The organism is Streptomyces sp. NPDC090108, assembly GCF_044747185.1.
Classification (GTDB): Bacteria; Actinomycetota; Actinomycetes; order Streptomycetales; family Streptomycetaceae; genus Streptomyces.
On sequence record NZ_JBIVDQ010000010.1, the window covers coordinates 1 to 55455 of the forward strand.

Sequence of the window (55455 nt, forward strand, 5' to 3'; positions counted from 1 at the left end):
GGGGGACCCTGTGGGAGAGTAGGACGCCGCCGAACAAATTTTAGGGAAAACCCCCGCATCGTTGATGCGGGGGTTTTCTGCGTTACGGACCATTCAGAGCCCGGGCATTCGGGGGACTCTGTGGGCACAGTGTGCACATCTGCCACCGTCGCGACAGAGTTCCCAAGTGGGGCGACTAAAGTTTTCCGCAGGGGAAGACCTCCCCGTTGCGGGCCGTCTCGCGGGCGGGCCGCGGGAAGGAGCACATGCCCGAGGAAGACCGGCCGGACGCAGCCGACCGGCTCGACGACGACCACTTCCCGGCGTACACCATGGGCCGCGCCGCGGAGCTGATCGGTGCCACGCCCGGTTTCCTCCGGTCGCTCGGCGAAGCCAGGCTCATCACCCCGGTACGGTCCGGGGGCGGTCACCGTCGCTACTCGCGCCATCAGCTGCGGCTCGCGGCCCGCGCGCGCGAACTGGTCGACCAGGGCACGCCCGTCGAGGCGGCCTGCCGCATCATCAGCCTCGAGGACCGACTCGAGGAAGCCCTGCGTGCCAACGAGGAGCTGCGCCGGGCCGGCCGTGCGGGCGGAGGAACCGGTACCGGCGTGTAGCGGAGCCGGCGGCCCGTAGAACGCCCTCCCCGTGTTTCCCGTCCCTCCGCGGATGCGCGTACGCGGCCGCTCCACGGGTACTCAGGCAGGCGGAACGTCCGGTTGGGACCGCAGCTCGGCGGACCCGCACTCGTGGAGATGCTCCGCGCGTCCCCGCGGGTGCGTCATCGGGGAAAACCCCTGACATACGGACGAGGGGTGCCCGGACGTGGATCACGTCCGGACACCCCTCGGGTCCGCTGGCCGCCTGTCGGCTACTGGTCGGCCTTGCCGCCCGGCCGCCTGCCGGGCCTCTGGCCCTGCTTCTGACCCGACCGCTGACCCGGCCGCTGGCTCGGCTTCTGGCCCTGCCTCTGGTCCGTGCCCTGAGCCTGCTGACCCGTGCGCCGGTCCGTGCTCGTGCCCGTGCCCGAGCCCGCGGAGGGACGACGGCCACGGGCCGGACGGCCCCTGCCGCCGCGGCCGGAGCCGGCGGCGCGCTTGGGGCGCTCGGGGGCCGGAGCGGGGAGGGCCACGGTGACGGGAACGCCGGAGGGGGCCTGGGCGCCCGTGATGCGGTTCAGCTCGGCCTCACCGGGGCGGACCTTGGTGCTGACCGGGGTGATGCCCGCGTCGTCCATGAGGCGGTTCATGTCGCGGCGCTGGTGCGGCAGCACCAGCGTGACCACGGTGCCGGACTCGCCGGCGCGGGCGGTGCGGCCGCCGCGGTGCAGGTAGTCCTTGTGGTCGCTGGGCGGGTCGACGTTGACGACCAGGTCGAGGTCGTCGACGTGGATGCCGCGGGCCGCGACGTTGGTGGCGACCAGGGCGGTGACGTCGCCGTCCTTGAACTGCGCGAGCGTACGGTTGCGCTGCGACTGGGACTTGCCGCCGTGCAGGCCCGAGGCGCGGACGCCGACGGACAGCAGCTTCTTCACGAGCCGGTCCACCGCGTGCTTGGTGTCCAGGAACATGATCACGCGGCCGTCGCGGGCGGCGATCTCCGTCGTGGTGGCGTGCTTGTCGTCGTCGTCCACGTGGAACAGGTGGTGTTCCATCGTGGTGACGGCGCCGGCCGACGGGTCGACCGAGTGGACCACCGGGTCGTGCAGGTAGCGGCGGACCAGGAGGTCGATGTTGCGGTCCAGGGTCGCCGAGAACAGCAGGCGCTGGCCGTCGGGACGCACCTGGTCGATCAGGGCGGTCACCTGCGGCATGAAGCCCATGTCGGCCATCTGGTCGGCCTCGTCGAGGACCGTGATGGCGACGCGGCTCAGGTCGCAGTCGCCGCGGTCGACGAGGTCGCGGAGCCGGCCGGGCGTCGCGACGACGACCTCGGCACCGCCGCGCAGCGCGCTCGCCTGACGGCCGATCGACATGCCGCCCACCACCGTGGCGAGGCGCAGTCGCAGCGCGCGGGCGTAGGGGGTGAGGGCCTCGGTGACCTGCTGGGCCAGTTCCCGGGTGGGCACGAGGACCAGGGCCAGCGGCTGCCGGGGCTCGGCCCGCTGTCCGTCGGTGCGGGCGAGCACGGCCAGGCCGAAGGCGAGGGTCTTGCCCGAACCGGTGCGGCCGCGGCCCAGGACGTCACGTCCCGCCAGGGAGTTCGGCAGCGTCGCGCCCTGGATGGGGAACGGCACGGTCACGCCCTCGGCGGCCAGCGCCGTCAGCAGCCGCTCCGGCAGCGGCAGTTCCGCGAACGTCTCGACGGCCGGCAGCGCGGGGGAGATGGTGACGGGCAGGGCGAAGTCCTGACGCGGGGCGGCGCCACGGCTCTTGGGGGCGCCTCGGCCGCCCTTGGCCGCGCGGGAGGGGGCGCCGCGGCGCCCCGCCTCCGGGGAGCGGAGGCGCGCACGCGCGCCGGAGCCGCCGGAGCGTCCGCCTGTCCGGGACCGGGACGAGCCGTCGGTCGTACGAGAAGTGCGGTCCATGCGGTCCATGGGGGAACCTTCCTCGATGCGGCACATATCGAGGAATTCCCCGGGCCATGAAAAAGCCCTGTCGGGATTCGCAAGAATGGAGCCGTGGCAAAAACAAAAAGGGCCGGGTCCGGAAGGCCGCGGAGTTGACGCGCGGACTGATTCGGTGCGGCGGCGTCGCCGCAATCCGTTCCGGAGGAGCGGGCCGGGGTCCTGCGCGGTGGCGACCGGCGGACCGGGGGAAAACACAACGGACCGGGGCCCGCACCCTAGAGTGCGGGCCCCGGCCGGGTGCGAAGCAATGTCAGGCGGGAACGATGTTCTCGGCCTGGGGGCCCTTCTGGCCCTGCGTGACGTCGAAGGTGACCTTCTGGCCTTCCTGAAGCTCACGGAAGCCGGTCGTGGCGATGTTCGAGTAGTGGGCGAACACGTCAGCGCCGCCGCCGTCCTGCTCGATGAAGCCGAAGCCCTTTTCCGAGTTGAACCACTTCACGGTGCCAGACGCCATATTGAATCTCCTTAGGGGCAGTGCCCGGGCTCCACACCTTGTGGGCCCGGAGTCGCCGCGATGATCACCCCTCCGGAGATGCCCGAACGAGTACGCGAAGTCTCTGGTTTGACCAAAACTGCAACTCTTATCAAGGTAGCACAGGCTGCCGCGCGTGGCCTCGGGTTTTCCCGAATTCCCGGTGGTGCGGACAGTTAACCTGGTAAGACCCCGTCCATATTTCTGCGTTGGCTGTGGTAGGTATCCGCACACCCGGGCGTGCGGCGCGCCGGGGACGCCGTCGTGGACCGGTTCACCGCCAGTACTGGGCGAGGGCGCCTTCGCGGTACGGGGCCGGGCTGATGCTGAGGTCGCCGGCGAAGGGACGGTCCAGGACGAAGACCAGGAGCAGGCTGAAGCCGACCAGGCCGGCGACCGAGGCGACGAACAGGAGCTGCACCCGGAGCCTGCGCATGCCGTAGAGGAACGTGAGCGGGACGAGGACGGCGGCGCCGCCGAAGGCCAGTGCCTTGAGGAGTACGGGGAGCTCTTGGCGCGCCATGGTGATGCGGGCCCGGCGCTGGGAGGCGACGTCGTCGAGGTGGGCGACCGCCTGCTCGTAGAAGACCTGCTCCCGCTCGTCCTTCGGGCCGTACGTCTGGAGCGCCTGGAAGGCGGCCTGGAGGTGGGTCTCGGTGGTCCCGTAGCTGGGGTGTCCCGCGCGCATCCGGGGCCACTGGTCCTCGATGACGGCGTGGACGTAGCCGCCGACGGCCGAGTCGAGACGGGCCCGCACCGGCGCCGGGAACGCGACGGCGTCACGGGTGATGAGCGCCGCGTCGGTGGCCTCGGTGGCGACGATGGTCTGGGTGTCCTCCATCTGCGTCCACAGGGTGACGATCACGAAGGCGAGGATGATGCCGTAGATCGCGCCGAACATCCCCAGCGTCACCCCGACCATGTCGTTGTGCTCCCCGCGGGCCAGCGACGGGTACCTGCGGCGCATCAGCACACTGCCGGTGACGGCCAGGAGGACGGTCCCGCCGACGGTGACGACCGCCAGCGTGAAGGTGCTGAACGTGTTGAGCAGCCAGAGCGACATGGGCGCGGAGTCTAGGCCGGGGCGCGCGCCCCGGAATCACCGTTGCGGGCACCGGCCCCGCTGCGCCGCAGCGAGGTTCACACCACCGAGTGACAGGCCGTTCCCGCCGCGCGTACGGAGGTGACGGACCGAGCGGCCGGCTCGCCTCCCCCGGCCCGCGGCCGCCCCGGTCCGACGGCGGCCGCGGGCCGGTCACCCGTTCGCCGGTGGGCGATGGCCGGTGCCTGCGCGGGCCGCCACGATGGGGCGAGGGCCGCGCCCGTGCCGGGGCCGGGCAGGGCCGGGTCCGCCGGTTCCGGCCCGCGTCGTGGGCGGCACCGGCCGCAGGACGCCCGGGATCATCCGTCCGACCGCCGGAGGCCGCAGTGGGACACGCTGTCGGTGAAGTGCTGGGCCTGGCCGCGGGCGTCGCGGTCAGCCCCCTGCCGATCGTGGCGATCATCCTCGTCCTGGCCACCCCGCGGGGGCGTCTGGGCGGAGTGCTGTTCGCCGCCGGCTGGGTGCTGGGCCTCGCGGCGCTCGGCGCGATCATGCTGGCCGTGGGCGGAACGGGCGGGGCCTCGGCGCACAAGCACCCGGCGACCTGGGTCGGCGCCCTCAAGATCGCGCTGGGCGTGCTCCTCGCTCTCTTCGGCGCCGTCCAGTGGCGGCGCCGCCCCAAGGACCCGTCCCAGGCGCAGCTCCCGAAGTGGATGGCGGCGATCGACCGCTTCACCCCCGTGAAGATCCTCGGCCTGGGGCTGCTGCTGTCGGCGGCCAACCTCAAGAACGCGCCGCTGACCATCGCCGCGGGCGCCTCGATCAGCTCCTCCGGGATTCCCGTACCGCAGCAGATCGGCACCCTCGCGGTCTTCGTCGTCATCGCGTCCGCGGGCGTGCTCGCCCCGCTCGCCGTCTACCTGGTGATGGGCGAGCGCGCGAAGGGCGTCCTCGCGAACTGGCGGGAGTGGGCCGCGCGGCACAACGTCGCCGTCATGGCCGTCCTGTTCTTCGTGCTCGGCCTCAAGCTCCTCGGCGACGGCATCGGAGTCGTCGCCTCCTGAACGGCCCCCCCCGCCGCGGACCGGATCAGGCGGCTACCCGCCCTGTTCGACGAGCAGGTGGACCGGGCCGCGCAGTACGGGGCTGCGCCGGTACGGCGGCGGGTCGTCGACCAGCCGGGGCCGCTCCAGGCGCCGTACCAGCTCGACCAGTGCGATCTGGGCCTCGCGCCGGGCCAGCGGGCCGCCGAAGCACAGGTGGATGCCGCTGCCGAAGCCGAGGTGCTGGTTGTCCCGCCGGTCGGGGTCGAACCGGTCCGGCTCGGCGAAGCGGTCCGGATCGCGGCTGCCCGAGGCCAGCATCAGCATGATCTGCGAGCCCTTGGGGATGACGGCGTCGCCGACGGCGATGTCGCTGTACGCGGCCCGCCACGGAATGATGTGCACGGGCGGCTCGTAGCGCAGCAGCTCCTCGACCAGCGGTACGACCAGATCCGGTTCGTCGCGCAGCCGCTGGAGCACCTCCGGGTGGCGCAGCAGCGTCAGCATGCCGTTGGTGATGAGGTTGACGGTCGTCTCGTGGCCGGCGATCAGCAGCAGGTTCGCGGTGCTGATGATCTCCTCGTCGGTCATCCGCCCGTCCGGCCCGTCGTCGTTGGCCAGCCGGGACAGCAGGTCGTCGCCCGGCCGGTCGTGCCGCTGCTCCAGCAGGCCGCCGAGGTACTGGCGCAGTTCCTGGCGGGCCCGGATGCCGTCCTCGACCTTCTCCTTCGGGTCGGTCCTCGGGTCGTAGTCGATCGCGTTGATGATGTCGTTCACCCAGAGGCTGAAGCGCGGTTCGTCCTCGCGCGGCACACCGAGCAGGCGGCAGATCACCGTGACGGGGAACGGGTAGGCGAGGTCGTCGACGATGTCGATCCGCTCGCTGCCCTCGAAGCCGTCGATCAGCGTGCCGACGGTCTCGGCCAGGGCCGGTTCCAGGCCGGTGACCAGGTCCGGGGTGTGCGGGGGGCCGAAGTGGCGCATCGCCATCCGCCGCAGGCGGTCGTGCTCGGGCGGGTCCATGTTGATGAACGCCGGGGTCGTCGTCCCCTCGGCCGAGGGCATCGGGTGCGCCAGATTGCGGACGTCGGAGCTCAGGTGCGGGTTGTGCAGGATGTCGGCGAGCTCGCGGTAGGTGCTGACGACCCAGCTGCCGTCCTCCTGCCGGGCGACCGGTGTCCGGCGCAGCTCGGCGTAGAGCGGGTAGGGGTCGGCGCGGGAGGAGTAGTCGAGGATCCGGCGCAGGGTGTCGGTCGTCGTCGTCTCGGACGTGGTCATCTCGTTCCCCCCTGACGGTGGTACCGGGCGGCCGTGACCCGCCGTTCTCCGGGGTCGTGGCCGGTGACGACCACCGTGGCGCCCTGGGCGAGCAGGGTGGGGCCGGGGAAGTCGACGGGCACGGGCTTCATGTCGACGGGCTCGTCGGGCGTGGGGCAGGGCGGCGGGAAGGGCGCGGCGGTCTCGATGAGACGCCGGTAGTGGTCCAGCCACTTGGCGTTGTTGAAGCTCACCGCCGCGGTGACCCGGCCCTGGTAGCCGTACGCGGCGACGAAGCGGTGGTCGGCCACCGAGCCCTGGGTGACGACCACCTCGTCGGCGAAGGTCGGCACGCCGACGGACTTGATGTTGACGCCGAACTGGATCGACCAGAACAGCGGGATGGACAGATGGGGCCAGCGGTCCGCCTGGCCGTTGACCATGTTGTGGGCGGCGACCTCGGCCTGTTCCACCGCGTTGGCCCAGTGCTCCAGCGAGATGAGCCGGTACTCGTAGATGGGATTGGGGCAGCGGGCCACGTCCCCGGCGACGAAGACGTCGTCGGTGATCAGGCCGTTGAGGTCCATGGCGCGGCAGCCCGTGTCGCAGGCGATGCCCCAGACGCCGGCCGCCAGGCCCGAGCCGTGCAGCCACTCGGTGTTGCGGATGCCGCCGAGCGCGACCACGGCCACGTCGACGTCGAGGGTGGTGCCGTCGTCGAAGTGCGCCCGGCGCAGCCGCCCCTGCTCGTCGCCCTCCAGCCGGGTGACCTTCACACCGCAGCGCAGGTCGACGCCGTGGGCGCGCTGCATCTCCGAGGCCACCTCGCCGATCATCGCGCCGAGTGCCCCGACCAGCGGGGCCGGCGCGAGTTCGGCGACGGTCACCGGGATGCCGCGCTCGCGGCAGACGGAGGCGATCTCGGAGCCGGTGAATCCGGCGCCGATGACCAGCACGCGGGACGGCCCGTCGGCGAGGGCCCGCTGGAGGCCCTCGGCGTGCTCGCGGGTGCGTACGACGAACACCCCGTCCAGCGCCGCCTCGCTCTCCACGAACCAGGGCCGGGCCCGTACGCCGGTGGAGATCAGCACCCGGTCGAAGGGGATCTCGCGTCCGTCGGCGAGATGGACGTGGTCGGTGGCCAGGTCCAGCCCGCTGGCGGGCACTCCGAGCAGCCACTCCGCGTCGATCTCCCGGCGCCGCGGCAGCGTGGTGCCGTCGGCGGGCACCCAGCCCGTCAGGACCTGCTTGGACAAGGGGGGACGGTCGTAGGGTTCGGCCGCCTCGTCGCCGATCATCGTCAGCGATCCGGTGAATCCCTCGGCGCGCAGGGCCTCCGCGGCCCGCAGTCCGGCCAGCGACGCCCCGACGATCACGATGCGGCCGTCGCGCCGGAACGCGCGCATGCTGTCGGCGCTGTTCATGACCTCGACGCCTCCACCCGCAGGTCCGGCACGTCGAGCCGGTCCACCAGGATCGCCTGCACCGGGCAGGCCGCCGCGGCGCGCAGCACCCGGTCGCGCTGGTCGTCGTCGGGGCTCGGGTCGTACATCAGCGCTTCCTCGCCGTGCATCCGGAACACGTCCGGTGCCAGGAAGGCGCACTGCGCGTAGCCTTCACACCGGGAAAGATCAACGACGACTCGCATCCCGACCTCCACAGGGGGCTGCAGGCTGCGGACCGGAAAGCCGGCGCCCGACTCGGGTGTGCGAGGGGCGGAACCCGCCGGGGAAGAGGGGGCGGACGCCGCACGCGCTTCGCCGGGCGCCGCGCGCTTCGTCGACCACCGGGCGGCGCGCCGGGCTTGTCGGGTCTCCGCAGGGAGAAGAGGGTTTCGCGCTGACGCGCGACCGGCGGCCCGGAGGCCGCCTAGAGATCCTGACATCCCACCCGATCAGCGTAGGGCGCGCGCCGAGCCGCCGCACCCCGGGAAGCCGCCGCTGGTCTTGAGGCTCTCGTCTCAGGCCCCTTGCCCCCGGCCCCTCGCTTCCAAAGGCGCCGCGGGCCACGACCGGGCGAAGATCCTGCGCCGGGCAGCGCAACGCGGTCCGCCGCGGGATGCCGCCCTCCGGGCCCGGTGCTTGCCTGATGCCCGGACCTCCGGGCGACGGGCCCTCGGGAGGCGGGCGCGCAGTGGAGGAGCGGGACATCGTGGGTTCCACCGAGGGAGCAGCCCGGGGCGTGATCCCGGCCCATCTGCTGCGGGGACAGAAGGCGCTGGTGACCGGCGCGAACTCCGGCATCGGCCGGGCGACGGCCATCGCCCTGGGCCGGGCGGGCGCCGACGTCGTCGTCAACTACGTGGCGGACGCGGACGCGGCCGGCGAGGTGGTCGAGGAGATCACCGCCCTCGGGGTCCGGGCGGCGGCCTACGAGGCGGACGTCTCCGACGAGCGGCAGGTCGTCGCCATGATGGACCGGATGGTCGGGGAGTTCGGCACGATCGACATCCTGGTCGCCAACGCGGGCCTCCAGCGCGACGCGGCGTTCACCGAGATGTCGCTGGCCCAGTGGCAGAAGGTCCTGGACGTCAACCTCACCGGACAGTTCCTGTGCGCCCGCGAGGCGACGAAGGAGTTCCTGCGCCGCGGTGTGGTCCCGGAGGTCTCCCGCGCGGCCGGGAAGATCATCTGCATGAGCTCGGTGCACCAGGTCATCCCCTGGGCCGGGCACGTCAACTACGCCTCCTCCAAGGGCGGGGTGCAGATGATGATGGAGACGCTCGCGCAGGAGCTCGCCCCGAAGAAGATCCGGGTGAACGCGATCGCCCCCGGCGCCATCAGGACCCCCATCAACCGCGGCGCCTGGGAGACACCCGAGGCCCGGGAGGACCTGCTCAGGCTGATCCCCTACGGCCGTATCGGCGACCCCGAGGACATCGGCCACGCGGCCGTCGGCCTCGCCTCCGACCTCATGGACTACGTCGTGGGCTCCACCCTGTACGTCGACGGCGGGATGACGCTGTTCCCGGGGTTCGCGACCGGCGGCTGAACGGCCCTGCCCCGGGCCGCCCCGATCCGCCCCGACCCGGGCCGGCACCGGTGGCAGTGGCCGGACAACTAGCGCTTGTCGAGAGCGTCGTTCAGCGTGATCGCCGAGTCGATGAGCGCGAGATGGGTGAACGCCTGTGGGAAGTTGCCCAGTTGGCGGCCCGTCGGGTCGATCTCCTCGGAGTACAGGCCCAGATGGTTGGCGTACCCCATCATCTTCTCGAAGACCAGCCGCGCCCGGTTCGTGCGGCCGGCGCGCGCCAGGGCGTCGACGTACATGAACGTGCACAGGGAGAACGTGCCCTCCGAGCCGCGCAGTCCGTCGGGCGAGGCGCCGGGGTCGTACCGGTAGACCAGGCTGTCGCTGACCAGTTCGTCCTCCATGGCGTCCAGCGTCGACGCCCACATGGGATCGCCGGGGGTGATGAAGCCGACCGTGGCCATGCGCAGCAGCGAGGAGTCCAGGACCTCGCTGCCGTAGTGCTGCACGAAGGCCTGCCGCTGCTCGCTCCAGCCCCTGGCCATGACCTGCTCGTACACGGCGTCCCGCTCGGCGTGCCAGCGCGCGGCGGCGGACGGCCAGCCGTTGGCCTCGGCGAGGCGCAGCGCGCGGTCGAACGCCACCCAGGACATCACCCGCCCGTACGTGAAGTCCTGGCGGCCGCCGCGGGTCTCCCAGATGCCCTCCTCCGCCCGGTCCCAGTTGTCGGCCAGCCACTCCAGGTCGGTCCGCAGCGAGGTCCAGCCGCCGTGCCCGACCTCGAAGCCGTGCCGGTGCGCGAAGTAGATGCTGTCCAGTGCCTCGCCGTAGATGTCCAGCTGGAGCTGGGTGGCGGCGCCGTTGCCGATGCGGACCGGGGCGGAGCCCGCGTAGCCCTCCCAGTGGCCGAGGATCTGCTCGCTCAGGTCGGAGGAGCCGTCGACCGTGTACATGATGTCGAGCGGACCCGTGGACCTGTCCGCGCGCACCCCCTCCTTGACCCGGTCGCCCAGCCAGATGATGAAGGCCCTGGCCTCCTCCGTGAACCCCAGCCCGAGCAGGGCGTACACGGAGAAGGAGGCGTCCCGGATCCAGGTGAACCGGTAGTCCCAGTTGCGCTCGCCGCCCAGCTGCTCGGGAAGCGCCGCCGTCGGGGCGGCCACCACGGCGCCGCTGGGGGCGAAGGTCATGAGCTTCAGCGTGATCGCGGACCGTTCCACGACCTCCCGCCAGCGGCCGGTGTAGCGGGACTGGGCCAGCCAGGAGCGCCAGAACCCCGCGGTCTCGTCGAAGAGCCGCTCGTGTTCGGCGCGCCGGATCTCCCGGGGCGGTTCGGTGGCGCCCGTCTCCAGGACCAGCCCGCGCTGCTGGCCCGCCGTGAGGGTCAGCGTGACCTGCAGGTCCGCGTCGCGGTCCATGAGCACGTCCGCGAGCCGGTCGTCGTCCGGCTCCCGCACGGGATGGACGGTGAGTTCCGTGCCGTCGTCCGCGGCGAACACCGCTCCGTGCGGGGTGATGTGCAACTGGTGCTTCACGCGGCCGTAGTCGAACCGCGGGGCGATCTCCACGTCGAAGGTCATGGTGCCGCGCACACAGCGGACCAGACGCACCAGCCGGTGCCGGTCGGTGGCGGTCGTCCCGGTCACGGGCATGAAGTCGATGACCTCGCCGGCGCCCGCCTCGGTCATGAACCGGGTGATGAGGATCGCGGTGTCGGGCAGGTACAGCTGCTTGGTCGAATGGGTGGGGTGCGCCGGCCGGACCGTGCAGTGGCCGCCCTTGTCCTTGTCGAGCAGCGCGCCGAACACGCTCGGCGAGTCGAACCGCGGTGAGCAGAACCAGTCGATCACTCCCTCGGTGGTCACCAGCGCGGCGGTCTGGAGATCACCGATCAGCCCGTGGTCCTCGATCAGCGGGTAATCGTCCATCGGGGTGCCCCTTCCGGTGTGCGGTCACCCGAGCGCACCCCCTCGATCAGCGTAGGCCGGAGTCCGCCCGCGCGCCCGGCTACCGCACGGCGACGCGGTCCCCGGCCGACGACTTCGCCCCGGAGGTGGAGTTCCCGTAGTACGTCCACCGCCACGTCCCCGGCCCGGTGGCCTTCACCGTTGCCCTGAGCGCCCCCGTGCTGCTCGACGTGACCTCCTTGACCGTCGTGTACGAGGAGGCGCCCGTCGACTCGAACTGCAGGCTCACCGTCCGGCCCGCGTAGCCCTGGTAGGTGTGGGTGTCCCAGTTCGCCCGCGTGACCCGACCGGTCACGGTGATCGTCCTTCCCGCCGCACCGGCCGGAGACGCATCTCCAGTGATCAACGGTGAGGCAGACGCGGGCTGTTCGCGGTTGTACGCGCCGCGGCAACGGTTCGATCACCCCGGCCCCGCTCCCCGCACCGGCCCAGGGCGAGATGCAGACGGCGAAGCTCGGCAAGCCCGGCCTGCTGCACCGCACGATCCGGCACGGCTTCGGCGCGACCGGCGGGGTCTCGTCCCTGGCAGGGCGCCACATCCAATGGTTGCGTACATGGCTCAAGTTCAGCTCAGAAAGGGGATCATCTGCTTGATGCGCGCATGACCGATCCATAGTGTCCTGGTTGCCGCCCGTGACCAGGGCGGACAACTGAACAGGGGGAACACATGGACTTCGGCATGCGTCGAACCGCTCTCGCGTCCGGCACCGCGCTCCTGCTCTGCCTGGGAACCACAGGCACTGCCGTCGCGGACGAAGAGCTGCCTTCGCCCGCGGCGGGCGACCTGGAGCAGGCCGTGACCACAGATGACGTTGCGGCACAGGACGGGGGCGACATCAACGACCGTCCTGGCTGGTGGGAGACCTCCTCATGAGGCCGGCCTCCACGTGGCTCCTCGGCACCGCACTGGTTCCCGTTCTCTGCCTGGCGGCGTGTACCTCCGACAAGGACCCTGCGCCGGATCGCTCCGCGGCACCGTCTCATCGGTCCAGCGCGCGACCATCAGCGGAGAAGCAGCTCACTGAACAGGTGAAGTCGGCCCTCGACTCCGTCACCAAGCAGGACGGGTCGATGGTCGAGTCGGGGGTGGAACGCGTTTCCGACGGCATTCACACGCAGCCCGACCTCATAGCCGGACACGCCTACAAGTTGACGGTGGTCTGCGCCGGGAAGGGCGCAGCGGAGATCACTATCACTCCTCGGAAGACCGCGGCGAGGAAGGTCGTGTCGTGTGACCGATCGGTCGTGTCCGAGCGCTTCACGGCGGGCAGGCACGTGCACATCGACACGCAAGGCAGGCCCGAGGCGAGCGGGATGGTCGCCTGGCGACTGAACTCCGTATGACGCACCGTCCTGGGGCCCGGTCTCCTGTCAGAGGCCGAGCCCCTCTCGCGTGAGCTGCGACGCCACCTCCAGTGGTTCGCCGAGAAGGAACGGGACGGCTTCCTCTTCGTCGGCGAGAAGGGTGCTCCCTTCCGCCGCTCGACCTTCGGCCGCACGTGGCGCAAGGCGAGGACGAAGGTCGGCATGCCAGAGAACTTCCGCTTCTACGACCTCCGCCACACCGGCAACACCCTGGCCGCCGACACCGGCGCCAAGCTGAAGGACCTCATGGTCCGCGCCGGCCAGTCGTCGGAACGGGCCCAGCTGATCTACCAGGACTCGACGGCGAAGCATCAGCGGAGGCCGGCGCAGGGGATCGATGCCGGGGTGCGGCAGCAACTGCGGGGGTCCGGTACGGGGCGGCAACAGGCACGCGAGGCGTAGTCGTCCACCGCAATCACATACTCGGAGTCATGGTTGACGACGTGGGCTTTGTGCCCGGTGACGGTCCCACCAGCGGCATCTCCGTCACGCTGACTGCCGGCACCCTGCAAGCGATCCGTGAGCGGGTCGGCAGGCGGGGTGTCTCGGCGTACCTGGAGAAGGCGGCTCAGCGGCAGATCGAGCGGGTCAACCTGGACGAGCTGATCGCCGACTTCGACAAGGCGCTCGGCCCGGCCGACCCGGAGGCGGTGGCGGCCAAGCGCGCGTGCCTGACCGGCGGCGACTCGGGTGCCGGGGCGGCCGCGTGAGCGGTGTCCTGGTCCTGGACAGCGAGAGCCTGGCGAAGGCGGTGCGGCGGGACCGTGAGGTCCACGAGTGGCTGACGGCCGCCCGCGGCGCCGACCTGCCAGTCATCACCTCCGCGGCCGTCCTTGTCGAGGTGATCCACCCGAAGATCGACGAAGCCGCGCTGAAGTGGACGCTGTCCCGGCTCCGCGTCGAGCCGGTCACACAAGGCGTGGCCCAGGCTGCCGTCACCCTGCTGCGGGCAGCGGGGCTGCACGGCCACAAGTACGCCATCGACGCCATGATGTGCGCGACCGCGCTCCAGCATCCTGGCCAGGTGACGATCCTGACGTCCGATGCCGAGGACATCGGTCTGCTCACCGCCGGGCATCCACGCGTGCTGGCCGAGAAGGTCTGAGCAACAGAGCCCGTCACCGACCGGTGTGGTCGGCCATGCGCGTCGCGCGCTGTGCGCGTCTCGTCCAGCACTACGGCTGCCGGCGCGGTGTCGTGATCGAACGCCCCGACTCCGTCGTCCGGTGAGCGGGGCGGGCACGCGGCAGGCTTCCGGCCGTGACCGGCCCTCGGCGCGATCAAGAGCGTCTCGGACGCCCTGGCCCAGCTGTCCACTCAGGAATGCGAACTGGTGTTTCGCGTATGCGACTTCATCACCCCGACTCTCAGGAGTGGTGCCGGTCACAGAGAATGTGTCTCGTTGTCCGAGATGATCGGCTGACGTGCCGCCAGAAAAGACCTGGGTGGCGTCTCTGGTGGGCGCGCCCGCGCAACTTAGGGCACGCGGAGGGCATGAAGCCCCCAAAATGGTCTAGACAACAAACAAACCCCAGGCCGCTGACCTGGGGTTTCAATCTGGAGCGGGTGACGAGAATCGAACTCGCGCTCTCAGCTTGGGAAGCTGATGTTCTACCATTAAACTACACCCGCGTGATCTGGGGCCCCGTGAAGCGGAGGGCTCCGAACGCTCGCTCACTGTACCTCATCGCAGACCCCCGGTGCTCGGACCGCGGGGTCCGGTCGTGTCGTGGGGGAGGGATCCCCGTGCGGGGGTGGTGAGTTGGGGGCGTACGGTGAGTCCGGCGCGGGGTTCTCGGACCCCGGAGCGCCGTCTGGAGAGTCCTCTCTTTGATCCCGTAATGTGGCTTTTGTCGTCAGGGCAATGAGCCCGACGCGGCTCTTGGGGAAGGGACTTGAAGGACTTGATGGAACGCACCGTCGTCCGCTGCGCGGACGGGCACGTCTTCAGCACCGCTTCGTTCCCGATGCAGCAGGCCGAGCGGCTCGGCCCCGGCCGGCTTCTGAGGTGTCCCCGGTGTGCGCGGCTCCGCAGTGTGGTGCCGGTCACCCTGGAGAAGCAGCGGTAGTACCCGTACCGCACCGAAGCAGGCGCATCGCACCGATCATCCGGGCGCGCGGAGTCGTCACGATTGTCATGACTCCGCGCGCCTTGCGTATCCTCGGGGAGTGCTTCTCTCAGACAAGGACATCCGGGCCGAGATCGATGCCGGGCGGGTACGGATCGATCCCTACGACGCGTCCATGGTGCAGCCGTCGAGCATCGACGTACGGCTCGACCGCTACTTCCGGGTGTTCGAGAACCACCGGTACCCGCACATCGACCCCGCGGTCGAGCAGGTGGACCTCACCCGGCTCGTGGAGCCCGAGGGCGACGAGCCGTTCATCCTGCACCCCGGGGAGTTCGTGCTCGCCTCGACGTACGAGGTCATCACGCTTCCCGACGATCTCGCCTCCCGCCTGGAGGGCAAGAGCTCGCTCGGCAGGCTCGGGCTCGTCACCCACTCCACCGCCGGGTTCATCGACCCGGGGTTCAGCGGTCACGTGACCCTGGAGCTGTCCAACCTCGCCACCCTGCCGATCAAGCTGTGGCCCGGCATGAAGATCGGCCAGCTGTGCATGTTCCGGCTGAGCTCGCCCGCCGAGCACCCGTACGGCAGCGAGCGCTACGGCTCCCGCTACCAGGGCCAGCGCGGTCCGACCGCCTCGCGGTCCTTCCAGAACTTCCATCGGACCCAGGTGTGAGGGCGGCGGCATGAGTGACGTGCGGGAGAACCTGACCTACGAGCGCTTCGGCACCGCCGTCCGCGAGCTGGCGCAGACCATCGCCGACGACGGCTACGAGCCCGACATCGTGCTGAGCATCGCCCGCGGCGGTGTCTTCGTCGCCGGCGGCCTCGCCTACGCGCTCGACTGCAAGAACATCCACCTGGTGAACGTCGAGTTCTACACCGGTGTGGGGACGACCCTCGAGATGCCCGTCATGCTCGCGCCGGTCCCCAACGCCATCGACTTCTCCGACAAGAAGGTGCTGATCACCGACGACGTCGCCGACACCGGGAAGACGCTGAAGCTCGTCCACGACTTCTGCCTCGACCACGTCGCCGAGGTGCGGTCCGCCGTGATCTACGAGAAGTCCCACTCGCTCGTGAAGTGCGAGTACGTGTGGAAGCGCACCGACGACTGGATCAACTTCCCGTGGAGTGTCTTGCCTCCGGTACATAAGTCTGGCGATGCGGCCAAGGCGAACAAAGAGGCACTCTAAGGGACTTGATGGTCGGCGCCGTACCCGGCGTGAGACCGGGTTGTCGGTGCCGACCGATACGCTTCTGCCGTCCACTTCCGGTCCATCCCGAGCTTCGGACTATCGAGCCGAAGATCCCGCCAGTCCGGGGGGTTGGTTTCACCGGATCGGAAGAGGGCATGGCGGATCTGCGAAAGCCCGATGATCAAGAAGGGCGGGAGCTCAGCCCGCGTGACCTGCGGCTTCGTTCGGTGACCGAAGGTCATGAGCGGTGACGAGTGGCTGCGGATGCATCTTCGCCGTGCTCCTGAGCGTGATGAAGAGTGGGTATGCCGTGCCCTCGTGTTGCAGGGGCGGGCCTGATCGTCACCGCCAGACGGGTTCGATCAGACTCGGGTCGAACTTCCGGCGTCCTCGTCCGGCCGGGTGAATGATCACGGCTGAGAGGCTGTGCAGCACGATCTCTTGCTGGCGTTCGACCGGCAGCGCAAAGAACTCTTCGACGGTCAGGCTCGCCGCATCGCCTTTGGCCTCGGCCTGCTTCTGCTCTTTGTAGAAGCGGGCCCGCTCCAGTTTGAGTTCGTCGCGCAGCCGTTCTTTGGCCGGCAAAAGCTGCAAGAGGGTGGCCACCGTGATCTGTTTCGAGCGTTCGGCATCCACGAGCTGGGCGATGTCTTGGGAGACCTGCCGCAACTCGTTCTCGCGCAGCCATTGCTGGTCGGCCGGTACGGCGGTCACTGCTGCTCGCGCTCGCTGCTCTTCGAGTACTAGTTGGACCATGAGCCTGTCGACGGGCTCTCCAACCCGTCCCACCTTGCCGCATCCGCCGTTCACCACGGAGCACTGGTACGTGTATCTCGCGGCCTTCGAACCTGGCTGCCAGCGGTTGTTGATCTGTCCTCGGATCTTCGCCTTGCACAGTCCGCACCGGGCAATGCCTGAGAGCAGGTACTTACGGGCCAGGGACCTGCCGGGATGCTTCTGTTTCCGCTCGGTGACAGCCGCGCAGACGGCTTCCCACTCCTCCAGGGTGTTGATCCGCTCCCAGTTCCCCTTGACGGGTTCGCCGTCTTCGCCGGCCAGGATTTCACCGTGGTACGTCCGGTAGCCGACCAGTCTGGGGTTGGTCAGGATCTGCTCGACGTGGTGGTGGGCCATGCGCTTGGTGCCTGCGCGTGGGTTGCCCAAGCCCTGTTGCTGCCACCGGGTCCGGATGGTTCCGATGCGGACGCCGGCGAGGACTTCGCGCTGTGCCTCGCGGATGGCTTCGGCGGCCCCCGGGTCGACCCTGGTGCGGTCGTCTTTGCTCCAGCCGTACGGCGCCGGCCCACCGCTGTCCTTGCCCTGCTGAGCCAACTCCAGGTGTTTGCGCTTGATCCGGCGTGACGCGTCGTGCGACGACTTGTTGGCGAACGCGACCATGATGCGGGCCATGGTGCGGCCGTCCGGTGATCCAAGGTTGATGTCGTTCGTGACGGTGGCGAACTCCAGGCGGAGACGCTCGTCGAAGATCTCGATCAGGCGCTCAAGGTCCTGCGGCTGTCGGGCGAGGCGGTCCAGGTCGTAGGCCACGATGCCGTCGATGAGGCCGGCGCGGAGGTCTCTCAGCATCAGCTCGAACTCGTCGCGCACGACGTTGCGCTTGAACGCCGACACGTCGTTGTCCTCGTAGGTCTTCACGACCTGCCACGACCGGAGGTCCGCGAGGCGTTCGCAGTCCTGCTGCTGCCTGGCGACTCCCAGCGACTCGCCCTCGTCGTCCCGCGAAATCCGGGTGTAGACCCCTACCTTGCGCGCCATGGTCGGCCCTCCCCCTGCCTCCTGAGCAGGGCCAGACTATTACCGTCATCAAGTCAAATCAGCTGAATTGTCAAGCCCCCCGTGGTCAAGCGCAGCGGGCAGGTCCTGGACGCCTGAGGGCGCCTGAGGACGGCTGACGGAGAAGGCCCCCGGCGGATTTCCGCCGGGGGCCTTCGCGCGTCCGAGGAGCGCCGTCCGACGGACGTCCGCCGGACGTCCGCAGGCTTCCGCTAGAACGTGCCCAGCTTGACGATCGACAGCAGCGCGACCAGCTGGATCGCCGAGGCGCCCAGTGCCTTCGGCCACGGCAGGTCGTGCGAGCGGGACACCATCATGGTGAGCAGGGCGCCCGCCCCGATCCAGGTGAGCCAGCCGAGCACCTGCACGAAGCCGGCGTCGCCGCCGAAGAACATCGCGACGACGAGGCGGGGCGCGTCCGTGAGGGACGCGATCAGCATGGAGAGGCCGACCGTGGGCTGCCAGGCGCCGTCGCCGCCGAGCTGGCGGGCCATGGTGTGGGTGACCACGCCGAGGATGAAGAAGCTCAGCACGATCGTGACGGCGGTGACCAGGACGATCGGGATCGCGTTGGTGAGCGTCGCACCGATCACGTCCTCGCGGGCCCCGTCGAACCCGAAGACGGCGAGAAGGCCGTAGAGGAAGGTGACGATCAGGGCCGGGGCCCACATCGTGTAGTCCCGCATGCGCAGGAAGGTCCGGTCGGGGGAGAGGACGACCCCCTTCAGCAGTTCCTTCCAGTGCAGCGGCGGACCGCTCGGGCCGTCGGGTGCCGCCGCGCCCGCGTGGTAGGTCTCGCCCTGGGTGTAGCCGGCCGCCTCGTCCACGGAGAAGGCCTGGGTGTGGCCCGCGTTGTCGGCCGCGTAGGGGTCATGGGAGCCGCCGGGGCCCTGCCCCGGGTGGCCGCCGTCGCCGAAGTACTCCGGGCCGTCGTTCCCGGGGCCCGGGTAGCCGTTCGGCTGTCCCTGACGCGGGTACGACTGCTGCGGGTACGTCGGCTGCTGCCGCGGGTACGACGGCTGCGGCGCCGACGGGTAGCCGTACGCCGGGCCGCCGGGCCGCGCCGGCCCCTGCCCGCGCCCCGGTCCCTGTCCGCGTCCGTACGACGGTCCCTGCGGAGCCTGCTGTCCCTGGGGGGCCCGGTCGTCCCGGCCCCCGCCTCCGATCCTGAATCCAGCCACCCATCGAACGTACCTGCTCCCGGCCGGTGACGTGCCGGACCCGGGCGTCCGGGCCCGGCATTGCTGCCGACCTGTGACATCCCCTAAGGGACCGTCATGGGACGCGCGGGGGCCGTGGGCGGTGCGGGAGGCGGGTCCGGCCGTGCGGCCGCCGGGTCCTCGGGGGCGAGGGCCCGGCGGTGTGCGCGGGACGGCGGTCAGTCCGCGAAGACGGCGCTGTACTGGGGTGCGCCGGTCGTGGAGACGCCCACGGCGCCCGCGCCGATGGAGCGCGCGCCGGACGTGGTGATCTTCGAGCCGTTGGACGGCAGGTAGGTCACCGCGCCGTCGCCGCCGTTCTCGTACGAGCCCACCAGCAGGTCGGCCCTGCCGTCGCCGGTGACGTCGTCCAGCTTGACGTCGGCGCCGAACAGGTCGGACTTCTCGTCGCTGCCCGGGACGCCCGCGGTGCTCTGGGCGAAGCCCTGGGTGCCGGAGGCCGTGTCGACGCCGGAGGCGGAGCCGTACAGGACGGTGACCTGGCCGGTGTCGGCGGCGCTGCCGATGTCCTCCATCGGGCTGCTGACGACGAGGTCCTGGTAGCCGTCGCCGTTGATGTCGCCGAGGTCCAGATCCCAGCCGAAGTCGTCGCCCTTCTCGGAGGTGCCGGGGACGTTGCCGGAGTTCTGGGTGATGGCGCTGGTGGAGGCGGGGCCGCTCGCGGAGCCGTAGGTGATGTTCACGCGGCCGCCGGTGGAGGAGTCCGGTACCGGGGTGCCGTCGGAGGCCTTGCCCGGGTCCCAGCCGGCGCCGCTGACGATGTCGCCGTAGCCGTCGCCGTTGATGTCGCCGATGGCGGTGATGATGCCGGTCTTGAGGGCCTTGGCCGAGGAGGCGTTCAGGCCGCTCGCGGTGCCCGGCAGCCAGTAGTTGGTGTTCCAGCCGTACTTGGTCCTGGTCTCGTAGCCGTCGACGACGAGGTCGGTGCGGCCGTCGCCGTTGACGTCACCGGCGGTCAGGTTCAGCGGGCCGTACGGGTTGTCGTCGGTGCCCGACATGATGGGCGGCTTGACGGTGGTGCGGCTCGCCGCGGTGCCGGAGGCGCTGAAGCCGCCCTTGTAGAGGTAGAGGGTGGCGGAGGAGCTGCCGACGACGAGGTCGGTGCGGCCGTCGCCGTCGAAGTCGCCCGCGGCCAGGTTCATGCCCCAGAAGTCGTGGGAGCCGGCGGCCGGGTCCGCCACCGCGGCGCCCTTGCCGGTGAGGCCCTTCGCGGAACCCCAGAGCAGGGCGACGGCCCCGCCGTCGGTGTCGGTGCCGACCTTCTCGGACGGGGAGCCGACGGCGAGGTCGTCGTAGCCGTCGTGGTTGAAGTCGCCGTAGGCCAGGTCCGTGCCGAAGTCGTCGCCGGTCTCGGCGGTGCCGGGGACGCCGGGAGTGTCCTGGCTGATCGTGGTGCGCTTGGCGGAGGTGACTCCGGTGGAGCTTCCGTACAGGACGACGACCTGGCCCGCGCCCTTGCGGCCGTTGACGTAGGCCGTGGCCGCCGAGGTGGCGAGGTCGCCGATGCCGTCGCCGTTGAAGTCGGCCTTCGCGACCCGGGTGGAGTCGGCGGCCGTGGCGGGCGTGGCGAGGAAGGTGAGCAGACCACCCGTGAGAGCGGCCGCGGTGGCGGTGGCGAGGGCGATCCGGCTGTGCGTGTGCATGCGGTCTCCTGCGGCATGCGGGGATGCCTGGCGGGGCGGGCACCCACGGACGATGAGCGCGGGCCACTCGTGCGCGCCGTGGGTCGTCCCACGGGGGTCACGCGGTGGCCGGCGTTCAGGAGACGGTCGCGGAGGCGTGAGGGTTGTACGTGAGCCGAGTGAATTTCCCTGACGGCAGGGGCAGTTGGGGCGATCGGTGCATCTCGTGCGGCCGGGGTTCCCGGGGCGGCCGCAACGGCCGGTCGCGGCCGGTCCCCGCGTGCCGGGCGGGTGGCGCCGGTGGCGGACGGGGGCGGGCGGTGCAGGATGGGGGCATGAGCGTAGTCAAGATCAATGTGCTGACCGTTCCCGCCGAGCAGCGGGAGGTGCTGGAGAAGCGGTTCGCGGCGCGGGCCCACACGGTGGAGAGCTCGGACGGCTTCGAGTGGTTCGAGCTGCTGCGGCCGGTCGAGGGCACCGACCAGTACCTCGTCTACACCCGCTGGCGGGACGACGCGGCCTTCCAGGCGTGGATGGAGGGGCCGATGAAGGCGGCCCACCAGGGCACCGGCGGTGGCGGTGAGGGCGGCGAGAAGCAGCGGCCCGCCGCGGCCGGCTCGACGCTGTGGTCCTTCGAGGTGGTGCAGACGGCGGCGCCGAAGGAGGCGTAGCCGGACACGACGGCGCCCCCCGACCGGTCACTGGTCGGGGGGCGCCGTCGTGTGCTGCGGGCGGTTACTTCACCGGTTCGGGCTCGGGCTCCGTGGCGGGTTCCTCGTCGTCCGACGGGTCGACCGGGGTCCTGACGGAGTCCAGCAGCAGCTGGGCGACGTCGACGACCTGGATGGACTCCTTGGCCTTGCCCTCGTTCTTCTTGCCGTTGACCGAGTCGGTCAGCATGACGAGGCAGAAGGGGCAGGCGGTGGAGACGATGTCGGGGTTGAGGGAGAGGGCCTCGTCGACGCGCTCGTTGTTGACGCGCTTGCCGATCCGCTCCTCCATCCACATCCGGGCGCCGCCGGCGCCGCAGCAGAAGCCGCGCTCCTTGTGGCGGTGCATCTCCTCGTTCCGCAGACCCGGGACCTTGCCGATGATCTCGCGCGGGGGCGTGTAGATCTTGTTGTGGCGGCCCAGGTAGCAGGGGTCGTGGTAGGTGATGATGCCCTCGACCGGGGTGACGGGGATCAGCTTGCCCTCGTCGACCAGGTGCTGGAGCAGCTGGGTGTGGTGGATGACCTCGTAGTCGCCGCCGAGCTGCGGGTACTCGTTGCCGAGCGTGTTGAGGCAGTGCGGGCAGGTGGCGACGATCTTCTTGGCCGACTTGGGCTTCGCCGACTCGGGGACCACCTTGCCGTCGTCGTCCATCTCCTCGCCGAAGGCGGCGTTGAGGGACATGACGTTCTCCATGCCGAGCTCCTGGAACAGGGGCTCGTTGCCGAGGCGGCGGGCGGAGTCACCGGTGCACTTCTCGTCGCCGCCCATGATCGCGAACTTGACGCCCGCGATGTGCAGCAGCTCGGCGAAGGCCTTGGTGGTCTTCTTGGCGCGGTCCTCCAGGGCGCCGGCGCAGCCGACCCAGTAGAGGTACTCGACCTCGGAGAGGTCCTCGATGTCCTTGCCGACGACCGGGACCTCGAAGTCGACCTCCTTGGTCCACTCCAGGCGCTGCTTCTTCGCCAGGCCCCAGGGGTTGCCCTTCTTCTCCAGGTTCTTGAGCATCGTGCCCGCCTCGGACGGGAACGCGGACTCGATCATCACCTGGTAGCGGCGCATGTCGACGATGTGGTCGACGTGCTCGATGTCGACCGGGCACTGCTCGACGCAGGCGCCGCAGGTGGTGCAGGACCACAGGACGTCGGGGTCGATGACGCCATTCTCTTCGAGGGTGCCGATCAGCGGGCGCTCGGCCTCGGCGAGGGCCGCGGCGGGAACGTCCTTGAGCTGCTCCTCGGACGCCTTCTCCTCGCCCTCCATGGTCTTGCCGCCGCCGGCGAGCAGGTAGGGCGCCTTGGCGTGCGCGTGGTCGCGCAGCGACATGATGAGGAGCTTGGGGGAGAGGGGCTTGCCGGTGTTCCAGGCGGGGCACTGCGACTGGCAGCGGCCGCACTCGGTGCAGGTGGAGAAGTCGAGCAGGCCCTTCCAGGAGAACTGCTCGACCTGGGAGACGCCGAAGACGTCGTCGTCGCCCGGGTCGGTGAAGTCGATCGGCTTGCCGCCCGACGTCATCGGCTGCAGGGCGCCCAGCGCGGTCCCGCCGGTGGCCTCGCGCTTGAACCAGATGTTCGGGAACGCCAGGAAGCGGTGCCAGGCCACACCCATGTTGGTGTTGAGCGAGACCACGATCATCCAGACGAAGGACGTCCCGATCTTGATCGTGGCGACCAGGTAGACCAGGTTCTGCAGCGTCGGGACGCTCAGCGCCTTGAAGCCGAGGACCAGCGGGTACGAGGCGAAGTACGCGGCCTCGTAGTGGTCCACGTGGTGCAGGGCGCCTTCCAGGCCGCGCAGGGCGTAGATCGCCAGGCCGATGGTCAGGATGACGTACTCGACGAAGTACGCCTGGCCGGACTTGGAGCCGGCGAAGCGGGACTTGCGGCCCGGACGGGACGGCAGGCTCAGCAGCCGGATGACCATGAGCGTCAGGATGCCCAGGGTCGTCATCACACCGATGAACTCGATGTACAGCTCGAACGGCAGGAAGTCGCCGATGAACGGCAGGGTCCAGTCCGCCTGGAAGAGCTGCCCGAAGGCCTGGGCGAGGGTCGGCGGCAGCGTCAGGAAGCCGACGGCCACGAACCAGTGGGCGACGCCCACGATGCCCCATCGGTTCATACGGGTGTGGCCGAGGAACTCACGTACCAGCGTCACGCTGCGCTGGTACGGGTTGTCGGTCCGGGTGCCGGCGGGTACGGGCTGGCCCAGTTTGAAGTACCGGACGAACTGTCCGACGGCACGGGCTAGCAGCGCGACGCCGACCACGGTCAGGACCAGCGACACGATGATCGCGGCGAGTTGCATGGGGGCTCCTGAGGCGGCCTTTTGGATGACGAGCTTGGCTGACTTGGGCTGAGCGAAATTACTAAGCGGTAACTTATGCAGTCCGTCTGAGACTACCCCCATCCTCCGCCGCGATGCAGTACGGCGCGGGGTGATCTGGGTCGCTGAGGGGCGCCCTCGGCCCGTCCTCCGTGCGAGCGTCCCGGGCGCCGGTCGCTCGCGATCATTCTCCGCCCCCGGCGTCCGTCCGGATGTCCCGGCAGGCAATCGGATCGTGTTATTCATCCGCATTCGTCACTTTCGCGCCTAACTTGGAGGCGTGCTCTACGGGATCGCCGCGGCCAGCGCCGCCCTCCTCCTCGCCGCCGTGCTCACGGCGCTGCTGCGGGTGCCCGCGCTCAGGGCGGGCATCGTCGACCGGCGGCGGCAGCGGCAGAGACCCCTGCCGCTGTCCGGCGGCCCGGCCGTCGCCGCGGTGACCTGCCTGGTCGCCGCGGCGGGACAGTGGACCGGGGTCGCCCCGCTCGGGGACGGGGTCGGGCGGCTGCTCGTCGCCGGCGCCGGGGTCGCCGTCCTGGGCCTGGTCGCCGACGTGTGGCGGCTGCGCGCGAGGGTGCTCGTCGCCGGTACGGCGGTGGCGGCGGCCTGGGTGGTGCCGTACGGCGGGACGGGGGTCGCGGGCGGTGTCCTGGCCGTGGGCTGGATCGTCCTCGCCTCGCTCGCCGTCAAGGGGCTCGACCAGGCCGACGGGCTCGCCGGGACCGTGGGAGTGGTCACGGCGTTCGGCGCCGGGCTCTGTGCCGCCGCCGAGGTGATGGACGGGCTGGCCGTGCTGCTCAGCGTGGCCGCCGCCGCGCTCACCGGGTTCCTGATGCACAACTGGCACCCCGCGCGGGCCGGGCTCGGGGCCTGCGGGGCGCTCTTCACCGGGTTCCTGCTGTCCTCGGCCGCGGTCCTCACGCGCGCGGGCTACGGGTTCGTGCCCTCCGCGGGGGTGCTGTTCTGCCTGGGGGCCGTGCCGGCCGCCGACTTCCTGCTCGTCGTCCTCGCGCGGCTGCTGGGGCGCCGTCCGCTGCTGCGGCGGGGCCCCGACCACCTCGCGCACCGGCTGCGCCGGCTCGGACTCACCCCGCCGGGCGTGGTGGTGCTGCTGGGGGCCGGCGCCTTCGCGACGGTGCTCGTGGGGGTACTCGTCCACACGGGCTGGGCCGGGGGGACGGCCGTGCTCTGGGTGGCGGGAGGGGGCGCCGCCGTCGTGGCCGTCCTGCTCCGCGGGCCGGTGCGGGCGGGCCGCGGAACCGCTCCCGCGCAGGTCACCGGGCGGTTGCGTGTAAGGAGCGGATAAGAGTTGAGTCCCGATGGCTCATGTCTGTTGACCGCGCGGGTCGGCTCGTGCACACTTGAGTCCGTTGCACTCAAGTCAGCTGGAGGAATCAACCATGGCACGTGCGGTCGGCATCGACCTGGGCACGACGAACTCCGTCGTGAGCGTTCTGGAGGGCGGCGAGCCCACCGTCATCACCAACGCCGAGGGTGCCCGGACCACGCCGTCCGTCGTCGCCTTCGCGAAGAACGGTGAGGTGCTCGTCGGCGAGGTCGCCAAGCGCCAGGCGGTCACGAACGTGGACCGGACCATCCGCTCGGTGAAGCGCCACATGGGCACCGACTGGAAGATCAACCTGGACGGGAAGGACTTCAACCCCCAGCAGATCTCCGCGTTCATCCTGCAGAAGCTGAAGCGTGACGCCGAGGCCTACCTGGGCGAGAAGGTGACCGACGCGGTCATCACCGTCCCGGCGTACTTCAACGACTCCGAGCGTCAGGCGACGAAGGAGGCCGGCGAGATCGCGGGTCTGAACGTCCTGCGCATCGTCAACGAGCCGACCGCCGCCGCGCTGGCGTACGGCCTCGACAAGGACGAGCAGATCATCCTCGTCTTCGACCTCGGTGGCGGCACCTTCGACGTGTCCCTCCTGGAGATCGGCGACGGCGTCGTCGAGGTGAAGGCCACCAACGGCGACAACCACCTCGGTGGTGACGACTGGGACCAGCGCGTCGTCGACTACCTGGTGCAGCAGTTCAAGGCCGGCCACGGTGTGGACCTCGCCAAGGACAAGATGGCCCTCCAGCGTCTGCGTGAGGCTGCCGAGAAGGCCAAGATCGAGCTGTCCTCGTCCTCCGAGACCTCGATCAACCTGCCCTACATCACGGCCTCCGCCGAGGGCCCGCTGCACCTGGACGAGAAGCTCACCCGCGCCCAGTTCCAGCAGCTGACCGCCGACCTGCTGGAGCGCTGCAAGACGCCGTTCCACAACGTCATCAAGGACGCCGGCATCCAGCTCGGCGAGATCGACCACGTCGTCCTCGTCGGTGGCTCCACCCGTATGCCCGCCGTGGCCGAGCTCGTCAAGGAGCTCACCGGCGGCAAGGACGCCAACAAGGGCGTGAACCCGGACGAGGTCGTCGCCATCGGCGCCGCGCTCCAGGCCGGTGTCCTCAAGGGCGAGGTCAAGGACGTCCTGCTCCTCGACGTCACCCCGCTGTCCCTCGGTATCGAGACCAAGGGCGGCATCATGACCAAGCTCATCGAGCGCAACACCACGATCCCGACCAAGCGGTCCGAGATCTTCACGACGGCCGAGGACAACCAGCCGTCGGTGCAGATCCAGGTCTACCAGGGTGAGCGCGAGATCGCGGCGTACAACAAGAAGCTCGGCATGTTCGAGCTGACCGGTCTGCCGCCGGCCCCGCGTGGCGTCCCGCAGATCGAGGTCGCCTTCGACATCGACGCCAACGGCATCATGCACGTGACCGCCAAGGACCTGGGCACGGGCAAGGAGCAGAAGATGACCGTCACCGGCGGCTCCTCGCTGCCGCGCGACGAGGTCGACCGGATGCGCCAGGAGGCCGAGCAGTACGCGGAGGAGGACCACCGCCGCCGCGAGGCCGCCGAGACCCGCAACCAGGGCGAGCAGCTCGTCTACCAGACCGAGAAGTTCCTCAAGGACAACGAGGACAAGGTCCCGGGCGAGATCAAGACCGAGGTCGAGGCCTCCATCGCCGAGCTGAAGGAGAAGCTCAAGGGCGAGGACGCCGCCGAGATCCGCACGGCCACCGAGAAGGTCGCGGCCGTCTCGCAGAAGCTCGGCCAGGCCATGTACGCCGACGCCCAGGGCGCGCAGGCCGCCGGCGGTCCCTCCGCCGACGCCGGTGACGTCAAGGACGACGACGTCGTGGACGCCGAGATCGTCGACGACGAGCGCAAGGACGGTGCCGCGTGACGGAGGAGACCCCGGGCTTCGAGGAGAAGCCCGACGTCCCCTCCGGCGCGACCCCCGACGACGCCGAGCCGAAGGCCGCCCCCAAGGAGGGGGCGGCCCCGGCCGGGGACGGAGCAGCAGACGCGGCCCTGGTGGCCCAGCTGGACCAGGTGCGCACGGCGCTCGGCGAGCGCACGGCGGACCTCCAGCGCCTGCAGGCCGAGTACCAGAACTACCGCCGCCGGGTCGAGCGCGACCGGATCGCGGTCAAGGAGATCGCCATCGCGAACCTCCTGACCGAGCTCCTGCCCGTGCTCGACGACATCGGCCGCGCGCGGGAGCACGGCGAACTGCTCGGCGGCTTCAAGTCGGTGGCCGAGTCGCTGGAGACCGTCGCGGCCAAGATGGGCCTCCAGCAGTTCGGCAAGGAGGGCGAGCCCTTCGACCCGACGATCCACGAGGCCCTGATGCACTCCTACGCGCCGGACGTCACCGAGACGACCTGCGTGGCGATCCTGCAGCCCGGGTACCGCATCGGTGAGCGCACCATCCGCCCCGCGCGGGTGGCCGTGGCCGAACCGCAGCCCGGCGCGCAGACCGTCAAGGCCGACGAGGCCGAGGAGGCGGCGGCCGACGAGAAGGAGAACGGTGGCCCGGACGAGGGCTGACGTCATCACCGCGGACAGGAAGGAGGGACGTCGGGGATGAGTACCAAGGACTTCATCGAGAAGGACTTCTACAAGGTCCTCGGCGTCCCCAAGGACGCCACCGAGGCCGAGATCAAGAAGGCGTACCGGAAGCTCGCCCGCGAGTTCCACCCGGACGCCAACAAGGGCAACGCCAAGGCCGAGGAGCGCTTCAAGGAGATCTCCGAGGCGAACGACGTCCTCGGTGACGCCAAGAAGCGCAAGGAGTACGACGAGGCGCGCGCCCTGTTCGGCAACGGAGGCTTCCGCCCCGGGCCGGGCGCCGCCGGCGGAAACTTCAACTTCGACCTGGGCGACCTCTTCGGCGGGGGCGCCCAGCAGAGTGGCGGCTTCGGCGGCGGAGGCGGCATCGGTGACGTCTTCGGCGGCCTGTTCAACCGGGGCGGCGCGGGCGGTACGACCCGCACCCAGCCGCGCCGCGGCCAGGACGTGGACACCGAGGTCACCCTCAGCTTCACCGAGGCGATCGAGGGCGCGACCGTCCCGTTGCGGATGACCTCGCAGGCTCCCTGCAAGGCCTGTTCGGGCACCGGCGACAAGAACGGCACGCCCCGGGTGTGCCCGACCTGCGTCGGCACCGGGCAGGTCGCCCGGGGCTCGGGCGGCGGCTTCTCGCTGACCGACCCCTGCCCCGACTGCAAGGGCCGCGGCCTGATCGCCGAGCACCCCTGCCTGGAGTGCAACGGCAGCGGCCGCGCCAAGTCCTCGCGCACCATGCAGGTCCGCATCCCGGCGGGTGTCACCGACGGGCAGCGGATCCGGCTGCGCGGCAAGGGCGCGCCCGGCGAGCGGGGCGGACCGGCGGGTGACCTGTACGTCACCGTGCACGTCGGCGAGCACCCGGTGTTCGGGCGCAAGGGCGACAACCTCACCGTCACCGTGCCGGTGACGTACCCCGAGGCGGCGCTCGGCGGGGAGGTGCGGGTGCCCACCCTGGGCGGTCCGCCCGTCACCCTGAAGCTGCCGCCCGGCACGCCCAACGGCCGCACCATGCGGGCGCGGGGCAAGGGCGCGCTCCGCAAGGACGGCAGCCGCGGGGATCTGCTGATCACCGTCGAGGTGAGTGTCCCGAAGGACCTGTCGGGGAAGGCTCGTGACGCGCTCCAGGCGTATCGCGAGGCGACCGCGGACGAGGATCCTCGGGAGGAGCTGTTCGAGGCCGCGAAGGGAGATTGAGAGGCCCATGGACACACCCGGTCGTCGGCGCAACCCGTACGAGCTGACCGAGGAGACACCGGTCTACGTCATCTCGGTCGCGGCCCAGCTGTCCGGGCTGCACCCGCAGACCCTGCGGCAGTACGACCGGCTGGGTCTGGTCTCTCCCGACCGCACCGCCGGCCGCGGCCGGCGCTACTCGGCCCGTGACATCGAACTGCTCCGCCAGGTGCAGCAGTTGTCGCAGGACGAGGGCATCAACCTGGCCGGCATCAAGCGGATCATCGAACTGGAGAACCAGGTCGCCGCGCTCCAGTCCCGCGTCGCGGAGATGGAGTCGGCCCTGGACGGCGCGGCGGCCGCGATGCAGCAGCGCGAGGCCGCCGTCCACGCCTCCTACCGCCGTGACCTGGTCCCGTACCAGGAGGTCCAGCAGACCAGCGCGCTGGTCGTCTGGCGCCCGAAACGGCAGCAGAAGGACTGAGCACCACCGAGAAGGGGCCCGGAGAACTCTCCGGGCCCCTTCCGCGTGCCCGGACGCTCACGCGCCGCTCGGCGGGACCACCACCGGTGCGAGGCCGGAGAAGGCCTCCGTGCCGTCCGGAGCGACGACGGAGACGACGTAGTAGCCGGTCGTTCCGGCCGGGGTGGCCGCATCGGTGTAGCCGTGGGCGTCCGCGCCCAGGGGCACGTCGGTCAGCCGGACGTACTGGCCGGCGGCGCGGTCCCAGCGGTACACGTGGAAGCCCGTGGCCGTTGCCGCACCGGCCGTGCGGGCGGTCCACGACAGGGCCGCGTGGCCGGTCCCGTCGGTCCGGGCCGACAGGGTCAGGCCGGCGGTGTCGGGGAGCGTGGCGGCCGGGGTGAGGTCGAGCTCGTGGGCCTCGGTCCGGGCGACCTGCCGCGGGGAGGTCTCCCAGAGGGTGTTCGAGGACGTGTCGGTGCCGGCGACGTAGTAGACCCAGTTCTCGCCGTCCGGCACGTCGAGGTCGGTGAACCGGGTGGTGCCGGGCGCGAGACGGGCGATGTTCTCGTCCTCGGTGGGGTGGTCCGCGGGTGCGCGGAAGACGTCGTACTCGGCGACGTCCGGGGCCGGGCTCGCCTCCCACTCCAGGTCCGTGCCGTACTCCGTGGCGGTGGAGGTGAGTCCGGTGACGGGGGGAGGCGGGGTGCGATCGTAGAGGCCCCCCTGTTGCACCTGCGAGGACTTCGACTCCTGACCGCCGGCACCGACGCTGGTGACCCGGTACCAGTACGCGGTCTCCGGTACCGCCGAGCGGTCGGTGCAGGCATAGGTCGCGATGGGGTCGTCGGCGGGGCCCACCCGGGACGGTTCGCAGTCGATCCGCACCTCGGCCGCGTTGTCGCCGGAAGCCTCCCTGCGGTAGACGCGGTACTGCGTCTCCGCCCGCAGCGGCATGGTCCAGCGCAGCTCGACACCGCTCTCGTCGGCGTTCGTGCCCGCGTCGAGCAGGTACGGGACGGGCAGCCGGCGGGTGTGGGCCAGGACGGCGGACCGGGAGGTGTTACCGGCGGCGTCGGTCGCGACGACGCGGTAGTAGGAGGTCTCGCCGTAGGGAGCGGTCTCGTCGCCGATGCTGCTGACACCGTTCAGCGTCCTGATCCTCACGAACTCGCCGGTCGCGGAGGAGGCGCGGAAGACGTCGTACCGGGCACCGGGTTCCCAGGCGTCGTCCCATGCGACGAGGACGCCGGAGTAGTCGTCGTCGGTCGCCGTCAGGACCGGGACGTCCGGCGCGGTCCGGTCGGCGGTGGTCACCGGCAGGTCGTGGGTGCCGCCGGACTCGTTGCCCGCCTTGTCGACGGCGCGCACCTCGTAGTAGGACGAAGCGCCGTTCGGCGGCAGGGCGTTGGTGAACGAGGTGGTGGTGAGGGTGCCGCCGCTGGTCAGGTGCCAGTCGTCGTGGCCCTTGGCGCGCACGTAGACGCGGTATCCGGCGAGGTCCATCTCCGGGTTCCGGGCCCAGGTCAGCTTCGCCTTGCTGCTCTTCGGGTCGTACGTCACCGAGGCCGCCGTGGGCGTCAGCGGGCGGACCTTGTCGACCGTGGACGAAGTGCGGGGTGTGTAGGCGAACTTGATGTTCGCGGCGCCGGTCCAGTTGACGTAGTCGACGCGCAGGGTGTGCCTGCCCGCGGGGATCGTGATGTCGGCGGTCTTCTTGACCGTGGCCGAGACGTTCTTCCAGACGTCGATCTTGCGGACGCCGTCCAGGTAGACGCGGACGCCGTCCTGGGCGGCCACCGGCAGGGAGAAGGGGCCGCCGGAGCCGAAGTCCCGTGTCACGGTCCAGCGGACGCCGAAGTTGTCCTTCGGCAGACCGGCGGCGGGGGCGCCGGTGCCCCAGTTCTCGGCGATCGAGGAGTCGCAGTCCTTCTTCTTCGGGCTGCCGGAGAACGCGGTGCCGGTGTAGAAGGCGCGGGTGTACACCGGCGAGGCGCATCCCGTCGTGGCCGAGGCGGGGGCGGCGGCCGTGTGCAGCAGGCCGCCTGCTGTGGCGAGGGCGACGGCTGTGGCGGTCGCGAGTCTGGCCGGCTTCATTCGTTCCTCTGCTCGATGGTCGATCGCAGCGGAAGCCAAGTTCCGCTGCCGACTGTGACCTTCGAGCAGCCCGGTTGGTTGCCCTGTTCTTTGCGTGACCGCGGTCTTCTCTTGGATGTAGAGGTCGTAAAGAGCCTTTGGAGAGGGTTGCGCACACTCTTCACAGGGTCAGCCGAGCGTGCCGTTGCGGATCCGTTAAGTAGTACTTCTTGACGCCGAGTGGCTACTCCGCGTTGTCTTTTCAGACACCTGGGTCGTAAAGAAGCGCCCACGTCCGGATCGCACTTGAAGTGAGCCCTCGAATGCGTCGTATCGCCATATCCGTGGCCGCGCCCACGATGATCCTTTCGCTTGCCGGCTGCGGTGCGCTGGACGCGGCGGGGAGTGGTGCCAGCGCGAGCCCGACCAAGGGTGACCAGGTCACCGTCGGCCTGCTGCTGCCGGAGAAGGCGAACACGCGTTACGACAAGTTCGACTTCCCCATCATCAAGGACAAGGTCGCCGAACTCACCCACAAGAAGGGCAAGGTGGTGTACGCGAACGCCGACGCGGACGCCACCCGCCAGGCCGGCCAGATGCAGGGGATGATCGACGACCACGTCGACGTCATCCTGGTCGACGCGGTCGACTCGCACGCCATCGCCGGCGAGGTCCGCAAGGCCAAGGACGCGGGCATCCCGGTCATCGCCTACGACCGCCTGGCCGAGGGTCCGATCGACGCGTACATCTCCTTCGACAACGAGCTCGTGGGCGAGGTGCAGGGCCGTTCGCTGCTGGAGGCGATGGGTGCCAAGACCGGCACCTCCTCCAAGATCGTCATGATGAACGGCTCGCCGACCGACCCGAACGCCAAGCAGTTCAAGCAGGGCGCGCTCTCCGAGCTGAGCGACAAGGTGACGATCGCCAAGTCCTACGACACCACGGACTGGAAGCCGGAGAACGCCACGGCCAACATGACCGAGGCGATCAACGCGATCGGCAAGGACAACATCGCCGGTGTCTACGCCGCCAACGACGGCATGGCCGGCGGTGTCATCAAGGCCCTCCAGGCCGCGGGCGTCACCAGCCTGCCGCCGATCACCGGCCAGGACGCCGAACTCGACGCGGTGCAGCGGATCCTGATCCACCAGCAGTACATGAGCGTCTACAAGTCCTACCCGGACGAGGCCGAGGCGGCCGCCCAGATGGCCGTCGCCCGGATCCAGGGCAAGGACATCCAGTTCGACGCCCTCACCCAGGACCGTGTCGACAGCCCCACCCAGAAGCGGATCCCGGCCAAGCTCGTCCAGGTGACCGCCCTGACCGCGGACAAGATCAAGGAGACCGTCGTCGCCGACGGCATCTACTCGGTCGCCGACATCTGCACCGCCAAGTACAAGGCCGCCTGCGCGGCGGCCGGCCTGCGGTAGCACGGGCGCGGGACGCGGCGCGTCGGCGGACGCGCGGGGCGCGGTGAGTGGCCGGGAGGCCGTTCGCCGCGCCATGCCCTTGTGCGGGCCTTCTTCCGTGCCCTCCCCTCAGCTTGTTGCATCGTGGTCGGCGGAGGCCGGGCGATACCGGTACGCAGTGGTGCATCGCGGCCCGTGCGGCCGGTGGAGCCGTGTTGCGGACCCGGTCGGGGCCCGCGCATAGTTGCGCCACGGAAATGGCCGCGAGCCGGGGGTGGAATGGGCGATGACCGGGCACGGGACGCAGGAGCATCCCCACGGTGCCGACCGGCTGTGCGAGCCGGGGGACCGCGTGTACACCCGGGCCGTCCGCCGCGGGCGGGTGCCGCGCACGGACGCCGGGCCGGTGCCCTGCCTGCTCGAACTGGGCCTGCTGCACCCCGATCCCGATGACATGGACTGGCTGGTGCCCACCTCCCCGCAGGAGGTGATGGCCCGGCTGCTGCGCGGGGTCTACGACGAGGTCAGCGAGGGCCAGCGCCGGGTGGGTTCGGCCGTCGCCGCCTTCGAGCGGTACTCCGGCCTGGGGTACCAGGCGCGGTCGGCGGCGCCGGCCGAGGGCACGGCGATCCGGGTGCTGGACGGGCTGGCCCGGATCCAGACCGCGATCGACGAGGCGACGGAGGCGTGCACCACCGAGGTGCTCACCGTGCAGCCCGGCGGCATCCGCAGCGAGGACTCGCTCACCGAGGGCCTGCACCGGGCGCTGGAACTGCGCGGCCGCGGTGTGCGCATGCGCGATCTGTACACACATGTCGCCCGGCACGGGCAGGGGCTGCTCCACTACTTCGAGCTGATGGGCGACGCGGTGGAGGCCCGGACCCTCGACGAGGTCACCGACCGGCTGATGCTCTTCGACCGCACGGTCGCCTTCATCCCCGCCAACGCCGAGCGCACGATGGCCCTGGAGCTGCGCCATCCCGCGCTGATCGAGTACCTGGTGACCGTCTTCGAGCGGCTGTGGCGGCTCGCGCTGCCGCTCACCGCCCCGCTGCCGGACACGGGCATCGACGGCATCTCCCACCGGGAGCGGTCCATCGCGGCGCTGCTCGCCGAGGGTCACCAGGACGCCGTGATCGCCGAGCGGCTCGGCATCAGCGTCCGTACCTGCCGTGCCCACATCGCCCGGCTGTCGGACACGCTCGGGGCGGCCAGCCGTACGCAACTGGGCGTCCGTATCGCCCAGGTGGGCCTGGACGCGCCGCCCTACGCCCGTACCGTCATGCTTCCCGGTCGAGGATCCCCGAGCGCCCTATGAGGTAGCCGAGCTGGGCGCGGCTCTGGCTGCCCAGGGTGGCGGCGAGCTTGGCGATGTGCAGGCGGGCGGTGCGCACGTTCATGCCCAGGCGGTCGGCTATGTCGCCGTCGGTGTGGCCCTCGATCAGCAGGCGGGCGATGGCGCGCTGGCGGGCGGTGACGCCGCTCACCGGCGGCTGCCGTACGGCCCGGGGGTGCATGGGGGTGGCCAGGTGCCACAGCCGGTCGAAGACGATCGCGAGGTACTCGATCAGCGCGGGATGGCGGATCTCCAGCGCGGCGGACCGGTCCTTGCTCGCGGGGATGAACGCCACCTTCCGGTCGATGAGCAGGAGCCGCTCCGTGACCTGGTCGAGCGTGCGGGCCTCCACGTCGCCGCGCAGCTGCTCGTAGCGCGCGACGACCGCGGGGACGTGGCGCTGGGTGTGCTGGTAGAGGGTGCGGATGCGGCCGCCCCGGTCCAGCAGGGCCTGGTCGCGGATCAGGGCCGTGGTGCGCAGGGCGCTCTCCAGGCTGTGCGGCTGGATGGTGAGGACCTCCCCGGCGATGTCCGCCATGGCCTCGGAGATGGCGGTGTTGATCCGGTCCAGGCCGCTCAGCATCCGGATGCCCGTCGCGTCCGCCCGGTCCGTGTCCGGTGTCCCGAGGGCGAGGAGCGGTTCGAGCGCTCCGGTCAGCCGGTCGCCCTGCCGGCGTCTGCGGGCGATGTCCTCGTCGACGTCGCGCAGCAGCCGGTGGAGGGCGACGGCGGGGGCCTCCGGGCGCAGGAGGCGGGCGTCCCCGGGGTCGGGCCGCAGGAGCCCGGCTGCGGCCAGGCAGGGCAGCCGCTCGGCGTCCCCGGCCGGGACGTGGCCCTCGTGCAGCGCGCGGGTGTAGAGGGCCAGCCCGGCCGGGCAGGGCTCCTCCGGCCTGTGCTCGTGTGTTCCTGCTGTCACCGGCGGCCGCCTTCCCCGCGGTCGGGATTCAGGGTTCCTGGTTGAGGATTCCGGACCGGGCGATGAGGAATCCGAGCTGGGCCCGGCTGCCGCTGCCGAGAGCCTGGGCGAGCTTGGCGATGTGGGCGCGGCAGGTGCGGACGTTCATGCCCAGGCGGCGGGCGATCGCCTCGTCGACATGGCCCTCGACGAGGAGCTTGGCGATCGAGTGCTGGATGTCGGTGAAGCCGTCGGGGGCGGGCTGGTAGGGGCGTCCGGTGCTCAGCGGGACCGCGCGGCTCCACATGAACTCGAAGACCTTGATCAGATAGCGGACCAGGCCGGGGTGGCGCAGTTCCAGGGCGACCTGCTGGTCGTCGCGGATGGGGATGAAGGCGACGGACTCGTCGCAGATGATGAGCCGCTCCACGATCTCGTCGATCGTGCGGTACTCCGCCTTGCCGTCGCCGAGCTGGGCGGCGTAGCCGAGCTTCTCCTGGCTGTAGCGGGCGGTGTGCTGGTACAGGGTGCGGATCCGCAGCCCGCGTTCGATGAGCGGTCTGTCCCGCTCCAGGCCGCGCAGCAGGCTGAGTTCGGACCGCTGGTCGTTCGGCTGGATCGTCAGCATCTCCGTGTGGCACTGCTCGGTGGCCAGGTTGAGCGCCGCGTTGATCCGGTCGCCGCCCTCGAGGAGGGTGATCGAGTCGCTGGTCGCCGACAGCTGTGCACCGAGTGCCATGAACGGCTCGAAGGCGTCGGCGAGTTCGATGGAGTGCCGGCGCCGCTCGGTTATCTCCCGTTCGATCGGCGTGAGCCGCTGCGCCAGGGCGACCGCGGGCGGCACCGGACGCAGCCAGTCCGGGTCGTCGGGGTCGGGATGGAGCAGGGCGAACTCCCTCAGGCAGGGGGCGGCCTCCGCGTCCGCACGAGCGACACGTCCGGTGCGCAGGGCAGCGGCGTACAGACGTCCGCCTTCAGCGCACAAGGTGGTCACTGCGTGGGGATGTGTCTCTTTTGTGTGATTGGCTGCCAAATCTCCACCCCCCAGGGTCCTGAACATGCAGGAACATGATGCACCGATTGTGTGGCCAGGATGTGCCCGAATGAGCCATCGTCGTATCTGTCGGGGGAATGGGGACCTTCAAGTGAGGACGAAGCCTGCCATGCACAAGAAATTGCTTCGCTCGGTGCTTGTCGCCGCCTTCTCCGTCCTGGTGGCAGTCGGCGCTTCGAGCGGCTTCGCCAAGGTGAAGCAGGACGTTCGGGCGGACAGTGCCTGGCCGCTGATCGCGCCGCACGTCGTCGGGGCCAAAAGCGGAGCCGTGAGCTGACGTGGCGACCCCACCCGACGACCGCAGTTTCCGACGGGAGATGGCGACCGCTTACCGCTCCGGCTGGCACTTCATCGATCTGGTCACCGCCATCCCCCACAGTGGTGACTCGTTGATGGTGACCGTCTTCGGTGAGCCGGTGGTCGTCACCCGCGACGACGACGAGGACGTACGGGCGTACCGGTGCCTGCGCAAGCCCCGAGGGGCGCCGCAGCCGGTGCGGTGTGCCGTCCGGTACGGCATGATCTTTGTGAACCTGGACCGACGGGACCACCGGCTGGCAGAACCGGACGTCCCTGACACGCGGACCATCTCAGCCACCCCCCGCAGTGCCTGACGCGATTCCCCCGTCGTAAAAGATCGCTCAGGTACTTCCCCCCGCAGCGGCGTCACCGTGACCTGAACACGGTGACGCCGCTGCAGTTTGCGGCGGTACAGGCGGGAAGCGGGGGAAACGGGGCCGCGCCCCGAGTGGCCGGAACGGGCCGCTCCGCCGCCGCCCCGAGCCTCATCCGTGCCCGAGCCGGCGTCCCACCTCGATCTCGATGACCACCCGCGCCGGGTTCTCGCGCGGCACACGCCCGTAGCGCTCGGTGTAGCGCCGCTCGGCCTCCGCCACCCGCTCCGGCTCGGTGCGCACCCGGGCGCGGCCCTCCAGGGTGGCCCACCGGCGGCCGTCCACCTGGCACACCGCGACGCGCGCGCCCTCGGGGCCGGCCGCGCGCACATGGGCCGCCTTCGCACTCGTACTGCTCGTGATCACCCTCGCCAGACCCGCCTCGGGGTCCCAGGTCACCCCGACCGGCACCACGTGCGGGCTGCCGTCGCGGCGGAGGGTCGTCAGGGTGCACAGGTGCCGCTCCCGCCAGAAGGCGAGGTACGACTCGTCGGGAGTGCCCGTGTTCGCGGAGTTCGTGGAGTCCATGGCCATGGCCGAAACCTAGTCGCAGGAACCCGCGTCCCTTTAATTGAGCGGAATGGACTCAACTTTGTGTATGTTGGTGAAGTCAGCAGTGGGGACGTGGCCGAGGGGCCCGATGCCGAGGAGGAGAACGCGAACGTGGACGCCGAGCTGACCAACAGGAGCCGGGAAGCGATCAACGCGGCCAGCCAGCGGGCCGTGACCGAGGGACACGCGGACCTGACGCCCGCCCACCTGCTCCTTGCTCTGCTCGCGGGGCAGGAGAACGAGAACATCACCGACCTGCTCGCCGCCGTCGGCGCCGACCAGGCCGTCGTACGCGCCGGTGCGGAGCGTCTGCTCGCGGCGCTGCCCAGCGTGACCGGCTCCACCGTCGCGCCCCCGCAGCCCAGCCGGGAGCTGCTCGCCGTCCTCGCGGACGCCGACGAGCGCGCCAAGGACCTCGGCGACGAATACTTGTCCACGGAGCACCTGCTCATCGGGATCGCCGCCAAGGGCGGCGCGGCCGGCGAGCTGCTCACGGCACAGGGTGCCGACGCGAGGAAGCTGCAGGAGGCCTTCCAGAAGGCCAGGGGAGGACGCCGCGTGACCACTGCCGACCCCGAGGGCCAGTACAAGGCCCTGGAGAAGTTCGGCACCGACTTCACCGCCGCCGCCCGCGAGGGCCGGCTCGACCCGGTCATCGGCCGGGACCACGAGATCCGGCGGGTCGTGCAGGTGCTGAGTCGCCGTACCAAGAACAACCCCGTGCTCATCGGCGAGCCCGGCGTCGGCAAGACCGCCGTCGTGGAGGGGCTCGCCCAGCGGATCGTCAAGGGTGACGTGCCCGAGTCGCTGAAGAACAAGCGGCTGGTCTCCCTCGACCTCGGCGCGATGGTCGCCGGGGCCAAGTACCGCGGTGAGTTCGAGGAGCGGCTGAAGGCCGTGCTCTCCGAGATCAAGGACTCCGACGGGCAGATCATCACCTTCATCGACGAGCTGCACACCGTCGTGGGCGCGGGCGCCGGCGGCGACTCCGCCATGGACGCGGGCAACATGCTCAAGCCGATGCTCGCCCGCGGTGAGCTGCGCATGGTCGGCGCCACCACGCTCGACGAGTACCGGGAGCGGATCGAGAAGGACCCCGCCCTGGAGCGCCGCTTCCAGCAGGTGCTGGTCGCCGAGCCCACCGTCGAGGACACCATCGCGATCCTGCGCGGGCTGAAGGGCCGGTACGAGGCCCACCACAAGGTGCAGATCGCGGACAGCGCGCTGGTGGCCGCCGCGGCCCTGTCCGACCGGTACATCACCTCCCGCTTCCTGCCCGACAAGGCCATCGACCTCGTCGACGAGGCCGCGTCCCGGCTGCGCATGGAGATCGACTCGTCCCCGGTCGAGATCGACGAGCTCCAGCGGTCCGTGGACCGGCTGAAGATGGAGGAGCTGGCGATCGCCAAGGAGACCGACCCGGCCTCCGTCGCCCGGCTGGAGAAGCTGCGCCGCGACCTCGCCGACAAGGAGGAGGAGCTGCGGGGCCTGACCGCCCGCTGGGAGAAGGAGAAGCAGTCCCTCAACCGGGTCGGTGAGCTGAAGGAGAAGCTGGACGAGCTGCGCGGCCAGGCCGAACGCGCCCAGCGCGACGGCGACTTCGACACCGCCGCCAAGCTGCTCTACGGCGAGATCCCCGAGCTGGAGAAGGAGCTGGAGGCCGCCTCGGAGGCCGAGGAGGAGGCCGCCCGGGACACCATGGTCAAGGAGGAGGTCGGCTCCGACGACATCGCGGACGTCGTCGCCGCCTGGACCGGCATCCCGGCGGGCCGCCTGATGGAGGGCGAGACGCAGAAGCTGCTGCGCATGGAGGACGAGCTGGGCCGGCGGCTCATCGGCCAGAGCGAGGCCGTGCGCGCCGTGAGCGACGCCGTCCGCCGTGCCCGCGCGGGCATCGCCGACCCCGACCGGCCCACGGGCTCCTTCCTCTTCCTCGGTCCGACCGGTGTCGGCAAGACCGAACTCGCCAAGGCGCTCGCGGACTTCCTCTTCGACGACGAGCGGGCCATGGTCCGCATCGACATGTCGGAGTACAGCGAGAAGCACAGCGTGGCCCGGCTCGTCGGCGCGCCTCCCGGGTACGTCGGCTACGAGGAGGGCGGCCAGCTCACCGAGGCCGTCCGCCGCCGCCCGTACACCGTGGTGCTGCTCGACGAGGTGGAGAAGGCCCACCCCGAGGTCTTCGACATCCTGCTCCAGGTCCTGGACGACGGGCGCCTGACGGACGGCCAGGGACGCACGGTCGACTTCCGCAACACCATCCTGGTGCTCACCTCCAACCTGGGCAGCCAGTACCTGGTGGACCCGGCGCTCGGCGAGGCGGAGAAGCGGGAGCGGGTGCTGGAGGTCGTCCGCGGCTCCTTCAAGCCCGAGTTCCTCAACCGGCTCGACGACCTCGTGGTCTTCTCGGCCCTCGACCAGGACGAGCTGGCCCGGATCGCCCGGCTCCAGATCGACCGGCTCGCCCGGCGTCTCGCCGAGCGGCGCCTCAGCCTGGACGTCACCCCCGAGGCCCTGGCCTGGCTCGCCGAGGAGGGCAACGACCCGGCGTACGGCGCGCGGCCCCTGCGCCGCCTCGTCCAGACCGCGATCGGCGACCGCCTCGCCAAGGAGATCCTCTCCGGCGAGATCAAGGACGGCGACACGGTCCGCGTCGACCGCGCCGCCGACGGCCTCACCGTGGGCGCGGCTCCGGCCAAGACGCTCTGACCGGCGCCGGACCGGCACGGCGGCCCGCACCCTCCCGGGGGTGCGGGCCGCCGTGCCGTGCGGGCGCACCGGGGGTCCCTGGGGTTCCGCTCACCCGGTGAACGCCGAGAACGACACCTCGGCGTCGCCCGCCCTCCCGAACCGCACCTCCACCGTCGCGGCGTACGCCCCGAAGCCGGGCAGAGACCTCCCCGGCACCCGCCCGGCGTACCGGCCGCCGTCCCCCCGCCTGAAGTCCAGATCGAGGCAGCGGTCGCGGGGGTGGTCGCAGGAGGAGCCGGACGGCTCCGGGGCGTCCGGGTACGTGGCCTTCAGCCAGGTGCGCAGCCCCTCGCGCGACACGCGGAACCGCGCGTCGTACTCGGTGTCCTGCCAGGACAGGACCGTGCAGTGCGCGTCGCGCGCGCCGGCGGGCAGTCGCGCCCCGCCGTACGCCAGGGCCTCGGCGCACGGTACGGCGGCCGGCCGGGGGGCGTCGGGCGTGTCGTCCCACAGCCACCAGGCCGCCACGGCCACCACCGCGCCCACCCCCGCCAGCAGCGGTGTCACCAGGGCGAGGATCACCATGGCCCGTCCGGCGCGGCCCCGCCCGCGCGGCTCCGTCACCGTCCCGGTCGCCGTCATGTGCCGCCCCCCGTGCTTCTCTTCGTGTCCGTGTGCGGGAATGATCGTCCATGGTGCCGCCGGGGCGTGCCGTGTCCGCCCAAGGCTGACAGGCCGTGGCGGGGCTTGCCACGGCCCTCCCCCTCTGAGGGAGGATGGCCACATCCGTACGAAGGGAAAAACACGGTGAGCATCGACCCGTCCTCGATTCCGAACTTCGGGGGCCAGCCCGAGCCGCAGCCCCAAGGGCCGGCGGGCCCCGTCGTCCCGGATCAGGACCTCGTGAAGCAGCTCCTCGACCAGATGGAGCTCAAGTACGTCGTCGACGAGGAGGGAGACCTCGCGGCGCCGTGGGAGCAGTTCCGCACCTACTTCATGTTCCGTGGGGAGGACGAGCAGGCGGTCTTCTCCGTGCGGACGTTCTACGACCGCCCCCACAAGATCGACGAGAAGCCCCAGCTGCTCGAGTCCATCGACGACTGGAACCGCCGCACCCTGTGGCCGAAGGTGTACACCCACACCCACGACGACGGCACCGTCCGTCTCATCGGTGAGGCCCAGATGCTGGTCGGCACCGGTGTCGACCTCAACCACTTCGTCTCCTCCACGGTCAGCTGGGTGCGGGCCGCGATCGAGTTCGACAAGTGGCTGGTCGAGCAGCTCGGCCTGGAGCAGGACGTCAACGAGGCCGACGCCTCCGACGACACCGACGGCTCCGGCGAGGGTGACGACTCCGGGGAGCGCGGGGAGTAGTTCCCCGGGAGGGCGTCTCGCCCCCTCGTTCTTCCGCCCCGCGCGCGGCGCGGGGGTGATGCCGTGGTCCGGGAGCGCAGGCTCCGGGGCCACGGCATCCGTGCGCCGGGACCGGGCCGGGGCGGGTGCCGGGGGCGGGATCAGGCGGTCAGAGCTGCCGCAGACGGCCGACGGCCTCCCGCAGCACCTCCTCCCGCTTGCAGAACGCGAACCGCACGAACGGCGCGCCCGCCTCGCGGTCGTCGTAGAAGACGGCGTTGGGGATGGCGACCACGCCCGCCCGCTCCGGCAGGGCGCGGCAGAAGGCGAAGCCGTCCTTCTCGCCCAGCGGGCGGATGTCGGTGGTGACGAAGTACGTGCCGGCGGGCTCGAACACCCCGAACCCCGCCTCGGCCAGCCCCTCCGTGAGGATGTCCCGCCGGGCGCGCATCCCCGCGCGGAAGCCGTCGAAGTAGGAGTCGGGCAGCGCGAGGGCCTCCGCCACCGCGTACTGGAACGGCCCCGCCGACACATAGGTCAGGAACTGCTTGGCCGAGCGGACGGCGCTGACCAGCTCCGGGGCGGCCGTCACCCAGCCGACCTTCCAGCCCGTGAAGGAGAACGTCTTGCCGGCCGAGCCGATCGTCACCGTCCGCTCGCGCATCCCGGGGAAGCCGGCCAGCGGCAGGTGCTCGGCGTCGTCGAAGACCAGGTGCTCGTAGACCTCGTCGGTGACGACCAGCAGGTCCCGCTCCACCGCCAGCTCGGCGATCGCGGCCAGTTCCGCGCGGGTGAGGACCGTGCCGGTCGGGTTGTGCGGGGTGTTGATCAGCAGCAGGCGGGTGCGGTCCGTGACGGCCGCGCGCAGTTCGTCGAGGTCCAGCCGGAAGCGTGTCTCCCCGTCCTCGCCGGGCGCCGGGCGCAGGGTCACCGGGACACGCCGGCCGCCCGCCATCGCGACGCACGCCGCGTAGGAGTCGTAGTACGGCTCCAGCGCCACCACCTCGTCGCCCGGCTCCAGCAGGGCGAGCAGGGTGGCGGCGATGGCCTCCGTCGCGCCCGCCGTGACCAGCACCTCGGTGCCGGGGTCGTACGCCAGCGCGTAGCGGCGCAGCTGGTGCGCGGCGATCGCCTCGCGCAGCTCCGGGACGCCGGGGCCCGGCGGGTACTGGTTGCCGCGCCCGTCGCGCAGCGCCCGCACGGCCGCCTCCCTGATCTCCTCGGGGCCGTCCGTGTCGGGGAAACCCTGGCCGAGGTTGATCGATCCGGTCGCCGCGGCGAGGGCGGACATCTCGGCGAAGATCGTCGTACCGAACTCGGCGAGCCGGCGGTTCAGGTGGGGGCGCGCGGTGGAGGTCATGGCCGTCATCCTGCGCTCAAGCTCTGGAGTTCCTCAACTCCGCTTTGACCCGTGGACGGCCCGGGCATCCCCCCGTCACCGCGGGAGACGCGGTGACGCACAGGGGTTCCCGCCGGGGAGCCTTCGGGGGAAGGAAAGGGGGGTGACGCCATGATCGTCGCCTTCGTCGTGGCGGTGGCAGTCGTCATGATCGTGGCGGGCCGGGGGTGGTCCCGCCGCAAGGGGTACGACCGCGCGCTGCTCGACCGGGTGAACCGGTCGCGGCGGCTGCGCGGGGTGAGCGCGCGTGCGGGGCGGGCCGGGCGAGGGCTGCCGCGGAGGTCGTCGTCCTCCTCGTCGTCGTACGACGGCGGCGGGAGCTGGTGGGTGCTGGGCGGCGGGGGCTCCGGCGGCCACGGGGGTCATGGAGGTCACGGCGGTCACGGAGGGCACGGGGGCCATGGGGGTCACGGGGGCCACGGGGGTCACTCGTGCGGGGGAGGGCATTCCTGCGGCGGCGGGCACTCGTGCGGCGGCGGGTCGTCGTGCGGTGGCGGGGGCGGCTGCGGCGGCGGTGCCTGACGTGCGGCGCCGGGTGTCAGGGGCCTCTGTTCCCGCGCCCGGCGCACGCCGTAGTTGAACAGTTGAGCTGTGGAGCCCTCTGAGGGATGGAAACCCTCCGAACTTGGGTAAAAACGCTGTGGCGTGGCCACTGTTCATGATTCCCTCTAAATCACCACCGCAGCCCTCGGAACGTCCCGCAGACACCCTTTCCCGGCCAAGCCGACCTGGCCACTCGCCCGGTGTCTACCGAGGTGCGCCGGAACATTCTCCTGCCCTCGTTGTGTGTTAGCGGAGCCGATCCATGCTCACGACCCTGAACACCTCCTACACCGATACGCGTGCCGCAGACCTCGCCTGGGCCCTCGGGCGCGAGCCGCTGCCCGCCCTCGCCACCCTGGACCTCGAACTTTCCGGGGCGAAGCTCCAGTTGAGACTGCTCGGCGCCTCCCACCAGGTTTTGCTGGAGGAGGAAGAGACCAACTGCTCGGAGACGGTCGCGTGCATGCCCGGATCGAGCACCCCGCTGCCGCTGGGCGTGGCGAAGCGGGTCGGCGACTGGGAGTACGAATTCGCCGCACGCGTCGAGCTGTTGACGCCGGGCTCCTTCGCGGGCCGGGCGCAGGAGCTGCTGGCGCTGGTCTCCGACCATCCGCACGGCCTGGCCGGCGTCTTCCCCGGCAGCCCGCACGCGTTCACCGCGATGCTCGCCCACCGGCACGAGGGGCAGGTGCAATGGCGCACCTGGCACTCCTACCCGCAGGACGGGCAGTTGGTGGCGACCCGGACCAGGGTCGGCGTGCGGGTCCCGGTGGGCCGTCCGGGCTAGCCCGGTTCCTGGCGTACATAAACGCGGGGAACGTCAACGGCGGCCAGTTCCACACGTGTGGGTGACGAAGCGCACCTGGGCTGTGTCGTACCGTCGCAAGGTGATCGAACCGCACGCCCCCGCGCCTCCGGGCCCCCCGCCCTGGACGGATCCCGCGCGGCTGCCCGTCCGGCCCGGCACCGGCCGGTTCCTGGTGCTCGCGTGTGTCTTCGTCTGCGCGGCCTGCGGTCTGGTGTACGAGCTCGAACTCGTCGCGTTCGCCTCGTACTTGATCGGCGACTCGGTCACCCAGGCCTCCGTGGTGCTGTCCGTGATGGTGTTCGCGATGGGCATCGGCTCCCTCGCCGCGAAACGGCTGCGCTGGCACGCGGCGGCCGGGTTCGGGGCGATCGAGACCGCGCTCGCGCTGGTCGGCGGGTGCAGCGCCATGGCGCTGTACGCCGTCTTCGCCTGGACCGGCGGCTGGGGCGGGGTGTGGGCCGACGGGCCGCGCTGCCTCCTGGTCGCGTTCTCCCTCGCCATCGGACTGCTGGTCGGCGCCGAGGTCCCCCTGCTGATGGAGCTGATCCAGCGCATCCGCCGGCAGGACGCCGGGGGCGCGGTCGCCGACCTGTTCGCGGCGGACTACGTCGGCGCGCTCGTCGGCGGTCTGGCCTTTCCCTTCCTTCTCCTGCCGTTCCTCGGCCAGTTGACCGGCGCGCTGCTCACCGGCACGGTCAACGTCGTCGCCGGGGGCGCCCTGGTGCTCGGCCTGTTCGGCCGCGACCTGACCCGCCGCGCCCGCTGGACGCTGCTCGCCGTCGGGCTCACCGTGCTCTGCGTCCTCGCGACCGCCGCCGCCCTGGCCGACGAGTTCGAACGCGCCGCCCGGCACGCGGTGTACGGCGCGGACGTCCGGGTGGCCCTGCAGACCGGGGTGCAGGAGGTCGTCCTCACCGGCGGCACCGACGGCAGGCCCCTCGATCTCTTCCTGGACGGCCGGTTACGGGTGGGCGGGCACGACGAGCGGCGCTACCACGAGGCCCTGGTGCACCCGGCGATGGCCGGCCCGCACGCCCGCGTGCTCGTCCTCGGCGGCGGTGACGGTCTGGCCGCCCGCGAGGTCCTGCGCCGGCGGGACGTGCGCCGCGTCGACGTCGTCGAACTCGACGCCGGACTGGTCCGCCTGGCCCGCTCCGACCCGGGCCTGTCCGCCCTCAACGGCCACGCGTACGACGACCCGCGGGTCCACGTCACCACGGCCGACGCGCTGAGCTGGCTGCGCCGCGCACCCGCCGGCCGGTACGACGTCGTCGTCGCCGACCTGCCCGACCCGGGCATCACCGCCAGCACCAAGCTGTACTCCCAGGAGTTCTACGGTCTCGCCCGCCGCACCCTCGCCCCCGGCGGCCGTCTCGTCGTGCACGCCGGGCCGGTCGCCACCCGCCCGCGCGTCTTCTGGACCGTGGCCGAGACCCTGCGCGCCGCGGGCTTCGCCGCCACCGCCTACCGCGTGCTCGGCCACGACTCCGGTTTCACCGCGGGGCCCGACCGCTCCGCCGGTGCCACCCGCACCCCCCACGACTGGGGCTTCCTCCTGGCCGCTCCGGGGCCGGCCGCCCCCCGCCTGCGCCTGGACCCGCGGGGGCCGCGCCCGGACACCCTCACCCAGGGGGAGCTGACGGCGGACGGACGGGCGGCCCGGCGGACCCGGATCGAGGGACTGACAGCCTCCACGCTGGTGCATCCGCGCTACTGAGACCGCGGGGCGAGCACGGTCAGAGCGCGGGGGAGAGCACGGGGAGACCGCGGGCAGACCGTGGGGGAGACCGCGGGCAGACCGTGGGGGAGACCGCGGGCAGACCGTGGGGGAGAGCACGGGGAGAGCGCGTCCGTGCCGTCCCGGCGGCAACACCGGGCACCCCGGCACCGCGGGAAGGGTGACATCCGGCCCCCACTGGGTAGGCTGGGCCGACATGGAGCATCAGGTCTTCGTCCCGGTTCCGGCCGACCTGCTCAGAGAGGCCCTCGCCGACCCCGCACGGGTCGCCCGCGCGCTGCCCGGGCTCCAGCAGGACGCCGGTTCCGCACCCGTCGCCGGGCGGCTGAAGCTGCGCGCCGACGGCCACTCCATCACCTACCGCGGCACGCTCCACGTCACCGCCTCGGACGACGGCACCTACGCCGTCGACGGCGCCGCGACCGAGGTCCGCGGCACCGGCGGTGTCACGCTCGCCCTCACCGTGCGCCTCGCGGACACCTCCGGCGGCACCGCCGTCACGGTCGGCGGGACGGCCCGCGCGGACGGCCGGGCCGCCGAACTCCCCCGGGAGGCGCTGCTCGCCGCGGCGACCCGCCTGCTGACCAGGTGGGTCGAGGCCCTGGCCGAGCCACCGGCCGCGCGGCCGTCCGGGACGGCGGCGCCCGCCGCGGACGCGCAGCCCGAGCCCGTCACGGAAGCCGAAGCCACCGCGGAGACGGAGGCCACCGCGGAGACGGAGGCTTCCACGGAGACCGAGGCCTCCACGGAGACCGAAGACGTCGCGGAGGCCGAGCCGCGTCCCTCCGTCTTCGACACCGAGGTCCCGCTGCCCTCCCTGGACCCCGCCGCCGAGGACGAGGATCTCGAAGGCTTCGCCGGCACGGGCGTGCCCCCCGCCGAGGCCGCGCACGCGCGCCGGACGATGATCGGCCGCAGCGCGGAGGAGGTCGACCACGCCCCGCCGCGCGGCCGTTACGCCCCCGTACCCGCCCCGCAGCCCGTCACCGCGAACCCGGTCCTGCGCTGGGCGGCACCCGCGGCCGCGGTGGCCCTCGCCTCCGCGATCGTCGTCGGCCGCGCCCTGCGCAAGCGGCGCTGAAGCGGCCGCGGGAGCGTGGCGCGAAGGCGCCCTTGTCCGTCCCAGTAGGGTCGTCCCGTGAGTAACGAAGAGATCACGCTGACCGCGGGCGGCGCGGAAGTGACGGTGCGGCCCGGCAACGGCGGCCGTATCGGCGGGCTCCGCATCGACGGCATGGAACTGCTGCGGCAGGGCGAGCGGTACGGCTGCTTCCCGATGGTGCCCTGGTGCGGGCGGATCAGGGACGGCCGGTTCCTGGACGGCGGCGCCGTCCGGCAGATGCCGCTCAACTCCCCGCCGCACGCCATCCACGGCACCGCCCGCAACGGCGCCTGGCGCACCGCCCGCACCTCGAAGGACGAGGCCGTCCTCACGTACGACCTGATCGAGCCCTGGCCGCACCCGGCCCGGGTGACCCAGGTCGTCGCGCTCGCCGAGGACAGCCTGACGCTGACGATGTCCGTCGAGACGTACGGCGACTCCTTCCCGGCGCAGATCGGCTGGCACCCCTGGTTCAACCGCAGCCTCGGCGGCGAGGACGCCCGGCTGGACTTCACCCCCGCCTGGCAGGAGGAGCGCGGCTCCGACCACCTGCCGACCGGGCGCCGCGTCGACCCGCGGCCCGGCCCCTGGGACGACTGCTTCGGCATGCCCGACGGCGTGGACGTCACCGTCACCTGGCCCGGACAGCTGGAACTGAGGGTCGGCAGCCGGGAGGAGTGGGTGGTCGTCTACGACGAGCAGGCGGAGGCCGTGTGCGTGGAGCCGCAGACCGGACCGCCCAACGGCCTGAACACGCTGCCGCGCCTGGTCACGCCCCTGGAACCGCTGGAGGCCTCCACCACCTGGAGCTGGCGGCGGCTCTAAGCTGGGCGGCATGACGGACGCACGCGACGCACTGCTGCAGCAGATCAAGGACAAGGCCGTGGTGCACGGCAAGGTGACCCTCTCCTCGGGTCTGGAGGCCGACTACTACGTCGACCTGCGCCGCGTCACCCTCGACGGCGAGGCGGCCCCGCTCGTCGGCCAGGTGCTCCTGGACCTCACCGACGACCTCGACTTCGACGCGGTCGGCGGCCTCACCATGGGCGCCGACCCGGTCGCGGCCGCGATGCTGCACGCCGCCGCCGCGCGCGGGAAGAAGCTGGACGCCTTCGTCGTGCGCAAGGCGGCGAAGGCGCACGGCATGCAGCGGCGGGTCGAGGGCCCCGACATCGCGGGCCGGCGCGTGCTCGTCGTGGAGGACACCTCCACGACGGGCGGTTCGCCGCTGACCGCCGTCGAGGCGGTGCGCGAGGCCGGCGCCGAGGTCGTGGCCGTGGCGACGATCGTCGACCGGGCGACCGGTGCCGCGGAGAAGATCGAGGCCGGAGCGGGCGTTCCGTACCGGTTCGCCTTCTCGAAGGATGAACTGGGTCTGGACTGACCGGATGGTTTCACCTGGACTTGTCCCGGGCCCGACCGTTCAGCCGGTCTTCGGGACATGTCTGGAAGGATGGGGACGACGCCGACGTCGCCCCAGCTCTTGGTCAGGGCCGTAAGCACAACGCCAACCCGCAACACTGAGGAGCGGACAGATGCCCATCGCAACCCCCGAGGTCTACAACGAGATGCTCGACCGGGCGAAGGCAGGCAAGTTCGCCTACCCGGCCATCAACGTCACCTCGAGCCAGACCCTGAACGCCGCCCTGCGCGGCTTCGCGGAGGCGGAGAGCGACGGCATCGTCCAGATCTCGACCGGCGGCGCCGAGTTCCTCGGCGGGCAGTACAGCAAGGACATGGTGACCGGCGCGGTCGCGCTCGCCGAGTACGCGCACATCCTCGCCGAGAAGTACCCGGTGCAGATCGCGCTGCACACCGACCACTGCCCGAAGGACAAGCTCGACGGGTACGTCCGCCCGCTGCTCTCGCTGTCCGAGGAGCGCGTGAAGGCCGGCCGCAACCCGCTGTTCCAGTCGCACATGTGGGACGGCTCCGCCGAGACCCTCGCCGACAACCTGGCCATCGCCCAGGAACTGCTGGAGCAGGCCCGCCGCGCCAACATCATCCTCGAGGTGGAGATCACCCCGACCGGCGGCGAGGAGGACGGTGTCACGCACGAGATCAACGACGAGCTGTACACCACCGTCGACGACGCGATCCGTACCGTCGAGGCCCTGGGCCTGGGCGAGAAGGGCCGCTACCTGCTCGCCGCCTCCTTCGGCAACGTGCACGGCGTGTACAAGCCGGGCAACGTCGTGCTCCGCCCCGAGCTGCTGAAGGAGCTGAACGACGGCGTCGCCGCCAAGTTCGGCAAGCAGTCCCCGTTCGACTTCGTCTTCCACGGCGGCTCCGGCTCCTCCGAGCAGGAGATCCTGACCGCGCTGGAGAACGGCGTCGTGAAGATGAACATCGACACCGACACCCAGTACGCCTTCACCCGTCCGGTCGCCGGGCACATGTTCGCGAACTACGACGGCGTCCTGAAGGTCGACGGCGAGGTCGGCAACAAGAAGGCCTACGACCCGCGTACCTGGGGCAAGCTGGCCGAGGAGTCGATGGCCGCGCGCGTCGTCGTCGCCGCGAACAACCTGCGCTCCGCGGGCAACCGCATCAAGTAGCCGGCCGTCCCCCGTACCGGTGAACCGGTGCGGGGGCGCCCGCCGGACCCGGTGGACCCGGTACCCGCCCGCGGGTGCCGGGTCCGCTGTATACCTGGGAGCATGCCCACACCCGGGAGCATGCCCGACGTCCGGCTGGCCTCGCCCCGAGGCAAGTGGATCCTGTTCACCACGGTGCTCGGCTCCAGCATGGCCCTGCTGGACTCGACCGTCGTCAACGTGGCGCTGCCGCGCATCGGCCGCGATCTCGGCACGGGCCTGGCCGCCCTGCAGTGGACGGTCAACGCGTACATGCTCACGCTGGCGGGACTGATCCTGCTGGGCGGTTCGCTGGGCGACCGCTTCGGCCGGCGGAAGGTCTTCGTCATCGGGGTGGTGTGGTTCGCCGCGGCCTCCCTGCTCTGCGGCCTCGCCCCGGACGCCGGGGTGCTGATCATCGCCCGCGCCCTCCAGGGCATCGGCGGCGCGCTCCTCACCCCCGGCTCCCTCGCGCTCATCCAGGCCTCCTTCGCCCCCGAGGACCGCAGCCGCGCGGTCGGCCTGTGGTCCGGCTTCGGGGGCGTCGGCGCGGCCGTCGGGCCGTTCCTGGGCGGCTGGCTGGTCGAGGGTCCCGGCTGGCGCTGGGTGTTCCTGCTGAACGTGCCGGTGGCGCTGGTGTGCGTCCCCGTGGCGCTGCGGCACGTGCCCGAGTCCGACGCGGCCTCCTCCGGCGACGCCGGGCCGCCCGGCCGCTTCGACGTCCTCGGCGCCGTCCTCGGGGCCCTCGCGCTGGGCCTGGTGACGTACGCCCTGATCGGGGCCCGTGAACTCACCCCGGTGGTGATCGTCACCGCGGTGGCGGGCGTGGCGGCGGCGGTGGCGTTCGTGTACGTCGAGCACCACCGGGCCGACCCGATGCTGCCGCCGGACATCTTCGCCTCGCGCCAGTTCACGGCCGTCAACCTGGTCACCCTGTGCGTGTACGCGGCCTTCGGCGGCTTCTTCTTCCTCACCGCCCTCCAGCTCCAGGTGGTGGCGGGATACTCACCGCTCGCGGCGGGTACGGCCCTGCTGCCGACCACCGTCCTGATGCTGCTGTTCTCGGCCCGCTCCGGGGCCCTCGCGGACCGCACCGGGCCCCGGCTGCCGCTGACGGTGGGGCCGCTGCTGTGCGCGGGGGCGATGCTGCTGATGCTGCGGGTGGGGCGGGACGCGGACTACCTGACGGACGTGCTGCCCGCCCTGATCGTCATGGGCGCCGGCATGGTCACCCTGGTCGCGCCCCTGACCGCCACGGTCCTCGCCTCCGTCGACACCGCCCGCGCGGGACTGGCCAGCGGCATCAACAACGCGGCCGCGCGGGCGGCGGGCCTGATCGCCGTGGCCGCGCTGCCGCTGCTGACCGGCATGGGCCCGGAGGCCTACCGCTCCCCGACCGCCTTCGGCGCGGCGTTCGACAAGGCCATGCCGATCTGCGCGGGCGTGCTGGTGCTGGGTTCGGTGCTCGCGTTCTCCCTCGTCCGCCGTCCCGCCCCGGGCTGCCGCAAGCCGGAGTGCCGCAGGCACGGCTGCCTGCCGTTCCCGCCGCTGGAGCAGCCGCGGCCCGGCACGGCCGCCGGTCCCACGGCCCCCGAAGCCGGTCCTGCGGCCCCGGAGGCCGGTCCGGCCCGCTGAGAGAGCCGCGCGGTCCGGCCCGGTGAGGGAGCCGCGCGCCCGGTGCGGTGGGCGAGCCCGCGCGGTCCGGTGCGGTGAGGGAGCCGCGCGCCCGGTGCGGTGGGCGAGCCGTGCGGTCCGGTGCGGTGGGCCGCGTGGGCCGGTCCGGTGGGGGAAGACCGGGCAGGCGTGGTGGGCCGGGCAGGCGTGGTGGACCGGGGACGATGCAGCAGACTGGGGGCCATGACGATTCACCAGAACCTCCTCGGCGGCCCGCCCCCCACCCACCTGCCCGACGAGCCGGAGCCCCGCGAGCTGCTCGCCGGCGGCACCGCGCCGGCGGACGTCGCCGCCAAGTACCCGACCTCCTCGCTCGCCTGGGCCCAGCTGGCCGACGACGCGTACGAGCGCGGCGCGGTCGTGGAGTCGTACGCCTACGCGCGCACCGGCTACCACCGCGGCCTCGACGCCCTGCGCCGCAGCGGCTGGAAGGGCCACGGCCCGGTGCCGTGGGAGCACGAGCCCAACCGCGGCTTCCTGCGCGCCCTGCACGCCCTCGCCCGCGCCGCGCACGCGATCGGCGAGCAGGAGGAGTACGCCCGCTGCACCGGTTTCCTGAAGGACTCCTCGGAGACCGCTGCCCGGACCCTGGGCTGACCCGCCGCCGGCCGGTGACCGGTCCGCGCGGCGGACCGGAACCGGCCGGTGCGCGGTCCGCCGGCCGGGGGGATCCACTGGGCCTTCCGGGGGTCCTGGGCGTGCGGGTGTGGCCCGTCCCGCAGCGGGCGGCCCTTGTCGGGGTGAAGGTGATCACCGAGGATGCGAAGTGGGGACCGGGGCCCCCGTGCCGGAATCGGCAGGGGCGGACCGCTACCCGGAGTAACACAGGAGACAGCGATGTCCCAACAGGCTCACCCCCCTTTCGAGGCCGCTGAGCCCGAGACTCCGCATCTCGACTTCGCCGGTACGACGCCGTACGAGGACTACGTCCGGGCCGACGTGCTCACCCACCTCCAGCACACCCTCTCCGACGATCCCGGAGAGATGGTCTTCCTGGTCACGACCCAGGTCATGGAGCTGTGGTTCACCGTGATCGTGCACGAGTGGGAGACGGCCGCGAAGGCCCTGCGCTCGGACGACGTGCCCGTCGCCGTGGCCGCGCTGAAGCGGTCCGTGCGGGAGCTGGAGGCGCTGAACGCCTCCTGGAGGCCGCTCGGGCAGCTGACCCCGGCGCAGTTCAACGCGTACCGCAGCGCCCTCGGCGAGGGGTCCGGTTTCCAGTCGGCGATGTACCGGCGCATGGAGTTCCTGCTCGGCGAGAAGTCCGCGTCCATGCTCGTCCCGCACCGCGGCGCCCCGCGCGCCCACGCGGAACTGGAGAAGGCCCTGCACGAGCCCTCCCTGTACGACGAGGTCGTACGGCTGCTCGCGCGCCGCGGGTACGGCGTGCCGGACACGGTCCTCGGCCGGGACGTCTCGCGGCGCCACGAGCACTCGGACGCCGTCGAGAAGGTCTGGGCCGAGGTGTACGGCGGCGACCAGAACAGCGAACTGGTCCGGCTGGGCGAGGCGTTGACCGACGTCGGCGAACTGGTGTGGCGCTGGCGCAACGACCATCTGGTCGCCACCCGCCGCGCGATGGGCGCCAAGGCCGGTACCGGCGGCTCCGCCGGGGTGGCCTGGCTGGAGAAGCGCGCCCGCAAGAACGTCTTTCCCGAGCTGTGGACGGCGAGGTCACATGTCTGAGGCGAGCGAACTCACCGCACGGGCCGCGAAACTGGACGCGGCCGACGAACTGGCCGCACTGCGCTCCCGGTTCGTCCTCGACGACGCCGGGGACGTCGTCTATCTCGACGGCAACTCGCTGGGCGCCCTGCCCGCGCACGTCCCCGCCCGGATGGAGGACGTCCTGCGCCGGCAGTGGGGCGAACTGCGCATCCGCTCCTGGGAGGAGAGCGGCTGGTGGACCGCGCCCGAGCGGATCGGCGACCGGATCGCCCCGCTGGTCGGCGCCGCGCTGGGGCAGATCGTGGTGGGCGACTCGACGAGCGTCAACGTCTTCAAGGCCCTGGTGGCGGCCGTCCGGATGGCCGGTGACGACCGCGACGAGATCCTCGTCGACGCGACGACCTTCCCCACGGACGGCTACATCGCCGAGTCGGCGGCCCGCATGACCGGCCGGGTGCTGCGCCGGGTCACTCCGCAGGAGGTGCCCGGGGCCCTCGGCGGCCGTACGGCGGCGGTGCTGCTGAACCACGTCGACTACCGCACCGGCCGCCTGCACGACCTGCCCGCGCTGACGGCCGCGGTCCACGCCGCCGGCGCCCTCGCGGTCTGGGACCTGTGCCACAGCGCGGGCGCCCTCCCGGTCGGCCTGGACGAGCACGGCGTCGACCTGGCCGTCGGCTGCACCTACAAGTACCTGAACGGCGGCCCCGGTTCGCCCGCGTACCTGTATGTGCGCGAGGGGCTCCAGGACCGGTTCGACTCACCCCTGCCCGGCTGGAACTCGCACGCCGAGCCGTTCGGGATGAGCCCGGACTACGCCGCGGCGCCCGGCGCCCCGCGCGGCCGCGTCGGCACACCGGACATCCTGTCCATGCTGGCCCTGGAGGCGGCGCTGGAGGTCTGGGACGGCGTCACGGTCGACGCCGTCCGCGCCAAGTCCCTCGCGCTGACGGACTTCTTCCTCGAATGCGTCGACGCGCACACCGCGCCCGGCCGGGTGGAGTGCGTGACGCCGCGGGCGCACGAGCGGCGCGGCAGCCAGATCGCGCTGCGCTGCCCCGACGCGGGGAAGGTGATGGCGCGGCTGATCGAGCGGGGCGTGGTCGGCGACTTCCGCCGTCCCGACGTGCTGCGCTTCGGGTTCACGCCGCTGTACACCGGCTTCGCCGAGGTGGAGCGGGCGGCGCGGGTGCTGGGGGAGGTCCTGGGGTAGTCACGGGGGTCCCGGCGCGGGAGGCGGGCGTGCGGTCTCCCGCGGTCTCCCGCGCCGGCCGCGGGCGCGCTCACCGCGGGCGCGCTCGCTCTTGGGCCCGCTCACCGGGGGCCCGCTCACCGCAGGCGCGCTCGCCTTTGGGCCCGCTCACCGGGGGCGCGCTCACCGCAGGCGCGCTCGCCGCGGGACCCTCGCCGCAGGCGCCGCTCCTCGCGTGACGTGCGGGGCGGCGCCCGTCGTCCCCTCACCCTCGGTGATATCCGCATGTCCCCCCACCGCACTGGCCTGATAGCGTCCGCGCCAACGGCCGGTTTCGCCCCTGGTCCCCCAAACCCGTTCTGTCGCTGAGAGGTTGGAGCATGCCGGACGACGCCGCAGCAGCCCGTGCCGCCGCCGAGGAGGAGTCCGCGTTCTCGCATCCCCCGGTGGATCCGGACGTCACCGCCGCCTACGGCGCCCATCCCGACCAGGTGATCGACTTCTACGCCCCGAAAACCCCGGAGGCCGCCGCCTCCGTCCCGCTGGTCGTGGTCCTGCACGGCGGCGCCTGGCGCGCCCCCTACGACCGCCGTCACATCACCCCGTTCGCGGACTGTCTGGCCCGCGCGGGCTTCGCGGTCGCCAACGTGGAGTACCGGCGCGGCGGCGAACCCCTGATCCCCGCGCAGAGCACCGGCGACGCCCCCGGGACCGAGGCCCCGGCGCATCTCGCCGGCCGCTGGCCCGACACCTTCGACGACGTGGCCGCCGCCCTCGACGCCCTGCCCGCGCTGGTCCGCGAGGCGCTTCCGCGGGCCGACCCCCGCCGCACGGTCCTCACCGGCCACTCGGCGGGCGGCCACCTCGCGCTGTGGGCCGCGGCCCGCCACGTCCTGCCCGCGGGCGCGGCCTGGCGCACCGACCGTCCGGCGGACCTGCGCGGTGTGGTCGCCCTGGCCCCCATCGCCGACTTCGAGGTCGCGGAGAAGCTGGACGTCTGCGGCAACGCGGCTTTCCAACTCCTCGGTGGTGCCGACCACTTCGCCGACCGGCGGCCGTACGCCGACCCCGCCCTCCTGCTCCCGACCGGGATCGCGACCACCCTGGTCCAGGGCCGGGCCGACCTGGACGTCCCGCAGCTGGTCGCCGAGGCGTACGCGGACGCGGCGGCGAAGGCCGGCGAGATGGTGGGCCTGACCCTGCTGGAGGACGTCGGCCACTTCCCGCTGATCGACCCGGCGGCGGACGCGTGCGCGGTGGTCGTGGAGGAGATCGCCCAGCTCGCCTGGTGAGGCCGCCCTCCCGGCGCGTAGTACCTGAGGAGGATCCCCGGGAACCCCCCTGCGAGGGGACGACCGGGACCCCCGTCCGGCCTAACGTCTTTCCCGTGACCGAGACGACGTACACGCAGCCGACACCGCCGGACGGGGAGGCCAGAGTGCGCAGCCCCGAGTTCCGGTTCGCCGCGGACGCCCTGCGCGGGCTGCGGCAGGACCTGTTCCAGGGTGTCCTCGCCTACCGCCCGCTGCCCCCGGCGGCCGTCGGCGGACCCCTCGGCCGCGTGC

At 71.6% G+C, this 55455-nt stretch carries 51 protein-coding genes, 1 tRNA gene and 2 pseudogenes (1 of these 54 only partly in view); 35 read left to right on the forward strand and 19 right to left on the reverse strand.

From position 1 onward, the window contains the following. The first annotated feature begins 245 nt into the window (after positions 1 to 245). Positions 246 to 596, forward strand: a complete 351-nt coding sequence (locus tag ACIPRD_RS29820; protein WP_356410083.1) for a MerR family transcriptional regulator — start codon at positions 246 to 248, stop codon at positions 594 to 596. Between the two features lie 254 nt (positions 597 to 850). On the opposite strand, the gene ACIPRD_RS29825 is transcribed toward ACIPRD_RS29820, so the two are convergent. The 3 genes from ACIPRD_RS29825 to ACIPRD_RS29835 form a co-directional block, all read right to left on the reverse strand. Further along, entirely contained in the window at positions 851 to 2506 is a 1656-nt protein-coding gene (locus ACIPRD_RS29825; protein WP_401567535.1) for a DEAD/DEAH box helicase, read from the reverse strand. A gap of 292 nt (positions 2507 to 2798) precedes the next feature. Further along, positions 2799 to 3002 (reverse strand): cold-shock protein, encoded by a 204-nt coding sequence (locus ACIPRD_RS29830; protein WP_356410077.1) that lies wholly within the window; start codon positions 3000 to 3002, stop codon positions 2799 to 2801. 292 nt (positions 3003 to 3294) lie between these two features. Beyond that, entirely contained in the window at positions 3295 to 4083 is a 789-nt protein-coding gene (locus ACIPRD_RS29835) for a DUF4239 domain-containing protein (RefSeq protein ID WP_356410074.1), read from the reverse strand. A gap of 365 nt (positions 4084 to 4448) precedes the next feature. Between ACIPRD_RS29835 and ACIPRD_RS29840 the strand changes: the two genes are divergently transcribed. After that, on the forward strand, positions 4449 to 5126 hold the full coding sequence (locus ACIPRD_RS29840) for a GAP family protein (protein ID WP_356410071.1): 678 nt from the start codon (positions 4449 to 4451) through the stop codon (positions 5124 to 5126). A 33-nt stretch (positions 5127 to 5159) separates the two neighbouring features. On the opposite strand, the gene ACIPRD_RS29845 is transcribed toward ACIPRD_RS29840, so the two are convergent. The 3 genes from ACIPRD_RS29845 to ACIPRD_RS29855 are packed head-to-tail and all read right to left on the reverse strand — an operon-like array spanning position 5160 to position 8010. Further along, a complete protein-coding gene (locus tag ACIPRD_RS29845) occupies positions 5160 to 6383 on the reverse strand; it encodes a cytochrome P450 (RefSeq protein WP_401567539.1) in 1224 nt (407 codons plus the stop codon). Continuing rightward, a complete protein-coding gene (locus tag ACIPRD_RS29850; protein ID WP_356410065.1) occupies positions 6380 to 7786 on the reverse strand; it encodes an FAD/NAD(P)-binding oxidoreductase in 1407 nt (468 codons plus the stop codon). Before ACIPRD_RS29850 ends, ACIPRD_RS29845 begins: the two co-directional genes overlap by 4 nt. Beyond that, positions 7783 to 8010, reverse strand: coding sequence for a ferredoxin (locus tag ACIPRD_RS29855; RefSeq protein ID WP_356410062.1), 228 nt, complete (start codon positions 8008 to 8010; stop codon positions 7783 to 7785). The genes ACIPRD_RS29850 and ACIPRD_RS29855 overlap by 4 nt, the downstream gene beginning before the upstream one ends. 548 nt (positions 8011 to 8558) lie before the next feature. On the opposite strand from ACIPRD_RS29855, the gene ACIPRD_RS29860 reads away from it, so the two are divergent. Beyond that, positions 8559 to 9353, forward strand: coding sequence for an SDR family oxidoreductase (locus tag ACIPRD_RS29860; RefSeq protein ID WP_401567800.1), 795 nt, complete (start codon positions 8559 to 8561; stop codon positions 9351 to 9353). A gap of 68 nt (positions 9354 to 9421) precedes the next feature. Here ACIPRD_RS29860 and ACIPRD_RS29865 read toward each other — a convergent pair whose 3' ends face one another. Then, a complete protein-coding gene (locus ACIPRD_RS29865) occupies positions 9422 to 11260 on the reverse strand; it encodes a glycoside hydrolase family 15 protein (RefSeq protein WP_401567541.1) in 1839 nt (612 codons plus the stop codon). Between the two features lie 79 nt (positions 11261 to 11339). After that, positions 11340 to 11609 (reverse strand): annotated as a pseudogene (locus ACIPRD_RS29870) (hypothetical protein); the annotation flags it as partial. A gap of 369 nt (positions 11610 to 11978) precedes the next feature. Here ACIPRD_RS29870 and ACIPRD_RS29875 point away from each other — a divergent pair. The 5 genes and pseudogenes from ACIPRD_RS29875 (at position 11979) to ACIPRD_RS29895 (ending at position 13769) form a co-directional block, all read left to right on the forward strand. Continuing rightward, the gene (locus ACIPRD_RS29875; protein ID WP_401567543.1) at positions 11979 to 12173 is read left to right on the forward strand and encodes a hypothetical protein; all 195 of its coding nucleotides are present in this window, start codon (positions 11979 to 11981) and stop codon (positions 12171 to 12173) included. Positions 12174 to 12328: 155 nt separating this feature from the next. Beyond that, positions 12329 to 12643, forward strand: coding sequence for a hypothetical protein (locus ACIPRD_RS29880; protein WP_401567546.1), 315 nt, complete (start codon positions 12329 to 12331; stop codon positions 12641 to 12643). Positions 12644 to 12694: 51 nt separating this feature from the next. Beyond that, positions 12695 to 13066, forward strand: a pseudogene (locus tag ACIPRD_RS29885) (tyrosine-type recombinase/integrase); the annotation flags it as partial. A 29-nt stretch (positions 13067 to 13095) separates the two neighbouring features. After that, positions 13096 to 13374 carry a hypothetical protein gene (locus tag ACIPRD_RS29890; protein WP_401567549.1) on the forward strand — a complete coding sequence of 93 codons (279 nt, stop codon included), beginning with the start codon at positions 13096 to 13098 and terminating at the stop codon, positions 13372 to 13374. After that, positions 13371 to 13769: a type II toxin-antitoxin system VapC family toxin gene (locus ACIPRD_RS29895; protein ID WP_401567551.1), complete on the forward strand. Its 399-nt coding sequence runs from the start codon at positions 13371 to 13373 to the stop codon at positions 13767 to 13769. Before ACIPRD_RS29890 ends, ACIPRD_RS29895 begins: the two co-directional genes overlap by 4 nt. A gap of 453 nt (positions 13770 to 14222) precedes the next feature. Here ACIPRD_RS29895 and ACIPRD_RS29900 read toward each other — a convergent pair. Further along, positions 14223 to 14296: transfer RNA gene (locus ACIPRD_RS29900), tRNA-Gly, on the reverse strand. A 275-nt stretch (positions 14297 to 14571) separates the two neighbouring features. On the opposite strand from ACIPRD_RS29900, the gene ACIPRD_RS29905 reads away from it, so the two are divergent. From ACIPRD_RS29905 to ACIPRD_RS29915, 3 genes are all read left to right on the forward strand, one after another. Next, positions 14572 to 14733: a hypothetical protein gene (locus ACIPRD_RS29905; protein WP_356410041.1), complete on the forward strand. Its 162-nt coding sequence runs from the start codon at positions 14572 to 14574 to the stop codon at positions 14731 to 14733. A gap of 100 nt (positions 14734 to 14833) precedes the next feature. Then, entirely contained in the window at positions 14834 to 15409 is a 576-nt protein-coding gene (gene dcd, locus ACIPRD_RS29910; RefSeq protein WP_356410038.1) for a dCTP deaminase, read from the forward strand. Positions 15410 to 15419: 10 nt separating this feature from the next. Continuing rightward, the gene (locus tag ACIPRD_RS29915) at positions 15420 to 15929 is read left to right on the forward strand and encodes a phosphoribosyltransferase (protein WP_356410035.1); all 510 of its coding nucleotides are present in this window, start codon (positions 15420 to 15422) and stop codon (positions 15927 to 15929) included. 345 nt (positions 15930 to 16274) lie between these two features. Here the strand turns inward: ACIPRD_RS29915 and ACIPRD_RS29920 are convergent, their stop codons facing one another. The 3 genes from ACIPRD_RS29920 to ACIPRD_RS29930 all read right to left on the reverse strand — a co-directional run bounded on the left by ACIPRD_RS29920 (position 16275) and on the right by ACIPRD_RS29930 (position 20589). Beyond that, a complete protein-coding gene (locus ACIPRD_RS29920; protein ID WP_401567555.1) occupies positions 16275 to 17708 on the reverse strand; it encodes a recombinase family protein in 1434 nt (477 codons plus the stop codon). Positions 17709 to 17938: 230 nt separating this feature from the next. Continuing rightward, positions 17939 to 18907: a Yip1 family protein gene (locus ACIPRD_RS29925; RefSeq protein WP_356410029.1), complete on the reverse strand. Its 969-nt coding sequence runs from the start codon at positions 18905 to 18907 to the stop codon at positions 17939 to 17941. Positions 18908 to 19104: 197 nt separating this feature from the next. Beyond that, the gene (locus ACIPRD_RS29930) at positions 19105 to 20589 is read right to left on the reverse strand and encodes an FG-GAP and VCBS repeat-containing protein (RefSeq protein ID WP_401567558.1); all 1485 of its coding nucleotides are present in this window, start codon (positions 20587 to 20589) and stop codon (positions 19105 to 19107) included. A gap of 314 nt (positions 20590 to 20903) precedes the next feature. Between ACIPRD_RS29930 and ACIPRD_RS29935 the strand changes: the two genes are divergently transcribed. Next, a complete protein-coding gene (locus tag ACIPRD_RS29935; RefSeq protein ID WP_356410024.1) occupies positions 20904 to 21239 on the forward strand; it encodes an antibiotic biosynthesis monooxygenase in 336 nt (111 codons plus the stop codon). Positions 21240 to 21303: 64 nt separating this feature from the next. On the opposite strand, the gene ACIPRD_RS29940 is transcribed toward ACIPRD_RS29935, so the two are convergent. Next, positions 21304 to 23586 (reverse strand): (Fe-S)-binding protein, encoded by a 2283-nt coding sequence (locus ACIPRD_RS29940; RefSeq protein WP_356410021.1) that lies wholly within the window; start codon positions 23584 to 23586, stop codon positions 21304 to 21306. Positions 23587 to 23884: 298 nt separating this feature from the next. Here ACIPRD_RS29940 and ACIPRD_RS29945 point away from each other — a divergent pair, with 298 nt between their 5' ends. The 5 genes from ACIPRD_RS29945 (at position 23885) to ACIPRD_RS29965 (ending at position 29171) form a co-directional block, all read left to right on the forward strand. Beyond that, on the forward strand, positions 23885 to 24910 hold the full coding sequence (locus ACIPRD_RS29945) for an MraY family glycosyltransferase (RefSeq protein ID WP_401567562.1): 1026 nt from the start codon (positions 23885 to 23887) through the stop codon (positions 24908 to 24910). A 94-nt stretch (positions 24911 to 25004) separates the two neighbouring features. Further along, positions 25005 to 26846, forward strand: a complete 1842-nt coding sequence (gene dnaK, locus ACIPRD_RS29950; RefSeq protein WP_356410014.1) for a molecular chaperone DnaK — start codon at positions 25005 to 25007, stop codon at positions 26844 to 26846. Beyond that, the gene (gene grpE, locus ACIPRD_RS29955; RefSeq protein ID WP_356410011.1) at positions 26843 to 27493 is read left to right on the forward strand and encodes a nucleotide exchange factor GrpE; all 651 of its coding nucleotides are present in this window, start codon (positions 26843 to 26845) and stop codon (positions 27491 to 27493) included. The genes dnaK and grpE overlap by 4 nt, the downstream gene beginning before the upstream one ends. Before the next feature lie 36 nt (positions 27494 to 27529). Beyond that, on the forward strand, positions 27530 to 28708 hold the full coding sequence (gene dnaJ / locus ACIPRD_RS29960; RefSeq protein ID WP_356410008.1) for a molecular chaperone DnaJ: 1179 nt from the start codon (positions 27530 to 27532) through the stop codon (positions 28706 to 28708). 7 nt (positions 28709 to 28715) lie between these two features. Further along, positions 28716 to 29171 carry a heat shock protein transcriptional repressor HspR gene (locus ACIPRD_RS29965; protein ID WP_356410005.1) on the forward strand — a complete coding sequence of 152 codons (456 nt, stop codon included), beginning with the start codon at positions 28716 to 28718 and terminating at the stop codon, positions 29169 to 29171. Between the two features lie 57 nt (positions 29172 to 29228). Here ACIPRD_RS29965 and ACIPRD_RS29970 read toward each other — a convergent pair whose 3' ends face one another. After that, the gene (locus ACIPRD_RS29970; RefSeq protein WP_401567566.1) at positions 29229 to 31247 is read right to left on the reverse strand and encodes a PA14 domain-containing protein; all 2019 of its coding nucleotides are present in this window, start codon (positions 31245 to 31247) and stop codon (positions 29229 to 29231) included. A 302-nt stretch (positions 31248 to 31549) separates the two neighbouring features. Here ACIPRD_RS29970 and ACIPRD_RS29975 point away from each other — a divergent pair, with 302 nt between their 5' ends. Continuing rightward, positions 31550 to 32656: a substrate-binding domain-containing protein gene (locus ACIPRD_RS29975; RefSeq protein ID WP_356409999.1), complete on the forward strand. Its 1107-nt coding sequence runs from the start codon at positions 31550 to 31552 to the stop codon at positions 32654 to 32656. A gap of 265 nt (positions 32657 to 32921) precedes the next feature. Further along, positions 32922 to 33953, forward strand: coding sequence for a helix-turn-helix transcriptional regulator (locus ACIPRD_RS29980; protein WP_356409996.1), 1032 nt, complete (start codon positions 32922 to 32924; stop codon positions 33951 to 33953). Here ACIPRD_RS29980 and ACIPRD_RS29985 read toward each other — a convergent pair. After that, positions 33916 to 34887, reverse strand: a complete 972-nt coding sequence (locus tag ACIPRD_RS29985; protein ID WP_401567571.1) for a LuxR C-terminal-related transcriptional regulator — start codon at positions 34885 to 34887, stop codon at positions 33916 to 33918. The genes ACIPRD_RS29980 and ACIPRD_RS29985 overlap by 38 nt on opposite strands. A gap of 28 nt (positions 34888 to 34915) precedes the next feature. Beyond that, on the reverse strand, positions 34916 to 35926 hold the full coding sequence (locus ACIPRD_RS29990) for a helix-turn-helix transcriptional regulator (RefSeq protein WP_356409990.1): 1011 nt from the start codon (positions 35924 to 35926) through the stop codon (positions 34916 to 34918). Positions 35927 to 36029: 103 nt separating this feature from the next. Between ACIPRD_RS29990 and ACIPRD_RS29995 the strand changes: the two genes are divergently transcribed. Continuing rightward, the gene (locus ACIPRD_RS29995; RefSeq protein ID WP_356409987.1) at positions 36030 to 36197 is read left to right on the forward strand and encodes a hypothetical protein; all 168 of its coding nucleotides are present in this window, start codon (positions 36030 to 36032) and stop codon (positions 36195 to 36197) included. 40 nt (positions 36198 to 36237) lie between these two features. Then, positions 36238 to 36534, forward strand: a complete 297-nt coding sequence (locus ACIPRD_RS30000) for a (2Fe-2S)-binding protein (protein ID WP_356409984.1) — start codon at positions 36238 to 36240, stop codon at positions 36532 to 36534. A gap of 171 nt (positions 36535 to 36705) precedes the next feature. On the opposite strand, the gene ACIPRD_RS30005 is transcribed toward ACIPRD_RS30000, so the two are convergent. Beyond that, complete coding sequence (locus tag ACIPRD_RS30005; RefSeq protein ID WP_401567803.1) at positions 36706 to 37122, reverse strand: pyridoxamine 5'-phosphate oxidase family protein; 417 nt, start codon at positions 37120 to 37122, stop codon at positions 36706 to 36708. A 135-nt stretch (positions 37123 to 37257) separates the two neighbouring features. Between ACIPRD_RS30005 and clpB the strand changes: the two genes are divergently transcribed. Continuing rightward, positions 37258 to 39855, forward strand: coding sequence for an ATP-dependent chaperone ClpB (gene clpB / locus ACIPRD_RS30010; protein ID WP_356410102.1), 2598 nt, complete (start codon positions 37258 to 37260; stop codon positions 39853 to 39855). A gap of 90 nt (positions 39856 to 39945) precedes the next feature. Here clpB and ACIPRD_RS30015 read toward each other — a convergent pair whose 3' ends face one another. Continuing rightward, on the reverse strand, positions 39946 to 40479 hold the full coding sequence (locus tag ACIPRD_RS30015; protein WP_401567575.1) for a hypothetical protein: 534 nt from the start codon (positions 40477 to 40479) through the stop codon (positions 39946 to 39948). A 165-nt stretch (positions 40480 to 40644) separates the two neighbouring features. On the opposite strand from ACIPRD_RS30015, the gene ACIPRD_RS30020 reads away from it, so the two are divergent. Then, positions 40645 to 41211: a YbjN domain-containing protein gene (locus tag ACIPRD_RS30020; protein WP_356409978.1), complete on the forward strand. Its 567-nt coding sequence runs from the start codon at positions 40645 to 40647 to the stop codon at positions 41209 to 41211. Between the two features lie 148 nt (positions 41212 to 41359). On the opposite strand, the gene ACIPRD_RS30025 is transcribed toward ACIPRD_RS30020, so the two are convergent. Further along, positions 41360 to 42559, reverse strand: a complete 1200-nt coding sequence (locus tag ACIPRD_RS30025) for a pyridoxal phosphate-dependent aminotransferase (protein ID WP_356409975.1) — start codon at positions 42557 to 42559, stop codon at positions 41360 to 41362. A gap of 835 nt (positions 42560 to 43394) precedes the next feature. On the opposite strand from ACIPRD_RS30025, the gene ACIPRD_RS30030 reads away from it, so the two are divergent. The 12 genes from ACIPRD_RS30030 to ACIPRD_RS30085 all read left to right on the forward strand — a co-directional run. Beyond that, positions 43395 to 43919: a DUF2617 family protein gene (locus ACIPRD_RS30030; protein WP_356409972.1), complete on the forward strand. Its 525-nt coding sequence runs from the start codon at positions 43395 to 43397 to the stop codon at positions 43917 to 43919. 100 nt (positions 43920 to 44019) lie between these two features. Next, positions 44020 to 45657: a polyamine aminopropyltransferase gene (locus tag ACIPRD_RS30035; protein WP_401567578.1), complete on the forward strand. Its 1638-nt coding sequence runs from the start codon at positions 44020 to 44022 to the stop codon at positions 45655 to 45657. A gap of 217 nt (positions 45658 to 45874) precedes the next feature. Next, positions 45875 to 46759, forward strand: a complete 885-nt coding sequence (locus tag ACIPRD_RS30040) for a carbon monoxide dehydrogenase subunit G (RefSeq protein WP_401567580.1) — start codon at positions 45875 to 45877, stop codon at positions 46757 to 46759. 57 nt (positions 46760 to 46816) lie between these two features. Next, complete coding sequence (locus ACIPRD_RS30045; RefSeq protein ID WP_356409966.1) at positions 46817 to 47605, forward strand: aldose 1-epimerase; 789 nt, start codon at positions 46817 to 46819, stop codon at positions 47603 to 47605. Between the two features lie 10 nt (positions 47606 to 47615). Further along, positions 47616 to 48164 (forward strand): orotate phosphoribosyltransferase, encoded by a 549-nt coding sequence (gene pyrE, locus ACIPRD_RS30050; RefSeq protein ID WP_356409963.1) that lies wholly within the window; start codon positions 47616 to 47618, stop codon positions 48162 to 48164. Positions 48165 to 48315: 151 nt separating this feature from the next. Next, positions 48316 to 49338, forward strand: coding sequence for a class II fructose-bisphosphate aldolase (fbaA, locus tag ACIPRD_RS30055; RefSeq protein WP_356409960.1), 1023 nt, complete (start codon positions 48316 to 48318; stop codon positions 49336 to 49338). 120 nt (positions 49339 to 49458) lie between these two features. After that, on the forward strand, positions 49459 to 50991 hold the full coding sequence (locus ACIPRD_RS30060) for an MFS transporter (RefSeq protein WP_401567806.1): 1533 nt from the start codon (positions 49459 to 49461) through the stop codon (positions 50989 to 50991). 222 nt (positions 50992 to 51213) lie between these two features. Further along, positions 51214 to 51627: a DUF3151 domain-containing protein gene (locus tag ACIPRD_RS30065; RefSeq protein ID WP_356409957.1), complete on the forward strand. Its 414-nt coding sequence runs from the start codon at positions 51214 to 51216 to the stop codon at positions 51625 to 51627. Between the two features lie 240 nt (positions 51628 to 51867). Continuing rightward, positions 51868 to 52716: a tryptophan 2,3-dioxygenase family protein gene (locus tag ACIPRD_RS30070; RefSeq protein WP_356409954.1), complete on the forward strand. Its 849-nt coding sequence runs from the start codon at positions 51868 to 51870 to the stop codon at positions 52714 to 52716. Then, complete coding sequence (gene kynU, locus ACIPRD_RS30075; RefSeq protein ID WP_401567586.1) at positions 52709 to 53911, forward strand: kynureninase; 1203 nt, start codon at positions 52709 to 52711, stop codon at positions 53909 to 53911. The genes ACIPRD_RS30070 and kynU overlap by 8 nt, the downstream gene beginning before the upstream one ends. A 359-nt stretch (positions 53912 to 54270) precedes the next feature. Next, positions 54271 to 55182, forward strand: coding sequence for an alpha/beta hydrolase (locus tag ACIPRD_RS30080; RefSeq protein ID WP_401567588.1), 912 nt, complete (start codon positions 54271 to 54273; stop codon positions 55180 to 55182). A gap of 95 nt (positions 55183 to 55277) precedes the next feature. Beyond that, positions 55278 to 55455 carry the 5' portion of a sensor histidine kinase gene (locus tag ACIPRD_RS30085; protein WP_401567591.1) on the forward strand. Its footprint extends 1184 nt past the window's final position, so only the first 178 of its 1362 coding nucleotides appear in the window; its start codon is at positions 55278 to 55280; its stop codon lies off the right edge, out of view.

What these genes read in the sequence shown, in the direction of transcription:
- ACIPRD_RS29970 (WP_401567566.1), bottom strand. Translation starts at nt 31,247, where the DNA reads ATGAAGCCGGCCAGACTCGCGACCGCCACAGCCGTCGCCCTCGCCACA.
- dnaJ (WP_356410008.1), top strand. Translation starts at nt 27,530, where the DNA reads ATGAGTACCAAGGACTTCATCGAGAAGGACTTCTACAAGGTCCTCGGC.
- ACIPRD_RS30080 (WP_401567588.1), top strand. Translation starts at nt 54,271, where the DNA reads ATGCCGGACGACGCCGCAGCAGCCCGTGCCGCCGCCGAGGAGGAGTCC.
- ACIPRD_RS30000 (WP_356409984.1), top strand. Translation starts at nt 36,238, where the DNA reads ATGGCGACCGCTTACCGCTCCGGCTGGCACTTCATCGATCTGGTCACC.
- ACIPRD_RS29940 (WP_356410021.1), bottom strand. Translation starts at nt 23,586, where the DNA reads ATGCAACTCGCCGCGATCATCGTGTCGCTGGTCCTGACCGTGGTCGGC.
- ACIPRD_RS29875 (WP_401567543.1), top strand. Translation starts at nt 11,979, where the DNA reads ATGCGTCGAACCGCTCTCGCGTCCGGCACCGCGCTCCTGCTCTGCCTG.
- ACIPRD_RS29820 (WP_356410083.1), top strand. Translation starts at nt 246, where the DNA reads ATGCCCGAGGAAGACCGGCCGGACGCAGCCGACCGGCTCGACGACGAC.
- ACIPRD_RS29915 (WP_356410035.1), top strand. Translation starts at nt 15,420, where the DNA reads ATGAGTGACGTGCGGGAGAACCTGACCTACGAGCGCTTCGGCACCGCC.
- ACIPRD_RS29905 (WP_356410041.1), top strand. Translation starts at nt 14,572, where the DNA reads ATGGAACGCACCGTCGTCCGCTGCGCGGACGGGCACGTCTTCAGCACC.
- ACIPRD_RS30070 (WP_356409954.1), top strand. Translation starts at nt 51,868, where the DNA reads ATGTCCCAACAGGCTCACCCCCCTTTCGAGGCCGCTGAGCCCGAGACT.
- ACIPRD_RS30015 (WP_401567575.1), bottom strand. Translation starts at nt 40,479, where the DNA reads ATGACGGCGACCGGGACGGTGACGGAGCCGCGCGGGCGGGGCCGCGCC.
- pyrE (WP_356409963.1), top strand. Translation starts at nt 47,616, where the DNA reads ATGACGGACGCACGCGACGCACTGCTGCAGCAGATCAAGGACAAGGCC.
- ACIPRD_RS29920 (WP_401567555.1), bottom strand. Translation starts at nt 17,708, where the DNA reads ATGGCGCGCAAGGTAGGGGTCTACACCCGGATTTCGCGGGACGACGAG.
- ACIPRD_RS29935 (WP_356410024.1), top strand. Translation starts at nt 20,904, where the DNA reads ATGAGCGTAGTCAAGATCAATGTGCTGACCGTTCCCGCCGAGCAGCGG.
- ACIPRD_RS30005 (WP_401567803.1), bottom strand. Translation starts at nt 37,122, where the DNA reads ATGGACTCCACGAACTCCGCGAACACGGGCACTCCCGACGAGTCGTAC.
- fbaA (WP_356409960.1), top strand. Translation starts at nt 48,316, where the DNA reads ATGCCCATCGCAACCCCCGAGGTCTACAACGAGATGCTCGACCGGGCG.
- ACIPRD_RS29975 (WP_356409999.1), top strand. Translation starts at nt 31,550, where the DNA reads ATGCGTCGTATCGCCATATCCGTGGCCGCGCCCACGATGATCCTTTCG.
- ACIPRD_RS29850 (WP_356410065.1), bottom strand. Translation starts at nt 7,786, where the DNA reads ATGAACAGCGCCGACAGCATGCGCGCGTTCCGGCGCGACGGCCGCATC.
- ACIPRD_RS30040 (WP_401567580.1), top strand. Translation starts at nt 45,875, where the DNA reads ATGGAGCATCAGGTCTTCGTCCCGGTTCCGGCCGACCTGCTCAGAGAG.
- ACIPRD_RS29990 (WP_356409990.1), bottom strand. Translation starts at nt 35,926, where the DNA reads ATGTTCAGGACCCTGGGGGGTGGAGATTTGGCAGCCAATCACACAAAA.
- ACIPRD_RS29930 (WP_401567558.1), bottom strand. Translation starts at nt 20,589, where the DNA reads ATGCACACGCACAGCCGGATCGCCCTCGCCACCGCCACCGCGGCCGCT.
- ACIPRD_RS29980 (WP_356409996.1), top strand. Translation starts at nt 32,922, where the DNA reads ATGACCGGGCACGGGACGCAGGAGCATCCCCACGGTGCCGACCGGCTG.
- ACIPRD_RS30060 (WP_401567806.1), top strand. Translation starts at nt 49,459, where the DNA reads ATGCCCGACGTCCGGCTGGCCTCGCCCCGAGGCAAGTGGATCCTGTTC.
- kynU (WP_401567586.1), top strand. Translation starts at nt 52,709, where the DNA reads ATGTCTGAGGCGAGCGAACTCACCGCACGGGCCGCGAAACTGGACGCG.
- ACIPRD_RS29845 (WP_401567539.1), bottom strand. Translation starts at nt 6,383, where the DNA reads ATGACCACGTCCGAGACGACGACGACCGACACCCTGCGCCGGATCCTC.
- ACIPRD_RS29855 (WP_356410062.1), bottom strand. Translation starts at nt 8,010, where the DNA reads ATGCGAGTCGTCGTTGATCTTTCCCGGTGTGAAGGCTACGCGCAGTGC.
- ACIPRD_RS30025 (WP_356409975.1), bottom strand. Translation starts at nt 42,559, where the DNA reads ATGACGGCCATGACCTCCACCGCGCGCCCCCACCTGAACCGCCGGCTC.
- ACIPRD_RS29825 (WP_401567535.1), bottom strand. Translation starts at nt 2,506, where the DNA reads ATGGACCGCACTTCTCGTACGACCGACGGCTCGTCCCGGTCCCGGACA.
- ACIPRD_RS29865 (WP_401567541.1), bottom strand. Translation starts at nt 11,260, where the DNA reads ATGGACGATTACCCGCTGATCGAGGACCACGGGCTGATCGGTGATCTC.
- ACIPRD_RS29995 (WP_356409987.1), top strand. Translation starts at nt 36,030, where the DNA reads ATGCACAAGAAATTGCTTCGCTCGGTGCTTGTCGCCGCCTTCTCCGTC.
- ACIPRD_RS29965 (WP_356410005.1), top strand. Translation starts at nt 28,716, where the DNA reads ATGGACACACCCGGTCGTCGGCGCAACCCGTACGAGCTGACCGAGGAG.
- ACIPRD_RS29830 (WP_356410077.1), bottom strand. Translation starts at nt 3,002, where the DNA reads ATGGCGTCTGGCACCGTGAAGTGGTTCAACTCGGAAAAGGGCTTCGGC.
- ACIPRD_RS29835 (WP_356410074.1), bottom strand. Translation starts at nt 4,083, where the DNA reads ATGTCGCTCTGGCTGCTCAACACGTTCAGCACCTTCACGCTGGCGGTC.
- ACIPRD_RS30065 (WP_356409957.1), top strand. Translation starts at nt 51,214, where the DNA reads ATGACGATTCACCAGAACCTCCTCGGCGGCCCGCCCCCCACCCACCTG.
- ACIPRD_RS29890 (WP_401567549.1), top strand. Translation starts at nt 13,096, where the DNA reads ATGGTTGACGACGTGGGCTTTGTGCCCGGTGACGGTCCCACCAGCGGC.
- ACIPRD_RS30030 (WP_356409972.1), top strand. Translation starts at nt 43,395, where the DNA reads ATGCTCACGACCCTGAACACCTCCTACACCGATACGCGTGCCGCAGAC.
- dnaK (WP_356410014.1), top strand. Translation starts at nt 25,005, where the DNA reads ATGGCACGTGCGGTCGGCATCGACCTGGGCACGACGAACTCCGTCGTG.